Annotated in this window: 56 protein-coding genes, 3 pseudogenes, 2 riboswitches and 1 other annotated feature (1 of these 62 running past the window's edge); of the genes and pseudogenes, 41 read left to right on the plus strand and 18 right to left on the minus strand. The window is 36.8% G+C overall.

Annotated elements, in window-relative coordinates; genetic code table 11:
• The first annotated feature begins 523 nt into the window (after nucleotides 1–523).
• A complete protein-coding gene (locus tag NXS11_RS00005) occupies nucleotides 524–628 on the plus strand; it encodes a hypothetical protein (RefSeq protein ID WP_259197614.1) in 105 nt (34 codons plus the stop codon).
• 351 nt (nucleotides 629–979) lie between these two features.
• Nucleotides 980–1,117 (plus strand): annotated as a pseudogene (locus tag NXS11_RS00010) (transposase); the annotation flags it as partial.
• A 318-nt stretch (nucleotides 1,118–1,435) separates the two neighbouring features.
• Here NXS11_RS00010 and NXS11_RS00015 read toward each other — a convergent pair.
• The 3 genes and pseudogenes from NXS11_RS00015 to NXS11_RS00025 all read right to left on the minus strand — a co-directional run bounded on the left by NXS11_RS00015 (nucleotide 1,436) and on the right by NXS11_RS00025 (nucleotide 3,714).
• Entirely contained in the window at nucleotides 1,436–2,485 is a 1,050-nt protein-coding gene (locus NXS11_RS00015) for a DUF3644 domain-containing protein (protein WP_259197616.1), read from the minus strand.
• A gap of 105 nt (nucleotides 2,486–2,590) precedes the next feature.
• Nucleotides 2,591–3,073 carry a hypothetical protein gene (locus NXS11_RS00020; RefSeq protein ID WP_259197617.1) on the minus strand — a complete coding sequence of 161 codons (483 nt, stop codon included), beginning with the start codon at nucleotides 3,071–3,073 and terminating at the stop codon, nucleotides 2,591–2,593.
• Between the two features lie 14 nt (nucleotides 3,074–3,087).
• Nucleotides 3,088–3,714: pseudogene (locus NXS11_RS00025) on the minus strand (S24 family peptidase).
• Between the two features lie 2,246 nt (nucleotides 3,715–5,960).
• On the opposite strand from NXS11_RS00025, the gene NXS11_RS00030 reads away from it, so the two are divergent.
• Complete coding sequence (locus NXS11_RS00030) at nucleotides 5,961–6,470, plus strand: YagU family protein (protein WP_259197618.1); 510 nt, start codon at nucleotides 5,961–5,963, stop codon at nucleotides 6,468–6,470.
• A gap of 59 nt (nucleotides 6,471–6,529) precedes the next feature.
• Here NXS11_RS00030 and NXS11_RS00035 read toward each other — a convergent pair whose 3' ends face one another.
• Together NXS11_RS00035 and NXS11_RS10970 are read right to left on the minus strand one after the other, a co-directional pair.
• Complete coding sequence (locus NXS11_RS00035) at nucleotides 6,530–7,141, minus strand: Ltp family lipoprotein (protein WP_259197619.1); 612 nt, start codon at nucleotides 7,139–7,141, stop codon at nucleotides 6,530–6,532.
• Nucleotides 7,142–7,207: 66 nt separating this feature from the next.
• Entirely contained in the window at nucleotides 7,208–7,801 is a 594-nt protein-coding gene (locus NXS11_RS10970) for an Ltp family lipoprotein (protein WP_306345052.1), read from the minus strand.
• 631 nt (nucleotides 7,802–8,432) lie between these two features.
• Between NXS11_RS10970 and menE the strand changes: the two genes are divergently transcribed.
• The gene (gene menE, locus NXS11_RS00045; RefSeq protein WP_259197621.1) at nucleotides 8,433–9,836 is read left to right on the plus strand and encodes an o-succinylbenzoate--CoA ligase; all 1,404 of its coding nucleotides are present in this window, start codon (nucleotides 8,433–8,435) and stop codon (nucleotides 9,834–9,836) included.
• Between the two features lie 2 nt (nucleotides 9,837–9,838).
• A complete protein-coding gene (gene menC, locus NXS11_RS00050; RefSeq protein WP_259197622.1) occupies nucleotides 9,839–10,831 on the plus strand; it encodes an o-succinylbenzoate synthase in 993 nt (330 codons plus the stop codon).
• On the opposite strand, the gene yidD is transcribed toward menC, so the two are convergent.
• Nucleotides 10,822–11,058, minus strand: coding sequence for a membrane protein insertion efficiency factor YidD (yidD, locus tag NXS11_RS00055; protein WP_259197623.1), 237 nt, complete (start codon nucleotides 11,056–11,058; stop codon nucleotides 10,822–10,824). The genes menC and yidD overlap by 10 nt on opposite strands.
• A 61-nt stretch (nucleotides 11,059–11,119) precedes the next feature.
• Between yidD and ytkD the strand changes: the two genes are divergently transcribed.
• Nucleotides 11,120–11,590, plus strand: a complete 471-nt coding sequence (gene ytkD, locus NXS11_RS00060) for an RNA deprotection pyrophosphohydrolase (protein WP_259197624.1) — start codon at nucleotides 11,120–11,122, stop codon at nucleotides 11,588–11,590.
• Nucleotides 11,571–12,359, plus strand: coding sequence for an alpha/beta hydrolase family protein (locus tag NXS11_RS00065; protein WP_259197625.1), 789 nt, complete (start codon nucleotides 11,571–11,573; stop codon nucleotides 12,357–12,359). The genes ytkD and NXS11_RS00065 overlap by 20 nt, the downstream gene beginning before the upstream one ends.
• A 27-nt stretch (nucleotides 12,360–12,386) precedes the next feature.
• Here the strand turns inward: NXS11_RS00065 and pckA are convergent, their stop codons facing one another.
• Nucleotides 12,387–13,967, minus strand: coding sequence for a phosphoenolpyruvate carboxykinase (ATP) (pckA, locus tag NXS11_RS00070; protein ID WP_259197626.1), 1,581 nt, complete (start codon nucleotides 13,965–13,967; stop codon nucleotides 12,387–12,389).
• A gap of 295 nt (nucleotides 13,968–14,262) precedes the next feature.
• Nucleotides 14,263–14,371, plus strand: a riboswitch (SAM riboswitch).
• A 111-nt stretch (nucleotides 14,372–14,482) separates the two neighbouring features.
• Here pckA and metK point away from each other — a divergent pair.
• Together metK and NXS11_RS00080 are read left to right on the plus strand one after the other, a co-directional pair.
• Nucleotides 14,483–15,685, plus strand: a complete 1,203-nt coding sequence (metK, locus tag NXS11_RS00075; RefSeq protein WP_259197627.1) for a methionine adenosyltransferase — start codon at nucleotides 14,483–14,485, stop codon at nucleotides 15,683–15,685.
• 80 nt (nucleotides 15,686–15,765) lie between these two features.
• Nucleotides 15,766–16,677 carry an NERD domain-containing protein gene (locus NXS11_RS00080; RefSeq protein WP_259197628.1) on the plus strand — a complete coding sequence of 304 codons (912 nt, stop codon included), beginning with the start codon at nucleotides 15,766–15,768 and terminating at the stop codon, nucleotides 16,675–16,677.
• A 198-nt stretch (nucleotides 16,678–16,875) separates the two neighbouring features.
• Here NXS11_RS00080 and NXS11_RS00085 read toward each other — a convergent pair whose 3' ends face one another.
• The 3 genes from NXS11_RS00085 to NXS11_RS00095 are packed head-to-tail and all read right to left on the minus strand — an operon-like array spanning nucleotide 16,876 to nucleotide 17,914.
• Nucleotides 16,876–17,223 carry a fluoride efflux transporter FluC gene (locus tag NXS11_RS00085; protein WP_259197631.1) on the minus strand — a complete coding sequence of 116 codons (348 nt, stop codon included), beginning with the start codon at nucleotides 17,221–17,223 and terminating at the stop codon, nucleotides 16,876–16,878.
• Nucleotides 17,220–17,585: a fluoride efflux transporter CrcB gene (crcB, locus tag NXS11_RS00090; RefSeq protein WP_259197633.1), complete on the minus strand. Its 366-nt coding sequence runs from the start codon at nucleotides 17,583–17,585 to the stop codon at nucleotides 17,220–17,222. Before crcB ends, NXS11_RS00085 begins: the two co-directional genes overlap by 4 nt.
• Before the next feature lie 26 nt (nucleotides 17,586–17,611).
• Nucleotides 17,612–17,914, minus strand: a complete 303-nt coding sequence (locus NXS11_RS00095) for a hypothetical protein (RefSeq protein ID WP_259197634.1) — start codon at nucleotides 17,912–17,914, stop codon at nucleotides 17,612–17,614.
• Nucleotides 17,915–18,097: 183 nt separating this feature from the next.
• On the opposite strand from NXS11_RS00095, the gene NXS11_RS00100 reads away from it, so the two are divergent.
• Both NXS11_RS00100 and NXS11_RS00105 read left to right on the plus strand, forming a co-directional pair.
• Nucleotides 18,098–18,808, plus strand: a complete 711-nt coding sequence (locus NXS11_RS00100) for a transaldolase (protein ID WP_259197637.1) — start codon at nucleotides 18,098–18,100, stop codon at nucleotides 18,806–18,808.
• Between the two features lie 100 nt (nucleotides 18,809–18,908).
• Nucleotides 18,909–19,358 (plus strand): hypothetical protein, encoded by a 450-nt coding sequence (locus NXS11_RS00105; protein WP_259197638.1) that lies wholly within the window; start codon nucleotides 18,909–18,911, stop codon nucleotides 19,356–19,358.
• On the opposite strand, the gene NXS11_RS00110 is transcribed toward NXS11_RS00105, so the two are convergent.
• Together NXS11_RS00110 and NXS11_RS00115 are read right to left on the minus strand one after the other, a co-directional pair.
• Nucleotides 19,355–19,795, minus strand: a complete 441-nt coding sequence (locus NXS11_RS00110) for a hypothetical protein (RefSeq protein ID WP_259197639.1) — start codon at nucleotides 19,793–19,795, stop codon at nucleotides 19,355–19,357. The two genes, NXS11_RS00105 and NXS11_RS00110, sit on opposite strands and share 4 nt — an antisense overlap.
• A gap of 11 nt (nucleotides 19,796–19,806) precedes the next feature.
• Complete coding sequence (locus tag NXS11_RS00115) at nucleotides 19,807–20,280, minus strand: sigma-70 family RNA polymerase sigma factor (RefSeq protein WP_259197641.1); 474 nt, start codon at nucleotides 20,278–20,280, stop codon at nucleotides 19,807–19,809.
• A 190-nt stretch (nucleotides 20,281–20,470) separates the two neighbouring features.
• On the opposite strand from NXS11_RS00115, the gene NXS11_RS00120 reads away from it, so the two are divergent.
• The 7 genes from NXS11_RS00120 to ribH all read left to right on the plus strand — a co-directional run bounded on the left by NXS11_RS00120 (nucleotide 20,471) and on the right by ribH (nucleotide 27,973).
• Complete coding sequence (locus NXS11_RS00120; RefSeq protein ID WP_259197642.1) at nucleotides 20,471–20,689, plus strand: hypothetical protein; 219 nt, start codon at nucleotides 20,471–20,473, stop codon at nucleotides 20,687–20,689.
• A 229-nt stretch (nucleotides 20,690–20,918) separates the two neighbouring features.
• A complete protein-coding gene (sagB, locus tag NXS11_RS00125) occupies nucleotides 20,919–21,782 on the plus strand; it encodes a peptidoglycan release complex glucosaminidase SagB (RefSeq protein WP_259197644.1) in 864 nt (287 codons plus the stop codon).
• 859 nt (nucleotides 21,783–22,641) lie between these two features.
• Nucleotides 22,642–24,150 carry an FAD/NAD(P)-binding protein gene (locus NXS11_RS00130; protein WP_259197646.1) on the plus strand — a complete coding sequence of 503 codons (1,509 nt, stop codon included), beginning with the start codon at nucleotides 22,642–22,644 and terminating at the stop codon, nucleotides 24,148–24,150.
• A gap of 142 nt (nucleotides 24,151–24,292) precedes the next feature.
• A riboswitch (FMN riboswitch) is annotated at nucleotides 24,293–24,433 on the plus strand.
• A 172-nt stretch (nucleotides 24,434–24,605) separates the two neighbouring features.
• Nucleotides 24,606–25,652, plus strand: coding sequence for a bifunctional diaminohydroxyphosphoribosylaminopyrimidine deaminase/5-amino-6-(5-phosphoribosylamino)uracil reductase RibD (ribD, locus tag NXS11_RS00135; protein WP_259198264.1), 1,047 nt, complete (start codon nucleotides 24,606–24,608; stop codon nucleotides 25,650–25,652).
• Nucleotides 25,653–25,656: 4 nt separating this feature from the next.
• Nucleotides 25,657–26,286, plus strand: a complete 630-nt coding sequence (locus NXS11_RS00140; protein WP_259197648.1) for a riboflavin synthase — start codon at nucleotides 25,657–25,659, stop codon at nucleotides 26,284–26,286.
• Between the two features lie 28 nt (nucleotides 26,287–26,314).
• Nucleotides 26,315–27,496, plus strand: a complete 1,182-nt coding sequence (gene ribB / locus NXS11_RS00145; RefSeq protein WP_259197650.1) for a 3,4-dihydroxy-2-butanone-4-phosphate synthase — start codon at nucleotides 26,315–26,317, stop codon at nucleotides 27,494–27,496.
• Nucleotides 27,497–27,511: 15 nt separating this feature from the next.
• Complete coding sequence (gene ribH, locus NXS11_RS00150) at nucleotides 27,512–27,973, plus strand: 6,7-dimethyl-8-ribityllumazine synthase (RefSeq protein WP_259197652.1); 462 nt, start codon at nucleotides 27,512–27,514, stop codon at nucleotides 27,971–27,973.
• A gap of 60 nt (nucleotides 27,974–28,033) precedes the next feature.
• Here the strand turns inward: ribH and NXS11_RS00155 are convergent, their stop codons facing one another.
• Entirely contained in the window at nucleotides 28,034–29,014 is a 981-nt protein-coding gene (locus tag NXS11_RS00155; protein ID WP_259197653.1) for a proline dehydrogenase family protein, read from the minus strand.
• 240 nt (nucleotides 29,015–29,254) lie between these two features.
• Between NXS11_RS00155 and NXS11_RS00160 the strand changes: the two genes are divergently transcribed.
• The 3 genes from NXS11_RS00160 to NXS11_RS00170 all read left to right on the plus strand — a co-directional run bounded on the left by NXS11_RS00160 (nucleotide 29,255) and on the right by NXS11_RS00170 (nucleotide 32,101).
• Nucleotides 29,255–30,079: an alpha/beta fold hydrolase gene (locus tag NXS11_RS00160; RefSeq protein ID WP_259197654.1), complete on the plus strand. Its 825-nt coding sequence runs from the start codon at nucleotides 29,255–29,257 to the stop codon at nucleotides 30,077–30,079.
• A gap of 241 nt (nucleotides 30,080–30,320) precedes the next feature.
• Complete coding sequence (locus NXS11_RS00165; protein WP_259197655.1) at nucleotides 30,321–31,271, plus strand: L-lactate dehydrogenase; 951 nt, start codon at nucleotides 30,321–30,323, stop codon at nucleotides 31,269–31,271.
• 416 nt (nucleotides 31,272–31,687) lie between these two features.
• The gene (locus NXS11_RS00170; protein WP_259197657.1) at nucleotides 31,688–32,101 is read left to right on the plus strand and encodes a transcriptional regulator, SarA/Rot family; all 414 of its coding nucleotides are present in this window, start codon (nucleotides 31,688–31,690) and stop codon (nucleotides 32,099–32,101) included.
• Between the two features lie 55 nt (nucleotides 32,102–32,156).
• Here NXS11_RS00170 and mnmM read toward each other — a convergent pair whose 3' ends face one another.
• Both mnmM and mnmL read right to left on the minus strand, forming a co-directional pair.
• Nucleotides 32,157–32,717, minus strand: coding sequence for a tRNA 5-(aminomethyl)-2-thiouridylate-methyltransferase MnmM (mnmM, locus tag NXS11_RS00175; protein WP_259197658.1), 561 nt, complete (start codon nucleotides 32,715–32,717; stop codon nucleotides 32,157–32,159).
• Nucleotides 32,714–33,667: a tRNA modification radical SAM protein MnmL/YtqA gene (gene mnmL, locus NXS11_RS00180; RefSeq protein ID WP_259197659.1), complete on the minus strand. Its 954-nt coding sequence runs from the start codon at nucleotides 33,665–33,667 to the stop codon at nucleotides 32,714–32,716. Before mnmL ends, mnmM begins: the two co-directional genes overlap by 4 nt.
• 109 nt (nucleotides 33,668–33,776) lie before the next feature.
• On the opposite strand from mnmL, the gene NXS11_RS00185 reads away from it, so the two are divergent.
• The 3 genes from NXS11_RS00185 to NXS11_RS00195 all read left to right on the plus strand — a co-directional run bounded on the left by NXS11_RS00185 (nucleotide 33,777) and on the right by NXS11_RS00195 (nucleotide 37,996).
• Complete coding sequence (locus NXS11_RS00185) at nucleotides 33,777–34,958, plus strand: MDR family MFS transporter (RefSeq protein WP_259197660.1); 1,182 nt, start codon at nucleotides 33,777–33,779, stop codon at nucleotides 34,956–34,958.
• A gap of 63 nt (nucleotides 34,959–35,021) precedes the next feature.
• Nucleotides 35,022–35,210 (plus strand) — a binding site (T-box leader).
• Between the two features lie 49 nt (nucleotides 35,211–35,259).
• Nucleotides 35,260–37,671, plus strand: a complete 2,412-nt coding sequence (gene leuS / locus NXS11_RS00190; RefSeq protein ID WP_259197662.1) for a leucine--tRNA ligase — start codon at nucleotides 35,260–35,262, stop codon at nucleotides 37,669–37,671.
• A gap of 13 nt (nucleotides 37,672–37,684) precedes the next feature.
• A complete protein-coding gene (locus NXS11_RS00195) occupies nucleotides 37,685–37,996 on the plus strand; it encodes a rhodanese-like domain-containing protein (protein ID WP_259197663.1) in 312 nt (103 codons plus the stop codon).
• 56 nt (nucleotides 37,997–38,052) lie between these two features.
• Here the strand turns inward: NXS11_RS00195 and NXS11_RS00200 are convergent, their stop codons facing one another.
• The gene (locus NXS11_RS00200; RefSeq protein ID WP_259197664.1) at nucleotides 38,053–39,312 is read right to left on the minus strand and encodes a BaiN/RdsA family NAD(P)/FAD-dependent oxidoreductase; all 1,260 of its coding nucleotides are present in this window, start codon (nucleotides 39,310–39,312) and stop codon (nucleotides 38,053–38,055) included.
• A 120-nt stretch (nucleotides 39,313–39,432) separates the two neighbouring features.
• Between NXS11_RS00200 and NXS11_RS00205 the strand changes: the two genes are divergently transcribed.
• From NXS11_RS00205 to NXS11_RS00215, 3 genes are read left to right on the plus strand one after another with little or no spacing between them, the layout of a single operon-like run.
• Entirely contained in the window at nucleotides 39,433–41,067 is a 1,635-nt protein-coding gene (locus tag NXS11_RS00205) for a putative polysaccharide biosynthesis protein (RefSeq protein ID WP_259197665.1), read from the plus strand.
• Entirely contained in the window at nucleotides 41,067–41,762 is a 696-nt protein-coding gene (locus NXS11_RS00210; protein ID WP_259197666.1) for a pseudouridine synthase, read from the plus strand. Before NXS11_RS00205 ends, NXS11_RS00210 begins: the two co-directional genes overlap by 1 nt.
• A 56-nt stretch (nucleotides 41,763–41,818) precedes the next feature.
• Nucleotides 41,819–42,223, plus strand: coding sequence for a YtxH domain-containing protein (locus tag NXS11_RS00215; RefSeq protein WP_259197667.1), 405 nt, complete (start codon nucleotides 41,819–41,821; stop codon nucleotides 42,221–42,223).
• Between the two features lie 35 nt (nucleotides 42,224–42,258).
• On the opposite strand, the pseudogene NXS11_RS00220 reads toward NXS11_RS00215, so the two are convergent.
• Nucleotides 42,259–42,475: pseudogene (locus NXS11_RS00220) on the minus strand (IS110 family transposase); the annotation flags it as partial.
• A gap of 170 nt (nucleotides 42,476–42,645) precedes the next feature.
• Between NXS11_RS00220 and NXS11_RS00225 the strand changes: the two are divergent.
• The 6 genes from NXS11_RS00225 (at nucleotide 42,646) to NXS11_RS00250 (ending at nucleotide 48,400) form a co-directional block, all read left to right on the plus strand.
• Complete coding sequence (locus tag NXS11_RS00225) at nucleotides 42,646–42,849, plus strand: hypothetical protein (RefSeq protein ID WP_259197669.1); 204 nt, start codon at nucleotides 42,646–42,648, stop codon at nucleotides 42,847–42,849.
• Between the two features lie 538 nt (nucleotides 42,850–43,387).
• Nucleotides 43,388–44,797, plus strand: a complete 1,410-nt coding sequence (pepV, locus tag NXS11_RS00230; protein ID WP_259197671.1) for a dipeptidase PepV — start codon at nucleotides 43,388–43,390, stop codon at nucleotides 44,795–44,797.
• Between the two features lie 2 nt (nucleotides 44,798–44,799).
• Complete coding sequence (dat, locus tag NXS11_RS00235) at nucleotides 44,800–45,648, plus strand: D-amino-acid transaminase (protein WP_259197672.1); 849 nt, start codon at nucleotides 44,800–44,802, stop codon at nucleotides 45,646–45,648.
• A gap of 351 nt (nucleotides 45,649–45,999) precedes the next feature.
• Nucleotides 46,000–46,791, plus strand: a complete 792-nt coding sequence (locus NXS11_RS00240) for a phosphotransferase family protein (protein WP_259197673.1) — start codon at nucleotides 46,000–46,002, stop codon at nucleotides 46,789–46,791.
• Between the two features lie 12 nt (nucleotides 46,792–46,803).
• Complete coding sequence (trmB, locus tag NXS11_RS00245) at nucleotides 46,804–47,451, plus strand: tRNA (guanosine(46)-N7)-methyltransferase TrmB (protein ID WP_259197674.1); 648 nt, start codon at nucleotides 46,804–46,806, stop codon at nucleotides 47,449–47,451.
• A gap of 115 nt (nucleotides 47,452–47,566) precedes the next feature.
• Complete coding sequence (locus NXS11_RS00250; RefSeq protein ID WP_259197677.1) at nucleotides 47,567–48,400, plus strand: YtnP family quorum-quenching lactonase; 834 nt, start codon at nucleotides 47,567–47,569, stop codon at nucleotides 48,398–48,400.
• Between the two features lie 97 nt (nucleotides 48,401–48,497).
• Here NXS11_RS00250 and NXS11_RS00255 read toward each other — a convergent pair whose 3' ends face one another.
• The gene (locus tag NXS11_RS00255; protein WP_259197679.1) at nucleotides 48,498–48,818 is read right to left on the minus strand and encodes a hypothetical protein; all 321 of its coding nucleotides are present in this window, start codon (nucleotides 48,816–48,818) and stop codon (nucleotides 48,498–48,500) included.
• Between the two features lie 99 nt (nucleotides 48,819–48,917).
• Between NXS11_RS00255 and NXS11_RS00260 the strand changes: the two genes are divergently transcribed.
• The 8 genes from NXS11_RS00260 to NXS11_RS00295 form a co-directional block, all read left to right on the plus strand.
• On the plus strand, nucleotides 48,918–49,988 hold the full coding sequence (locus NXS11_RS00260) for a M42 family metallopeptidase (RefSeq protein WP_259197680.1): 1,071 nt from the start codon (nucleotides 48,918–48,920) through the stop codon (nucleotides 49,986–49,988).
• Between the two features lie 19 nt (nucleotides 49,989–50,007).
• On the plus strand, nucleotides 50,008–50,316 hold the full coding sequence (locus NXS11_RS00265) for a thioredoxin family protein (RefSeq protein WP_259197681.1): 309 nt from the start codon (nucleotides 50,008–50,010) through the stop codon (nucleotides 50,314–50,316).
• A 151-nt stretch (nucleotides 50,317–50,467) separates the two neighbouring features.
• Nucleotides 50,468–51,328 (plus strand): DUF1444 domain-containing protein, encoded by an 861-nt coding sequence (locus NXS11_RS00270; protein WP_259197683.1) that lies wholly within the window; start codon nucleotides 50,468–50,470, stop codon nucleotides 51,326–51,328.
• A gap of 12 nt (nucleotides 51,329–51,340) precedes the next feature.
• The gene (gene ytpR / locus NXS11_RS00275) at nucleotides 51,341–51,940 is read left to right on the plus strand and encodes a YtpR family tRNA-binding protein (RefSeq protein WP_259197685.1); all 600 of its coding nucleotides are present in this window, start codon (nucleotides 51,341–51,343) and stop codon (nucleotides 51,938–51,940) included.
• Between the two features lie 17 nt (nucleotides 51,941–51,957).
• Nucleotides 51,958–55,158 carry a DNA translocase FtsK gene (locus tag NXS11_RS00280; RefSeq protein WP_259197686.1) on the plus strand — a complete coding sequence of 1,067 codons (3,201 nt, stop codon included), beginning with the start codon at nucleotides 51,958–51,960 and terminating at the stop codon, nucleotides 55,156–55,158.
• A gap of 24 nt (nucleotides 55,159–55,182) precedes the next feature.
• Entirely contained in the window at nucleotides 55,183–56,496 is a 1,314-nt protein-coding gene (murC, locus tag NXS11_RS00285) for a UDP-N-acetylmuramate--L-alanine ligase (RefSeq protein ID WP_259197687.1), read from the plus strand.
• Between the two features lie 75 nt (nucleotides 56,497–56,571).
• On the plus strand, nucleotides 56,572–57,009 hold the full coding sequence (locus NXS11_RS00290; RefSeq protein WP_373319365.1) for a DUF948 domain-containing protein: 438 nt from the start codon (nucleotides 56,572–56,574) through the stop codon (nucleotides 57,007–57,009).
• A 158-nt stretch (nucleotides 57,010–57,167) separates the two neighbouring features.
• Nucleotides 57,168–57,671, plus strand: partial view of a hypothetical protein gene (locus NXS11_RS00295; protein ID WP_259197689.1) — the 5' portion only. 444 nt of this gene lie beyond the right edge of the window; the window shows 504 of its 948 coding nt (coding positions 1–504); it begins with the start codon at nucleotides 57,168–57,170; the stop codon falls past the right edge of the window.

Below are 57,671 nucleotides of genomic sequence, written 5' to 3' on the forward strand. Positions count from 1 at the left end.
GAGCTAAAAAACATAATTCCAGCAAGCAAAAGACATTAAATGGTATTTTGAGCGGAACGTCCCCGAAACGTCCTCAAAGTGGCTTGAAGCCCTTCATATAAGGGGTTAAAATCAGCCTCATCTTCCGTAGAATATAGGCTGAAATCCTTGATATTAAAGGTTTTTTTATTTGCAAGTGTCAAAAAAGTGTCAAGAAAAAAATTTCTCTGACACGTTGACCTTGCTCTTTTTACTTCTACATCTTTTATGGTGGGATGGCATGAATTAGCCATTCTGCCTTTTTCTTTTTAATATGCAAAAAGGCACAATCACCATGGACTGTACGCTAAATGAAGATAGCTGGAACTATATGACAAATAAAGCTAGGTACTTATAACTATTTTTCCACCACAGAAGCTGAACAGTCTGATAAGATAAATCCACTAGATTAAAATAGAAAAGTAAATATGATAAAATAATGAATGAGCAAGTTGGATAGATGGTGGCTAATCTCAATACAAAGGGGTGATGCCTATGGTTATAGTTGTTGCTCCTGGAAAGGAATAGCATGACGGATTACGAAATGCTCATGGTTGTGTTAACAATCATTGGGTTAGTAGTGATGAGTCAAAACAACCATAAAAAATAACCATCCAACTTTAGCCGGTTAATGGTTATTTTTTGAAATAATGATAATTTGGCTGCCGTCTTCTTAACGGGCTCACTGGGGCATGTTAGCGCATGTCCCTTTTCATATTTAATTTAACATACAGAATTTATATAATCAATTTTAAAAGTCATCTGTTTGATAGATGTCTATTTATATAGAAGGCATTTATTATTACTTTAAATGAAACTGAACATCTTGGGTGTATCAGAAAAGTTACACTAAAACAGCTTGAACAAATCGAATTAGAAACCCTCAAAAAGATTGTTAAGCACAAGAATTTCCTTACGCTAAAAAACAACTAAGAATGGCTTATTATATAAACCGTTTAACAATGGAGGTATTGAAGGGATTAATAATAAGATTAATCTTATCAAAAGAACGGCATATGGATACAGAGACTTCGATAATTTTAAAGCACGTATACTCTTAATATTTAAACTTTACCAACGTTCTAAAAAGCAAAGGTAAGTTATGCAACATAAAAATCTGCGTAGTAATAGCTGCCTAACGTATTCTGTATTACCATGTATTGTGTGGAAGTTAACGTATGAATCGTTTCGATTGCGAGACGCCTAAGACAACAAGGCGAACGGAAAACCCATTTTGGCTTCTGCTTATCAGCTTATGTGCACACCCGATAAGGCCAAAATTAGTTGGAATGAGGCGTCTTGGCAATCAATCAAGAAACGTGATGCTATTCAAAAAGCCACAATCGTAATGGACTGTACGCTAAAATGAAGACAGCTATTTTTATTGAATTAAATTACAATATGATTTATAATGACATTAAGATAACTCGAGAAGGATTAGCTCTGGGTCCCCGAATGGGGGTAGGCGTAAGCTGAGAATTCCTATGACCCTGGGGTTATCTTTTTTTATGTTGCCTATGATATTTGGATCGTTTTTAATTTCTTTGATAATAAATTCTACGATTTGTTGAGAGTACCTAGTTACATATGCAAAATGATAGGTATATTTATCATCTTTTTTTAAATTGTAAAATTTGATGATTAAACTTAAAGTGTAGTTATTAAAATTATTCTTGCCGTCTTTTTTGTCATAGTAGTTAAAAGGCAAATTCTTAGCGCGTATTTGTTTGTTCACGGCTTTTATTACATTATTGAAACTTAACGTATATTTGTCATTTGGATCTTTCAACTCTTTTAAAATTTTAGCGTTATGCTCTGAGTCGTTAGAAACATTCACAGAAAAATCAGCATTTTTTGGATTTCTAGTGATGATTATAGTATTTTGCAAGGGGATAACTAAAGAGTTGGAATTATCTAGCTCCTGAGCGGATGCTAAATCATTTTTTTGTGTTATCAATTTTTCAGCTATAGCTGGGGAATATTTCCCACGTATTTCATCGTTATTCAAAATATCCATATTTACTGATAAGCTCAAAAAGTTTTGAGGTATTTTTCGAGTAATATCTATATTATGGAATCTTTGTAATTGTTCTGAGAAGTTTAGAATATTTGCTTGGAAAAAAGGAGCATAGACTGTTTCATAATCTTCAGTTACTAAATGAGTACTTATATTTCTTAAATCTACAATTTTCTCTAGATTAATTCTTAAGGGTTGATTTTTATCGGTGTAGACAACCTTAATTACGTCTGATAAATTCAATGTCCTACTAGAATTGTTAGAGTAATATATAGATTTACCATCTTTTAATAGTTTAGCTTTTAACATTAATTCCCAAGCATTACATATAAAAAAGGAAAATCCTTCTATTCTATATTTAATGGTAGGTTTATTATATAACTCTAGCCCCATAATAAATGCTTCTTGGCATTTAAGTAGCAATCGCTCTCTTAAATTTTCTTTTTCCATACAAATCCCCCTTAAATTATAATATTTAAAGTGTCAAGCGGTTTAATATAAATTGTAAAATTACTTTACCAACAAGCTTTACACCTTTATTTTCGTAAAGATTGTTTATTCTACTTTGTGAGGTACTGCGTCTTCATAAGGCATCTCGGTTTCAGAGTCAAACTGGTCATCAGTGTAATAGTAATCTGATGTAGGTAGCAATCCTGCGTCGCCATTTGGTATGCCAGTATATCCATGTTGTTTAGCAACTTCTGCGTTAGCCCTCATTTGTTCTTCATAGGTCGGTAACTGTTCATAAAATGCTTCAAATTCTTGTTGGTCTGATTGACTGATTTGCTCAGTTTGGGAAGATTGTGAATACTGTGAATACTGATTTTCGACACTGATTTGAGTAGCATTAGTCTCCGAAGATTCTGTTAAATCTTTGCCTTTATCATTTTCTTTAGCTTTTTCATCTTTAATTGCTTTTTGCTTTTCAGTTTTTTCTTTTGTTTCTTTCTTAGGTTCTTCTTTCGCGTCTTTCTTGTCATTGCTACAGGCATTTAACACTAAAGTGCTTGCTAAAAGTATGCCAAGTAGTTTCTTCATAATACTCACTCCTTTTATCTAAACAATCTTTGATTTGCTATAACTTTTCCTACAATTTTGACTTCATCTTCACTGCCGTAGGCCTGAGGATAATGTTGTGGGTTGTTTGATTCTGGTATTAAGATTATTTGATCTTCTGTGTAACGTATGTGCTTAACCGTAGCATTGTATCCGTTTACCATAACTACACCTAGTTGACCATTTTCCACAATTGAGTCTTTTTCTACAACGAGAACATCGCCTTCTTGAAATAGCTTATCCATACTATCTCCAGAAACTTGAAGTCCGAATTCTTCTTTATTAGAGTTAAGATTTTTAGTAGCAAAATATATGTAGTCTATTAAATTCTCTTCGCTATAAATTGGAAGACCTGCTGATATTTTAGATACAACAGGAATTTTTTTGACTGGTAGGGTCTCGAGTATTTTTTCTTCATTATCTTCCACTAAGTCTGATTTACTAACATTAAAATAATTAGCTGATAATTCTAATTTGTTTAATCGAGGATACGTCTTTGTATTTATTCAATCATATAGCGTTGTATATTTTATTTTTTAATCTTTAGATAATTATTTTCTATCTATATTATTTTTTCATAAAGTGAGAAATATTTTAGCCATGTTTTCTTTATTGTTGAGCATATTTTTACTTTCTTCTAATAGCTAATTATATTATGCGATTTTTCTGTAATAATTACAATAAAAAGTAGAAAAATATGGGTTTAATGTTTTTATTAAGATTGAACCATAATATACTGTAGTCAGCTCTTGAACAAGCATGTAGAAGTTATAAAGATTCCCATCAAGATTTAACAGATAGTCTAAAACATTTCTTGACATCACATATGTCTTAAAGACTTAGAGGGATAATACTCATAACTATTAATCTCTTGTCTATTCTTCAGCAATAGTTTCCAATGTTTTTTAAATTTTGTGTAGTCTTTAGGCGCACTATAACAGCAACCATTCGTAACTGAAACACGACATTTATTAAGTGATGTTAGACTAAGAAACGGATACGGTAAATTACAATATATGTTGTCATCACCATGATAAGTTGTAATGATGGTCAATGTATTATTATAAAGAGTATCAACTCAAATGTTGTATTTAAAGAAGTAAAATAATGATTCCTGTATTGCCTTATTAATCGCTCACCAGCTAATGCCTGCCTTAATTGGAGGGGCTGTTTATGACCGAAAAAATGGGGACTGAGACTTGATATCTCATCCCAAAAATATGTATAAAATTCGGACTTTATACATTAATAAAAGTAAATTAGTTAAATGAAGATAGCTCGTTTATAAATGAACTAAATTCTTCCTTAGTTACGCTTAGTCTAATTGTTAAACCAGATTCGTACTTATATTTGAATACCGTAAACCAGCATCCAAATTTACATAAACTGTTAGATAATCAGTATCGAAATCAATAATTGTAAAGTATATGTCTGGCTCCATAAAATAAATTTCAGATACAGGAGGAGTGTATTCAAAACATCTCAAATTGTCCATATCATTTTCAAACATAACAAAATCAATAAGGATTTTTTGATTCTCAAATGTATTTTGTAATTCAAAATAAAATAAGTCCTTTACCTTAAAAAGGTTAAGAGCTAAATATGAACTAATACAAGTGCAAATAGCTTTAAAACAACTAGAAGGTAAACAGAATAAATAATTTAAAGTTACATCATAAGTGAAATAAGCTACTATACCTCACGTTAAAGACCAACTTTCAGATAAGCAAAGTCTTATGATGCAAAATCAAAAATCTTGTTATATAATGTTGCTAGAGGTTTTAGTACTCTGTAATTTTAGGTATAAGTGATACGAGGAGACGGAGGATATGTTGATTTATCGAGTTTTAGTACTCTGTAATTTTAGGTATAAGTGATACTTCTTGATTATCCCCATCCTTAGCCTTTTGGTTTTAGTACTCTGTAATTTTAGGTATTATGAAAATCATAAAAATATAAAAATAAGTACTTATTTTTAGGTTATTCAGCTGCTATGGTGGAAAGATAATGATAAGTACCTAGTTTTATTTATAATGTAGTTCCAGTTAAGTTGAACAGCTGTCTTCATTTAGCGTACAGTCCATGGTGATTGTGCGTTTTTGCATATTAAAAAGAAAAAGGCAGAGTGGCTAATTCACGCCATCTCATCACAAAAGATGTAGAGTCAATCAATTCTCTAATTGCTTTTTGATATACGCTTACCACTATCTACAAATGCTTTTTCACCGTCTTTACGATATGTACTTAACCACTTTGTTAATGTTTGGATGGGGATATCTCACCCTCTTGAAATATCTGTTTCACATCTACTATATTCTACCAAGTTGAACGGTTTCCATTTTAAAACGATGGTCTGATATTACTGATACGCCCATAAATTGACTTCTTGATTTATTAATAATTTATCGTATCCGTTTCATAGTCTGAAATTAGTTCTTCTTTGAGTTGTGATTTTTGATAAGGTAAGAGCGCATCATCTTGCACTTTTTCTGGTGGTACCACTTTGTTAATAATAGAAAAGTATAAGTGTGAACTTTGCTAGCATCAACCACTTAGACGTCACTGCTCATTTATAACATGGCATGTAAAAAATCATATACTAATCTCTTTTTATGGAATCAATGTGACAGAATATGGTGGAGACTGATGTGCAGGCTCAAAGTATTTATTTAAAAATAATGCAATAAAGTGCAAAAAAATTATATTAATCTCTACATAACAAATGAAATGTAGCGATAAATTTAATTAAACTCTATATTGTCGCAAAATAGACAAAATGTTTAAAAATATAAGATTGTTATATGTAAATGAATTTGTTACAATTTCATTTAAAATATTGCTTATTAGCAAATAAGGGAGATTATATATTATGAAAAATAGATTGTCATTTGTTCAAATGATTTATGCTGCGATTATTGGTGGCTTGTTATCAGGTATTGTGAAGTTAGGGTGGGAAGTGATGCTACCACCAAGAACACCTGAGCGTAATGCGACGAATCCACCACAAGAATTATTACAAACGTTTGGTTTCAGTCATGATTTTACACATATGACATACCAGTTCTCAGAACAATCTATGCCTTGGGTAAGTTTTATTGTGCATTTCAGTTTTTCAGTAGTTGTAGCATTTATTTATATACTACTTGTTAAACGTTTTTCAAAACTTGCAATGGGTTACGGTTCAGTTTTTGGTATTGTTGTTTGGATTGGTTTTCACTTAATTATTATGCCAGTTATGAATGTTGTGCCAAGTATGTTTGATCAACCTTTCCATGAACACGTATCTGAATTTTTCGGACACATTGTTTGGATGATGGTGATTGAGCTAGTGAGAAGATATTATATTTATAAAAATGCTTTTGTACAAATCAAATCATAAAATGAGAAAAGCCCCCCTGATTTAATAGGTGGGCTTTTCTATTTAACGCGAATAAATGGTTATTCCAAGTGTTCTATCGCATATTGTGCTTCTTCTTCTGTAAACATTTCACCGTATTGTGAAACAAGTTGATCATAAATTTCATTTTTAGACATATTCTGATCTTTAAAATATGATTCAGCTTTCTTCAAGGCATTTTTTTTGTAGTCTGCTTGAAGGTGGTCTATCGCATATTGAGCAACATCAGCAGGGAATTTGTCACCGTAATCAGATGTGAGTATGTCATAAATACCTTTCTTTGACATATAGAAGTTATCTGAATAGATCTTAGCTTTCTTCAAGGCATTATTTTGTTCAGTACTAGCATTATTTTGTTCAGTGCTAGAATTATTTTGTCCAGTGTTGGCATGGCTATCGTGAGGTTGTTTGGCTGTTGTTACTTGATTTGTAGCGTTTAGTTTTTCTATTTCTTTATTACCTTTATAGAAAAAGGCACCGACAAACCCTAACAAAATAATAGAAAGGATAATGAAAACGATAAGACATCCACCGCAGCCCCATAACCATCTTTTTTTAGTTTTTGAAGCCTGTTCTTTTTGATAATTTTCAAATTGTTGTCGTTGTTGTGCGAGTAATTCTTGAGTTGTTTGATTTTTTAAATTGTTTGACATGCATACGTCCTCCTTAAAGTTTTAATGCGACACTAATGATTTGAACTTATATGCCAAATGAGATGATTATTTTAAATGATCTATCGCGTATTGTGCCTCTTCTTCGGTATATTTTTCACCAAATTGAGATGTCAATTGATCATAAATTTTATTTTTAGACATATTAAAATTTTTTTGATATGACTTTGCTGCTTTTAAAGCATTTTCTTTGTAGTCAGCTTTTAAATGGTCTATGGCGTATTGTGCTGCTTCTTCTGTGTAATTGCCACCGTATTCCGAAGTGAGCTGATCGTAAATACCTTGTTTTGACATATAGAGTGTGTCTGAATAAATTTTTGCTTTTTCAAGTGCTCTATTAGAATCATTACTTTTTTCCTTATTAGAAGAATCATCTAAACTGAATGCTGGCTTTTGCGTTTTTGAATCTTGTATTATTTCAGGGTATTCTTGTATGTTTGCTTCATTGTCTGTTTCAATAATTGCGGTAAATAAAATAGCTGAACCGACAAATATTAAGATAATGACTAACAAACAGCCAGAGCCTACACCACAACCAATAAGCCACCATTTCTTGGAATTTGAAGGTTTGTTTTGTTGCCATGTTTCAAATTGTTCTTGTCTTAATTTTTCATTTCTTTGATTGGTTGGATTGTTAGACATTTGATGAATCTCCTTTTTGATTTTTTAGAATGTTGCGGTAATTAATCAAGGTTTAAAATATTTAAAGTTGGAATAGTTATATAATGAAAATTTTTGGTGTAAATCTACACTGGTTTCTTAATATCTATATTATATAAATTAACTGGGTTGTAAGCAATATTATTTTTAGATAACTTAAAATTTAGAAGGGATTAAAACAATGTAGATGATGTATGCAAATATTTGTTAATTTCTTAGGATAAATACTATTTGATTTATAGAATATGGGTATATTTATGGTCAAAATTGTTGTCGAGGTCTGATATGAAGAAGGGGATATGGTTTTGAAAGATCAATCTGAAATTTGAATAAGATGGTTAATGTTAGAAAATGTGTCAATATCATTATCAATAACAATTAAATTTTAAATATTAATTTAGTTATACGATTCAATGTATTTAGATTTTCATTTCTACTAAGACAAATGGATACTGAAACAATGCGCAACAGTAAAGAAAGATGAATGGTTGTATTAACAATAGTAGTGTTCTATGCAGAATTGTCTTAATATAGTTTATTTCACGCACTAATCATGCATTCGCTTTCAAATAGAGCTATAATAAGAAACGAACAATATTTTGGAGGAAGACATATGGAACATTGGTTGGTACAACGTGTAGAACAGACACCCCATGCTATTGCAGTAGAGACAGCAGATGGGCAATGGACGTTCCAACAGTTATTTGATTTGGCACAAGAGTATGGTGTGAAATTGGTTTCTTTAAATCAAGGACGTATTGGTTTATTGGTAGATAATTCTATAGAAGCTATTGCATTGATACATGGTGCATGGCTATTTAATATTGAGATTGCGTTAATCAACAATCGGTTAACGGATATTGAGATTATAAAACAAATGCAATCGATTGGTGTGAGCACAATTATTGCGACTGAGAAATATCGACAGCGCTTGGCAAGTTCGTCAATTGCAACGCGTTTTAGTTGTTTAACAGTGTCTGATATATTGATGATTGATGAATATCGAAATTTGCCGGACTTTCAAGAAGCGGCCATTGCATCAATTATGTTCACATCTGGGACTACTGGTTCTCAAAAGGCTGTTCCACAATCATTTGCAAACCATAAAGCAAGTGCTGAAGGCTGCTTTATACATTTAGGGTTTGATGAGCATACGCGTTGGCTTGCGGTGCTTCCGATATATCATATTTCAGGGTTGAGTATTGTTATTCGCAGTGTCCTCTATGGTTTTACGGTATATTTAATGGAGAATTTTGATGAACAACAAGTGATGCATGCAGTGCAATACAAAGGTCTGACACACATGTCATTAGTGCCACTGACGATGAAAAGATTAATGCGTGCAGGTTTAACAGCGCCTTATCAACTTGAAAAAATTTTACTGGGGGGCGCCAAGTTAGAGCAAGACTTTGTTGAACTTGCGTTGTCATATCAACTTCCCATCTACAATTCATTCGGTATGACGGAAACTTGCTCACAATTTTTAACAGCGAGTCCTGAAATGTTAGCGGAAAATCCAGAGGCCGTGGGATATATGAACGATCAACTTGTCATTAGTCATACCAATCAAGATGGTCACGGAGAGCTATGTGTACGTGGAGATAATGTAATGCGTGGGTATCTTTATCCTCAAGGACTGACAGATACGTTTGATGAAAAAGGCTTTTTCAAAACAGGGGATATTGCAAGTGTTGATGTACATGGGTTTGTTGTGATTCATGATAGACGCAAAGACTTGATAATTAGCGGTGGCGAAAATATTTATCCCAATGAAATTGAACGTGTCGCGAAACGACATCCAGATGTTAGTGATGCGATGTGTGTGGGTGTCAAAGATGATTATTGGGGGCAACGTCCGTTATTATATTTAATTGCTGAGCATGAAATTCAAGATATGGATGTGTTTTTGGCACAATCTCTTGCAAAATATAAGTTACCGCAAGAGATATTATATGTTGAATCATTGCCTTACACGAGTACTGGTAAGTTGCAACGACAGTTATTGAATGGAGAATAGCCATGAAGTTATTGGAGTTACATTTCTATCAATTTACGCCTACTTTTAAACATACAATTCAAACGCCAAAAGTGACTCTGAAGACACGACGAACGTTATTTATCGGACTCATTGATGATACAGGTAATGAGTGGTTTGGGGAATGCAATGTTTTTGAGACGGATTGGTATTATGATGAGACTATTGAGACGGTGAAGCAAACTTTAAGTCAATGGTTCGAGACGATAAAAGGTAACGTATTTATGAGCTTTGCAGAAGCACAAGATTTAGTGGGGGACTTAGAAAGTAGACCTGCAGCACGTGCGACGGTGATGATGGCACTTTATCAAATGTTTCATGAGCTGCCGTCCTTTGAAGTACCTATGACAATAACGGTAAATGGAGATATACAGCGTCGTTTAGTACGGCTTGATTATGCAGCGCGTATTAAAATTAAATGGAACCCTCATATTGTAGAACAAGTTAAAATGTTAACAGCGATGTACCCTGATACGCCAATTACAACAGATGCGAATCAAATGCTATGCGAGCAAGATTTACCGCTGTTGCGAGCACTAGCAAGGTATCAACTGACCTACATTGAAGAGCCGTTTCCAACCCTCATTGATTATCGATGTACCAAGGATTTGCCACCGATTGCGATTGATGAGCAGGCGACTGATGAAGCAACAATTATGCGTGCTATTCAACACTATGGTGTGAAAGTGGTCATTGTCAAACCGTTCAGAGTAGGCGGGATTGATCGGGCGATGACTTTGATTGAATTATTGCGTAATCAAGGTGTGACGGTTGTAGTAGGTGGTATGTACGAATGTGGTCTTAGTCGTTACTTTACAGCGTTACTTAGTCGTTATGGTGACTATGCTGGTGACGTCACACCGGCGAATTATTATTTTGAGGAGGATGTTGTTGAACAGTCAGGGCAATTAAATCAGGGCAAGTTATATTTTGAGCCCCCTGTCATAAATCAACATCTGTTGACATGTTATTCATGATGGTGCTTATTTTGTTTGAGGGGGACGGGGTCAAAGCCTCCTTTATGAAAAGGATGGCATCTTAATATGCGTCGAATGGCTAACCAACTCCCTTTCAATGCACCATGTGTTTGAATAGCTTCAACAGCATAGTTAGAACATGTTGGATAAAAACGACATGTCGGGGGCGTTAGTGGCGAGATAAATCGCTGATAAAATCGAATACATGAGATGAATAATGATTTCATAAAGTTCCTCCTAAGTAATGATTAGAGATATTGTAACACACAATGAAAGGAGAATGGATAAGTGGAGTTTATAGATGCTGCGAACCAACGTGTGACTTTAAAATTTTGCGCACAACATGATAAGGCAACGGGTAATCATGTTTTGGCATTACCAATATATCGTAAACAATTGTTAATGACGAATCATTGTGTACGCGGCATAGAGTTTCCGGGTGGTAAGTGTGAAGGAGACGAATCAAGTTTAGATGCGTTACGCCGTGAATTATATGAAGAAACAGGTGCTACGATTGAAGCGGCGTATTATATTGCTCAATATACAGTGCATGCTGATCCATTGCCTTTTACTAAAGATGTGTATGCCGTAATAGTCGATAAAATTGTTGAAAAAACAAATTATTTGGAAACGAATGGTCCTGTACTCGTTTCAACGTTGGAAGATGTACCAGATGAGCAAAAAAGTACTTTATTGCTAGATGAAGCGATATTAACATGTGTAGAAAGGATATCAACTCTTGGCTTTTATCAATTATAAATCGATGCCGGCAGAACTCGGGACACATGATGTAACTGAAGTTCAATATAAGTCCGATGATTTCATAGTTCGAGGCTTACTCGTCACACCGCGAAAATCGGTCAACCGTATCGTTGTGTATTTGCGCGGTGGCAAAGGACAAGTGGGACGCGTGAGGTTAGCAAGATTACTTCAATTTGCCAATGATACGACATTAGTCTTTGCGCCGTACTATCGAGGCAATAATGGCAGTCAGGGGCATGATGCTTTCGGTGGAGCTGACTTGCAAGATGTGATTGCAGGGGTGACAATTTTGAAGGCGTTGTACCCTGATGTTTCAGTGCATCTGATTGGTTTTTCACGTGGTGGGATTCAAGGTTTATTGACCTACCAAGATGTACAAGCGACTAGTTATATTATCTGGGGCGGCGTAACGGATATAAAATTAATGTATGAAGAGCGTGTGGATCTCCGAGGCATGTTAAGACGTATGGTAGGACATCCTAAGAAACATCTATCTGCTTATGAACAAAGGGATGCGCTGAGATTGATTGATGATACGACACCACCTATTCTAATTATTCATGGTGGACTTGATACGCAGGTGGGCATTCATCAGGCTTATCACTTAGAGGCACACTTAGCCGAACATCAAGCGAATTATGATACATTTTATCAGATGTCAGAAGGTCATGTGCCGAGACCACGTGCGATGGCAGAAGTATTAGAACGCATACGCATATGGATGGACAATATTGAAAATAGAAACGTAATAAAAGAGAGACATTAATTTGCCTCTCTTTTGTAGTTCTATTAACTAGCCTTTAAAGCCACCTGTTTGTTGTAATTGTTGTGCTTCTTCACCGAATTTTTTAAAGTTTTCACGGAAACGTTCGATCAGTTCAGATGCTTGTTTGTCATAAGCCTCTTTATCACGCCAAGCATTTTTAGGTTGCAAAATAGTAGTAGGGACACCGTCGATTTCGGTTGGAATACTTAGACCGAAAATGTCATCTTCTTCAAACGTACTATTTTTAAGTGAACCATTAATCGCACTGTTGACCATTTTGCGAGTGTATTTGAGTTCAATACGATTACCTTTGCCATAGACACCGCCTGTCCATCCTGTATTGACAAGGAATACATTTACTTCATGCTTGTCGATTAAGTCGCCGAGTAAGTCAGCATATACTTTAGCATTCAACGGTAAGAATGGTGCACCGAAACATGTTGAGAAAGATGGTTGTGGTTCAGTAATGCCACGCTCTGTACCTGCAAGTTTTGATGTAAAACCGCTCAAGAAATGATACATTGCTTGGTCTTTGGTTAACTTAGAAATAGGTGGTAAAACACCAAAAGCATCAGCAGTTAAGAAAATAATTGTATTTGGGTGAGAGGCTTTAGATGGTACAACGATATTATCGATATATTCAATAGGATATGCTGCACGTGTATTTTCTGTATATTTGTTATCATCAAAGTCTATGTGACCATGCGCATCAACTACTAAATTTTCTAAAACTGTTCCATAGCGAATCGCATCAAAGATTTGAGGTTCTTTTTCTGCTGATAAGTTGATTGCTTTAGCATAGCATCCACCTTCTATATTAAAGACGCCATTTTCATTCCAGCCGTGCTCGTCATCACCGATTAACTTGCGCTCAGGATCTGCTGATAATGTTGTTTTACCAGTACCTGACAAGCCGAAGAATAAGGCAACATCGCCTTTGCGACCAACGTTTGCGGAGCAGTGCATACTCATGATGTCACGCTTTGGCAATAGGTAGTTCATTACAGAGAAGATAGATTTTTTCATCTCACCGGCATATTCAGTCCCACCGATAAGTACTGTTTTATGTTTGAATGAAACGATGACGAATGTTTCAGAACGCGTGCCATCTTGTTCAGGATTCGCTTTGAATGTTGGTGCAGAAATAATGGTGAAATCTGCTTTGATTTTTTCCGCTTCACTTATTGAGTGTGGACGAATGAACATGTTTTGGGCGAATAGGTTGTGCCATGCAAATTCATTCACCACTGTTAGTTTAAGTTGAGAGTCTTTATCGCTACCTGCATAGCCATTGAAAACGAAAACTTCTTCTTTAGCATCAAGATATTCAAGCACTTGGTGATATAAGTTTAAAAACTTTTCTTCTGATATAGCTTGATTGACACTACCCCAGTCGATGTCATCTTTTACTTGTGGGTTATCAACAATATATTTATCTTTTGGAGAACGCCCCGTATATTCTCCAGTTTTTGCATTGATTGCCCCAAGTTCGGTTAATTCTGCTTCATCACGTTTTAAGATTTTGTTGTAGAGTTCAGTCTTAGTTAACTGAAAATGAGATGTAGGCTTGTCAATTAATGCATTCAGTGCACTAGTATCGAATGACATAATGAATCCCTCCAATAGTTTGTTCGTAAATGTAAGCCTTTACAATTAAAGAGTATACCACATTAATGCCTTAATCCCCATAGTAAATCCCAAAAAAGAAGGATGGATTTTTGGAAAATATAAAAGGGAGTTCATAGTTGGGAACGAGCATGATGTTAGTGTTATCAATATCAAGATTCTATGAGGTAAAGATACGGTTTAGTGACTTGTTGGTGTACGAATTATGTCTCGATCTTAAATAGATTTGTGAAATTGACACACGAGAAAAACTTAGGTAATATAAAAGCAACGGATTCTCTTATCCTGAGTGGTGGAGGGACATGGACCCAATGAAACCCAGCAACCTCTTTTAACGAAGAAAGGTGCCAAACCGTTTGCAGGTACAATAGCCTGAACGATAAGAGCGAATGGACGTTGAGCCTTCACTCTATGTATGTGTAGTAGTTGTGAAAGGCTCTTTTTATTTGAGCTCAGATAAAGAGAGTGTTCGTAATTTATTTTTAAAGGAGCATATTATGACATACAACAAACGATTATTCACTTCAGAGTCTGTAACTGAAGGACATCCTGATAAGATTGCGGACCAGATTTCGGACGCAATATTAGATGAGATTTTAAAAGGAGACCAGTCTGCACGTGTGGCTTGTGAGACAACTGTCACTACGGGTATGGCATTGATTGTTGGTGAAATATCCACGTCAACCTATGTAGATATTCCAAAAGTTGTCAGAGAGACAGTTAAGCAGATTGGTTATACACGAGCGAAGTATGGTTATGATTATAAAACAATGTCAGTGCTAACTGCGATTGATGAACAGTCTCCTGATATCGCACAAGGTGTAGACCGAGCATTGGAATATCGCGATGCATCGAATGATGAAGTCTTGAATACGGGTGCAGGTGACCAAGGATTAATGTTTGGCTATGCAACGAATGAGACGACATCTTTTATGCCATTGCCAATTGATTTATCACACAAATTAGCTAAGCGCTTAACAGATGTGCGTAAAGATGGCACATTAGAATATTTAAGACCAGATGGTAAAGTACAAGTGACGGTTGAATATGATGAGTCCAATCAACCTAAACGTATAGATACTATTGTCATTTCATCACAACATCACGAAGAAATAGCACTGGATCAAATTCAACGTGACTTAAAAGAGCATGTTATTTATTCGATTGTGCCTGAATCATTATTGGATGATGAAACTAAGTTCTTCATCAATCCTACAGGTCGTTTTGTTATTGGAGGACCACAAGGCGATGCAGGATTAACAGGGCGCAAGATCATTGTTGATACTTATGGCGGCTTTGCACGTCATGGTGGCGGAGCATTTTCTGGTAAGGATCCAACCAAAGTAGACCGATCAGCAGCGTATGCAGCACGTTATGTTGCGAAAAATATCGTGGCAGCAGGCTTTGCCGATAAATGTGAAGTACAGTTAGCTTATGCAATTGGTGTGGCACAACCGGTGTCGATTGCTATTGATACGTTCGGTACAGGTAAAGTGTCAGAAGAAGCATTGATTCAAGCAGTGAACGAAAACTTTGACTTAAGACCAGCAGGGATTATTCAAATGCTTGACTTACAACGCCCAATTTATAAACAAACAGCAGCCTATGGACATTTTGGTCGTACGGATGTTGAACTTCCTTGGGAGAACACTGACAAAGTAGATGATTTGAAAAAGTCAGTTGCAGATTATCAAGGGTAATATTAAGTTTTTAATCGATTATTTGTAGGTTATTTACTATAATAATCGTATAAACGTAGATAAAAGGAAGGATTTTTAAAATGACACAGTTTAGTCCAATAGAAATTGGCTTGTTTGTTGCTGTAGGAGTTGCAATTATCTGCTTCATTTTATTTCTAGTTGCACTTAATCGTAAGAAAAAAGCACAACAAAAATATGAAGCGCAGTTCAAAGCAAAAGAAGAAAAAATGGCAAAGTCACACAATGAAGCGCTTGAAAAGTTGAGAATCGACAAGAAAAAAGCTGAGACTAAGCATAAAGAAGACTACCAAACGATGGTTGCTTCTAAGGATAGAGAAATAGATGCATTGAAGTTGTTTTCCAAAAACAGTAGTGAGTATGTAACAGATATGCGTTTACTGGGTATTCGTGAGCGTTTAGTCAAAGAAAAGCGCATTCGCCCAGAAGACATGCATATTATGGCGAACATTTTCATGCCAGCGAATGATTTAGAAGATATTACACGTATCAGTCATCTTGTCTTAACACGTACAGGACTTTATATCATTGATTCGCAATTATTAAAAGGGCATGTATATCAAGGAATTACTCGTAACCAATTTGCAGAAAATCCAATGATGCAACAAGTCTTTAAAACGCTTGATCTTGATGAAACAACACCACAGACAATTGTATTGGATGAACGTGATGAGAAGAGACATGCGCTTTCAGTGGTGGATTATACGGATCATATTGAACAACTTGAAGCGTTAGCGACAAAGTTACAACGTCAATTGGGTCATAAGTATACGCCAACACCTATTCTATATTTTAACCCTAGACATGAAGGTGATGTGACGATTTCAAGTTATGCGCCACAGAGTACAACAAAAGTACTTGTAGGTCCGGAGCAGTTGGATGAATTCTTTAACAAGTATGTATTCCACGGACGCATTCAATACGATGTCAATGACTTACAAGCAATTATGGATGAAATTGAATCATTTAATTAATTCAAAAACCTGTATGGCAACTTTTAAGGAGTAGGCGTACAGGTTTTATATATGCCAAAAGCGCACAATCACAAAGGACTGCACGCCAAATGAAAACAGTTATTTCATCTCAGCTGGAACTACATGATAAATAAAATGCAGTACCTATCATTATCATTTCACTACAGAAGCTGAACAACCAATCTTTTACTACAGTGTTTAAATCAATGTGCCTACGTAACAACATGCAAAGCAGCCAATGTATTGAATAAAGCTATAGCAGAAGAATGAGAGAATTTGTGTTTTGTTGTGCATTTCGAGAAGCTCAAGTTGAACGGTAGAAAAGGTAGTCAATCCACCGAGCAAACCGATGATGAACAGTGCATGTATGGGCGTGTTACTCATCACAATACCACCCATGAAACCTATGAGGCTACTGCCTATTAGATTGACAATTATTGTAGCTAAGTGAAAGGGGTTCTGATAACAATGTTGAGACCAATCAGTGATTAAGGCTCTTGTCGTTGCACCCAGCCCACCGCCTAGAAGAATAAGTAATAAGTTCACTGTTTGCTACCTCCTAACCGATAGCCTATATAGCAAAACACAAGTCCTCCGACATAGCTAAGCATCATATACAGCAATAGCAGCGCCCAATGACATTGTTGAGCCATTGATACAAGTTCAAATTGGAAAGTAGAAAAGGTTGTAAATGCACCAATGAACCCTGTTGTGATGGCTTTCTTTATATGTGGGGAGCGTGTGACAATGCGCAAAGAAGTTGTAGCACAAAACCCCATTAAAAATGCACCGAATAAGTTTGCAGTGAAGGTTCCAAGTGGGAATGGGTACACATTTAGTAGCAATGATAAGATATATCTTAAGCCTGCACCCATACTACCGCCTAGAAAGATAGCTAAATATTTCAAGTTATCACTCCCTATAGTCGGGTATATTAGAGAATGCCGAACGTACGAATAGCTGCAATGAGATGCAGTAGAATTACGACAAGTAAAATCCAAGGGAGCATATGTGCAGCACGGTGGATCCAACTTTTCTTTTCAGGCAGTGCTTTGATTGATTTGTCAGCGAAAAGAATTGCGACGATTAACGTAAAAGCATTTATAACACTACAAACAAGTATAATTTTGATGAGTGAACTGAAATGTTGATTGAGAATTGGATTTTGTGCATTAAAATAAAAGCTTACGAGTATCAGCAGTACAGATAGATAAAAATATTTTTTTGATTTGGACATGTGACTGCCTCCTTTATTATCGCTTGTAATAATAGCACATTTAATGTATAAGAATAAAGGTATAGCATCATATCGCTTTCTTATAATGCTTATAAATAGCCATTAATATTATAAAAATGTTAGTATTTTGGTATAGGCACAATTTTAAGTGTAATGCATGAATATTAGATTAGGAGGCTCACAATGGCTGAATTAAAAGTAAAAGTTTTCGCAGATGGTGCGGATATAGAACAAATGAAACAAGCATATCAAAATAAAGAAGTAGATGGTTTTACAACAAATCCGAGCCTTATGGCTAAAGCAGGCGTGAAAGACTATACATCTTTTGCACAAGAAGTTGTTCAAGCTATTCCTGATGCCTCTATTTCCTTCGAAGTATTTGGAGACGATATGGAAACAATGGAAAAAGAGGCAAAAATTATCGAACAGTTCGGTGACAACATTTTTGTTAAAATTCCAATCGTTAATACGAAAGGTGAATCTATGTTGCCGTTAATTGAAAAGTTATCAGCACAAGGTGTGAAATTAAACGTCACTGCAGTTTACACGATTGAACAAGTAAAAGCTATTACAGATGCAGTTACTGAAGGTGTTGAAACGTATGTCTCAGTCTTTGCTGGTCGTATTGCAGATACAGGCGTTGATCCATTGCCACTTATGAAGGAATCTGTGCGCATCACACATAGCAAAAAAGGTGTCCAATTGTTATGGGCAAGCTGTCGTGAATTATTCAATGTGATTCAAGCTGATGAAATTGGTGCTGACATTATCACTTGTCCGGCAGATGTCGTGAAAAAAGTATCGAACATTGGTCGAGATATTAATACATTGTCAGTCGATACAGTTCAAGGTTTTGCGAAAGATATCCAATCATCAGGGTTAAGCATTTTATAAAATAGAACGATGGGAGTGACATCGTACCGACTATATATGAAGCGGGTACTGTCACTCCCTTTTTATGTCATGATGTAAGTGATAAGTATAAGGAGTTTTTATGGAAAATAGAATTTTTAAATATAAGATAGAAAAACAATTATGGTATTTGAATCGACGTGAGAAGGCAAAGCTAGCAGAGGTTTTATCGGAGGATAGATTGGAACAGTTACAGTCTGAATTTCGTACGCCGGGGCGATTTGTCACTGTTTATTTAAAAGAGTCTGTTTTTAAATCAAGGGTTGTTGGAACGACGCATCTCTTTACAACATTGATTGGACTATTCGCAGCGAATATTGTGCTGTTGGGTATTTTGATTACTGGTATGTTGCTAAGTTTGACTGCATTGAATCACTTCATTCATCCACAAGTAACGCTTTCAACAATAACGGTGATTACGGCTTTGTTGAGTGGCATCGTATTAATAATATTAGCTGTATGGATAATGAAAGTTGCGAATGCATTTTTTACTAAGCGTTTAGTTGACTATAAGTTTAATAAGGTGGACTAACTATCGAGTGCTTGCATTAAAAATTGAGCAGCTTTCCATTTTTTAACACAAATTGTAAATGGATAAGGAACATTAAGTTGGCGATTGTGTGTAAAAATGATGGTTGTACCGTTTTTTTGTGAAGCCATTCCTATTACTTGTTGCATGTTGATAAAATATTGTATTGTTGCACGTCGTGATTGTAAAGGACATAAAATTAGTTTTGGAGAAATATAAACGGGTGTCAAATATTGTTTGCCAAGTAATTGAGATGACAATTGTTTTTGGGTATGCCAACTTTTACGGTGTGAGGTGAGTATGTGTTTCACCAATGCATCAAAGGTTAATGTTGTATGGGTTAGATGTGTCGTAAAATGCAGTTCCAAACAATGACCAAGCTGTTGAGATGTTCGGATATAGAGTAATGAATCATAGCAAATATGCAAGTTTTGAGTCATAGTGAAGCCTCCTAATAATCGCTAAAATGTGAATGACGTAGTGCTGAAAGTGTCTGTTTTTTGTAATTTTTGACGGAGGAAGGAGAACGACTTAGATAAGTTGCAATTTCTAGTTGTGTATATCCTTGAAGATAGAGATAAAGCCAGTGACGATGTGTAAATGGTAATTGTAAAGCCCATTGTTGGATAGAAAAAAGCTTATCGTCTATTTTGAATTGTGGTAGTTGTAAATCTGGAGTATCAATGGAGTCTAATAAAGGCTGGCGGGCTTGTTTTCGCAATAAGTCAATTAAGTAGAACTTGAGTCGGTAAGTGAGATACGCATGCAAGTTGGTGTTCTTAGATGCGTCATAGCTTTGACAAAGTTCCCACAATCTGATGCATAATAGCTGGTAATACTCGTCGTAATTATAATGGATATGGTGCGTATTAAGAAGATAATGAATATATTTGTAATAACGCTGGTACATAATGTCAAAGTCCATAAAGTAGACCTCCTTTGAATGACTGAGATCTCAATTTTTACATATAACAAAGATTGTGACATTTGCAAATCTGTGCTATTTTTAGTTTTAGACATTGTTTATTGCTAAAAAATAGTTGGTATGATATAAGAAAATACGTGAAATGAATCATTTTGCCATTTATTAAGGCATATAGATGGGGGACACTATAATGGATTATGAACATTTGAATTTAGTTCATTTTTTTGCGCGGAATGAGGCGTTAGATGATATCCGACAAAAATCAGATTTTATGATGATTAATAATATCCAAAAAGTAATGATGTACCGAACGGGAGAGGTTGAAGGGACAGTGGACTTGATACCTTATTTTTATAATAACCGTTCTCAAGCAATGAGTTTTGTGATGATGAAGTATCGTCGTTCATAACGATTCACGAGGTGTCAAAGTGAGACAACATGAACGTGAGTTATAAAACATTTTTCATCGTTTACTATTATGTTTCAATGTGATAAAACGTTACGCTGATGTTACCATTGCTTTATGAATCTGTAACATCAAGTAAATCGAATTGTTAAAAGGTAGATTGAGTGTTAAAATTTGTACTCGAGTATTAGATAGAATAACACAAACAAGAATATTCTGAAGAGGTGTATCTATGAAGCAACACAACAAAAGTTCAATTATTGTGATTGTTGGACTATTTGTTATAGCTGGTGTGACAGCATTCACTTTTTTTAATATGATTAAAGATCAAATATTTTTTGAATCGGTGAATCAAGTAGAAACAGTTGAGAAGTTAGATGTGACACTAGAAGCTGCTGCCAAAAAGCAGATTGATAACTATACAAGTCAACAAGTCTCAAATAAAGATAATACGAGCTGGCGAGATGCATCCGCTGCAGAAATTCGTGATGCCATGGACAGTTCTGTATTTATGGATGATAAGCGCCAAAAATATCAATTTTTAGATTTATCAAAGTATCAAGGCATTGATAAAAATAGAATTAAACGTATGTTATTCGATCACCCCACGTTGTTAGCACATACGGATGATTTTTTAGCAGCAGCGAAAGAACAACACGTTAATGAAGTATACTTGATTTCACATGCATTGTTAGAAACAGGTTCTGTGATGTCTGAACTGTCGAATGGTGTGGAAATTGATGGTAAGAAGTATTACAACTTCTACGGTGTTGGTGCGTTGGATGAAGATCCAATCAAGACGGGGGCAGAATATGCCAAAAAGAAAGGATGGGACACACCTGAAAAGGCGATTAATGGTGGTGCTAAGTTTATTCATGATCACTATTTGTCACATCCAGATCAAAACACATTGTACAGTATGAGATGGAACCCGAAAGACCCAGGCGAGCACCAATACGCAACAGATATTAATTGGGCAAAAAGCAATGCGACAATCATCGCTGACTTCTATAAGGACATCAAAACAGAAGGTAAGTATTTCAATTGGTATGTCTATAAAGACGATGAAAAGCATAAAGACGGTAAAAACTATTAATACATTTAAGGAAGCGGGACTTTTTTAACGGTCCCGCTTCCTTTGAGTGCGCCTGTCAAGGATAATATCTTGGTGCGCTATATTTTTTGTGGTGGAATGGCATGAATGAGCTATTCTGCCTTTTGCTTTTTAGCATGCAAAAAGCGCTCATGCCTCTATCATTTTAAGTGATGAAATCCAAAAAATTAAAGGAGACATAATGCACCTATGTGTCATGATATCTTAAAATGATTCAAAATTAAACGATGAAAATAGTCAAATAAATCAGGTTGATGAAGATGTGGAGGTCCGTGGTCAGCTTTCTGCGATTATCTACGGTACTTTATCTTACTCAATTAACAGTTGTATGTATTGTGCTAATCAAGTCCCAAAACAAATCTATCAACATGGTAAGCGTATTTCTCGTCTCACGTTGATAAAGTTACAAAGATCCAACGTATACTTTAATCTAGCGAAACAACGATTTAAGTGCCCGTGCTGTCAAAACATTTACAGCGCAAACAGTAGCTGTTAAAAAATCTTGTCTTCTACAGTGGATAGATTCCATCATAGAAGCACTTTTTTATAAGATTATTTCACATAAACCAATTTTATTTTAACGTTTTTAAGATTCAAAAGGGGCTTTTATTCTGCTTTATTTTTACGTCCAAGTGTAAAGAATAAAATAATTGTTGAAATGGCAACTTTCATAATGAATTTAAACATACGTTCACCTCATTGTTTTTTCTGGTTTTTATTTCCATAAGTATAACATGATTGTGCAATGTCATGAAAATATACTTTTTTCTTCAAATGATGTGCATTTCTTGAAATTTGGGGTATAACAAGTTGAAATGAATTTTGTTGAAGGTGATGAAGTATGAATGTAGCAATTATAGGTATGGGGACAGCAGGGGTGAGTGTATTAAGACAATTGGTCAAGCATCAAAACTTTGCAGAACTCAACATAGACATTTATGACAATGCGACAAATATGGGGCAAGGTGAGCCTTTTCAGAATGATAGTGATGACCTATTGATTAACATCCCGGTTGATATGTTATCGCTTAATATTGATAACATCAAAGAATTTCGTGAATGGTATGAGGCACAAACTGATTTTGACTATGGTGATGTTGACTATTTGCCGCGTTTTGTATTTGGTCATTATATGAAAAGTTACTTAAATCATTATGTTGAGACATATGATAATATTCATGTGGTACATAAGGAAGTTTCACAAATAGCTATTGAAGAACAAGAGAATGAGGCAACACCTAAAAACATTATTGTTTGCGTTGGAAATGCTGAAAAAACATGCCGCAAATATGATTATGTCTTTTTAACAATTGGTACGATGTCGTATAACGATCCATACAAATTAAAGGGAGAACTAGGATTTATTCACTCACCTTATCCAGCTAATCACACCTTAGAACAAGTCCAAGAAAATGATGAAATTGCAGTGATTGGAACAGGGTTAGCAAGTCTAGACGTCATTCGCTATGTGTTAAATCACCATAATAAAAAGCTATTGCTAGCAAGTCGTAGTGGTCAGCTGCCAAGTGTCCGTGGCGATATGATTGAGTTTGAATTGCAATATTTAACAAAAGAACGTTTCAAACAATTGAAGCATGAACATATGGGGGTTGTCCCATTAGATGATGTGATTGCACTGTTTCATAAAGAGTGTGAAGCATTGGATATACCGCTGGCACAATTGCTTCATCGCAAAACAGGTGATGTAGTAAAAGACTTAACCTATGATTTAAGCCATCCAGAAATGCTTGGAAAATTGCAAAGTGTGTTGATGGCAATTAAAGATAATATGGATTGGATATGGAATAGTTTGATGCATGAGGATCAGCAAGTTTATCTTGAACGTTATCATCAATATGTGAAAGAAAATTCAAATCCAATGCCGAGAGATACGGCAGAATTAATTTTGAATGCGATTGATAATGGAATGATAGAAGTTTGCTCGGGCTTGGAATATGTTGAGCGTAAACATGGACGTTACCAATTGAAATTTGGTGCTTTGGGTCGACAACGTACGGTCGATGTTGTGATTAATGCTACAGGCCCGAAAACACGACTTGATCAATTGGATGAATCGGATGCGTTATTGTTAGATATGGCGAATAGACACATTGTACAATCACATCCAATGGGTGGTATTCAGATTAAACCAGAGACGAATGAAGTCATTAGTTCACGTTATGGTACATTGACCAACTTGTGTGCGATTGGTCAGATTACGAACGGTGTGAATTTTCAGCGTAATGCGGTAACGATGATTGTTCAACAAGCTGTTAAAACGGTGGGACAACTATATCAATATTTGGAAAGGCAGCAACAATTAGATACAACCGTTGAAACGATGAAATAAGTATTTTAATTCAAGACAAGAATGGTGCAAATAAATTGTCAATTTTTGATAAATGGGTTAAGCTAAATGCGAACAGTATCGAATCTCAATGTTTGAGACGAGAACTGTTGTCGTATCTTGAATCTCAAACAATTTCATAATGATATTCTTTCGGGGCTGGGTGGAAATCCCAACCGGCAGTAAGTTAAGCCTGCGACCCGTAGTGAACAATGATTTGTTGACTATGGCTGATCTAGTGAGAATCTAGAGCCGACAGTGAGAGTCTGGATGGGAGGAAGAATCATCAATGCACCATTACACGCAATACATGTATTTTTTTATGCATTTGTATCGCTTATTTTGTGATGGCAAATTTGCTGAATACGTCTGTATAGTTTTCAATACAGCGTAAAATAAACCTTACCACTCGATACTTAATAACGAGTGGTTTTGTTTTTAGATTTGAGGTGATGACGATAAAACAATATTTAGAACATGCAATTAGTTTAGCAAAAATGGTAGAAGGACAAACGGGCATTAATCCACCGGTTGGCGCTGTAGTAGTCAAAGATGGACGTATTATTGGCTTAGGTGCGCATCTAAAAAAAGGTGATAAGCATGCTGAAATTCAAGCGATTGATATGGCTGGCAATGATAATGTCAAAGGTGCGACGCTATATGTGTCGTTGGAACCATGCTCGCATGACGGTGCTACACCGCCTTGTGCGCAACGTATTATTGATACAGGTATACAAAAAGTTGTCTATGCTGCAAGAGATATTACGTTAGCTGCAACAGGTCATGAAATGATGGTAAATGCAGGTATTGATGTTCATTATGAACCACATCTATTTGCTGAGAAGTTGTATGCGCCATTCTTTACGAGCAAAACGCAAACCATGCCGATTGTAACGGTTAAAGTGAGTGCGAGTATTGATGGTAAGCAAGCGACAGATTATCATGAAAGCCAATGGATAACGTCGAAAGCTGTCAAAGCAGATGTCTTCAAGTTGCGCCATATGAACGATGCGATTATTACTGGTAATGGCACGTTGACTGTTGATAATCCAAGTCTAACAGTGCGTACAGAAGATGGACGTCATCCTGCGCGTGTGATTTTATCGCATTCAGGTAATATTAATTGGGACGCAACATTGTTTCACGACAAAGTAGCACCCGTATATGTGTACACGGATAACTCAGCAGTAGTATCTCCATTGGAACATGTCCAAGTCGTACAACTACCAGACACTGATATTGATACGATATTACATGATTTATATACAAAAGGTTTTGGTCGTGTTCTCGTAGAAGCTGGACCAAAGCTAACTTCACAATTTTTAGCTTCTCATTATATTTCAACCTTCATCCTATATTTAGCCCCGAAAATAATAGGTGGTCAAGGAAAGCACCAATTCTTTCAAACGGATTGGGTGGCGCCACTTGATCAACTGAACACTTTTGAAATTGTCCATTCTGAAATGATAGATACTGACATGAAATTACACATGAAAAGGAAGTGATGTCATGTTTACAGGTATCGTTGAGGAAATTGGCATAATCCAATCGATAAAAAAACAAAACCCTACAACAGAATTAACGATTCAATGTGACAAGATTTTAAGCGACATGCACATCGGTGACTCGATCAGTGTTAATGGCACGTGTTTAACTGTCGTGCGCTTTGATGCAACATCTTTTACTGTTCAAGTCATTACCGGTACTGAAAATAAAACATATTTAGGTCAGCTTTCAATCGGTCAACCTGTAAATTTAGAACGTGCTTTACTTGCGACGGGTCGTTTAGGTGGTCATTTTGTCCAAGGCCATGTTGATGATAAAGGTGTCATATTGAATATTAAACAGTCACACAATGAATGGATCTACACAATTAAAGCGCCGAATCATATTTTAAAACAAATGATTCCACAAGGATCTATTGCTGTAGATGGTGTGAGTTTGACAGTTTTTAAAAAAGAAACGACAACTTTCGACATTCATTTAATTCCTGAGACACGTAAAGCAACGATATTATCAACCAAAAAGCAAGGTGACCTTGTGCATCTTGAAACGGATATGTTGTTCAAATATGTAGAGAATATTACACGCCAAAATAATGATGTAACTGCCGACAGTTTATTACGTGCAGGATTTTAATAACGCTGAAGTTCAAGGAGGGCTTAGGATGCAGTTTGACAAGATAGAGGTTGCATTACAAGCGTTGAAAAATGGTGAATCCATTATTGTTTGTGATGACGATGACAGAGAGAACGAAGGGGATTTGCTCGCAATTACAGAATGGATGAATGATGACACGATTAACTTCATGGCACGTTATGGTCGAGGGTTAATTTGTTGCCCGGTTGATCGTAGCATTGCACAACAAGCAGGTATAGATGCCATGGTACAAAACAATACTGATCCACATTCTACAGCTTTTACAGTGAGTATTGACCACGTAACGTCAACAACCGGTATTAGTGCGTTTGAACGTACACATACAGCACGTGCATTGATAGATGATAATATGACTGCCGAAACATTCAATCGCCCAGGTCATGTCTTTCCGTTAATTGCACATGACAAAGGGGTATTAGGACGTCGTGGTCATACGGAAGCAACGGTAGACTTAGCAAAATTAACTGGTGCAAAACCAGCGGGTGTTATTTGTGAAATTATGAATGAAGACGGCACAATGGCACGTGGCGAGACGTTACAGCAATTTAAAGAAGCCCACGGTTTATGTATGATTACGATTGATGATTTGGCCAACTATATTAAGACGAATCGAACGTTAATCACGCTAGAGGCTAAGGTTCAATTGCCAACACGTTATGGAACATTCGATATGTATGGTTTTACGTCTGATATTGATGATTCTGAATTAATTGCTATTGTTAACGGAGAACTTCATGATGAAATGAACGTTCGCATTCATTCAGCATGTGCAACAGGTGATATTTTTCATAGTGCCCGCTGTGATTGTGGCGAACAATTAGAGTTTGCTATGAAGTATATCAACAATTATGGTGGAATGCTTATTTACTTACCGCAAGAAGGTCGTGGTATTGGTTTGATGAATAAGTTGAAAGCTTATGAGCTTATTGAGCAAGGTTATAACACTATCTCTGCCAATGAGGCACTTGGCTTTGCGCCTGATATGCGTGATTATGATAATGCCGCACAAATTTTAAAATACTTTGGTATTACATCTGTGAAGTTGATGACCAATAATCCGAAAAAGTTTGAGGGGCTAGCACACTATGGTATTACGATGACAAGCCGCATTCCAGTAATCACTAAAATAAATGCACATAATCATGACTACATGGAAGTTAAAAAAAAACAAATGAGACATTTAATATAATTGGAGGAATTAAAGATGACATTTGAAGGAAATTTAGTAGGACAAGGGTTGAAAATTGGAATTGTGGTAAGTCGTTTTAATGATTTGATTACTGGACGTTTATTAGAAGGTGCGCTAGATGCATTGAAGCGTCATCAAGTAGACGAAGCAGCGATTGATGTTGCATACGTACCAGGTGCATTTGAATTGCCAATCATTGCTAAAAAAATGGCACAGTCTGGTAAATATGATGCAGTGATTACACTTGGTTGTATTATTCGTGGTGCTACATCACACTATGACTATGTATGTAACGAAGCAGCTAAAGGTATTGCTAAAGCAAGCGATGATACGGGGATTCCTGTTATTTTCGGTGTGTTAACGACTGAGAATATTGAACAAGCGATTGAGCGTGCGGGTACTAAAGCAGGCAATAAAGGTTCTGATGTTGCAGTGGGTGCTATTGAAATGGCAAATCTTTTAAAAATGATGAGTTAAGAAATATCAAAATACCCCCCTTGAAGCGGTGACACAATACATGCTTCAAGGGGGTGCATTTTATTTCTTACAAGATTTACCTAACAAAATTGCCACTAACCCGGCTACTCCAATAACAGCAAGTGATTTTGGTTTGACGAATTCTTTGAACGCAAGTGCTAAGTTTTGTGGACGTTCTGCAAGGCGTCTCATAAAGTATCCGAACCAATCATCACCGTATGGCACATAAATTGTAAAGTTGTAACCTTCTTTAGCAATAGACTCAGCTAATTCAGAGCGGAAGCCATATAACATCTGAAATTCAAATTGTGATTTATCGATATTGTTTGCTTCTACAAATGCTTTAACATGGTTGATGATGCGATGATCATGCGTTGCAATAGAAGTGAAGTTTTTTGCATTAAGCAAGCGCTTCTCGATTAGATGAAGATAGTTTGCATCAATTTCTTCAGTTGTTTGATAAGCAATATGAGGGGATTCTTTGTATGCCCCTTTTACTAAACGTAGTCGTAAATCAGGATATTTATCCAGCAATTCATCTGCTTTAAATAGATAAGCTTGAATCACTGTACCAACATTAGAAAATTCTGTCTTTAGTTGGTCTAAAGTATGTGTGATATCTGATAAACTATCGTATTTTTCAGTATCAAAGTTAATATGCATTTGATTATACTCAGCGGCTTTTTGAACGATTTCATAAGCGTTATCATAAGCAAGCTGACGATCAAATTCTGCCCCTAATTGGCTGAGCTTGATAGAGACATGTGCATCTAAACCATTTTCGTGAATTGCCGACATAATTTTTAAAATATCATTTTTGGCAGCGATTGCTTCTTGTTTTGAATTGACAAATTCCCCAAGGTTATCAACTGTCGCAGCAATATTTTTATCATTAAGACGTTGAATGGTTTTGACAACGTCGTCAATCGTATTACCAGCCACAACTCTATTCGCCCCTAATGAAGGACCGATTTTCTTGGCTGATTCATTTAGAAAAGCATTATTAGATAAAGCAATAAAAAAGTTTTTGACTAATCCCATTTTTATTCCTCCCATAACTTTTGTTTATCGATTCATTTGTAGTGTATCATGAATATTAATGTGATGAAAACGTTTTTAATACAAAACTTTACACTAAAGGGATTTCAATACATTAATAGCGTTATAATAGTTCTCTGAAGAAGCTCAAAACGAAATATTTATTTTTGTTAGCAATTCGGTGGGAAGACAAGCTATAATAGAATGAAAAGTATTTAGCAAGACAAGAAAGGTCAGATACATATGTGGAAATGGGAAACAGTAAGTGAAGCAAAAGGCGTTGTTGTCATTGTACATAATATGTTGGAGCATACGGGGCGCTATGCTTTCGTAATTACACATTTAAGACGAAATGGCTACCATGTAATCATGGGAGATTTACCCGGTCAAGGTCAGACATCTCGTATGAATAAAGGTCAAGTTGATAACTTTAATCAATATCATGAGACAGTATTAGAATGGTTAAAGATTGCAGAAGGATACCACTTACCTATTTTTGTGATTGGTGTAGGGTTAGGTGGATTGATTGCGGTTAACTTACTAGAAAAAGTGGATTTGGGTATTGAGGGGCTTGTATTAATATCGCCACTGTTAGCTTTTCATAACAATGCACATACGCGAAAAAATATTTTAACATCTAACCTTGGGGACGTATCGAAGTCTGCAAAGTTTGATTTAGGTTTTGATGTGACGGACTTAACATCTAATAAAGAAGTGCAAGAAGAGACGGAAGATGATGCGCTTATGCTTAAGAAGGTAAGTTATCATTGGTACCAAGAAGTGGTTAAAAATATGAAAGAAACGTCAAATCATATTGAGAAGATGAATGTTGTGCCACTTTGCTTAATGTACGGTACGGAAGATCGGATTACTGATATTTCTGTAACGCGTCAACTCATTACTGTACATGACTATGAAGAACTGTATGTCAAGGAATGGCAAGGTTTTGCACATGAAGTTCATAATGAGCCACAACGTGAAGCAGTGATGCGCTATATTTTAAGCTTTTTAAATAATCGTGTGCATGCAGCAGGATTTCTAGTTGAGGATGAAAACACACTTCACTAATAATTATGATTTCAAATTATATGGCATGCGATACAGTGATATACTTTTAAAAAATATTTAGAGTAAATACTCTGTTTAATTTAAATTTTATCAATTAAGTGATATGCTTGCTATAAATAATTATTCTCACAATTTATTACGCTTGAACTAAAATAAGAACCATGTTAAATTAGTTGTGTGAAATAATTCACATTAACTTGTGTTTCTTATATTGAAAATAGATAGAATGGAGAGAGTCTTTATGGCGAAAAAAGGTAATAAAGTAGTATTAGTAGGAGATGGTGCGGTAGGTGCAAGTTATGCATTTACGATGGTCAGCCAAGGTATTGCAGACGAATTAGTAATTATTGACATTAATGAGGACAAAGTTCGTGGCGACGTACTTGATTTAAATCATGGTGCGCCTTATGCGATGTCTCCTGTTAAAGTTAAAGCAGGTCAATATTCTGATTGTGGCGATGCTGATTTAATCGTTATTTGTGCAGGTGCTCCTCAAAAAGTAGGTGAAACACGTTTAGATTTAGTTGAGAAAAACGCTAAAATCTACAAAGGTATTATCACACCAATTATGGATAGCGGATTCGACGGTATCTTTCTAGTAGCAGCTAACCCAGTAGATGTATTAACTTATGTAACATTGAAATACTCTGGTCTACCAAAACATAAAGTTATTGGTTCAGGTACAATCTTAGATACTGCACGTTTCAAACATTTATTAAGTGAAGAATTTGATGTAGCGCCATCAAGCGTTCATGCAAATATTATCGGTGAACACGGTGATTCAGAAGTGCCTGTTTGGTCTAGTGCAACGATTGCGGGTCGTCCATTATATGATATTTTAAAAGAAAACCCAGAAAAAGAGCATTTAATTGAAGATATCTATGTCAATACACGTGATGCAGCATATGATATTATCAAAGCAAAAGGTGCAACATACTATGGTGTAGCAATGGGCTTAATGCACATTTCTAAAGCGATTTTACGCAATCAAAATGTTGTATTAACTGTTTCTAGCTATTTAGAAGGTGAATATGGTGTTGACGGTGTTTATACAGGTGTGCCAACAGTTATCAATGCTGAAGGTGCAGTTCGCATTATCGAAACACCATTAAACGAAGAAGAAAAAGCAAAATTTGAAAAGTCTTCTAAAATTCTTAAAGACATGCAAGACTCAATCAGTCATTTGTTTTAATATATAGCGATACAATGAGATGTCATCTATGGATAGGTGGCATCTTTTTTAAATTCTAAATTTAGGGTACTCAGCATTTACGATAGATCATTTCAAAGTGCTGGTGATATTTTAGATATGATAACGGCTAAGTTGTAATAGACCTATACTTTAAACATCTACTTAGAAGTACAAAATCTTATTTAAGTGCATTGATAAGCAAGTCAGCTACTGCCAATAGCCTTAACAACATCGTTTGGTGTTGCTTACAGCCTAAACGTTTTCCCTAAGTTCGAGCGTATTATATTGGTTGATCATTGATCGATAACATAAGGAAAAATAAATTTTATAATTGTGCTCTATTTTGTTTGTTTTGAAAATTGATTTTTGGGTATATTAGTAAAGATGATTATGTTTTATAGATGGGAGAATGTTATATGGTTGATGGTATTTTAAATAACCAAAATAGTATTAAATCATTGTATTTGTTACAAACGGAAATTGAAAATGTATTCGAAGCGGTAGCTGAAAGATTTGAATTAACAAAAGAAGAAATATTGATTTTATTGACGATATGGGAAAAAGGTGCGATGACCTTGAAAGAAATGGACAAATATGTACCAATCAAAGCATATAAACGGTCACGTACATATAATCATTTGGTTAGTAAACAATGGATTTTTAAAGAAAGACCGCTAAACGATGAACGTACCGTATTGATATATTACAATGAAAAGATGGTTGAAAAACGAAATGAACTGTTTGCGATGATTGCTTCAGAAGTTAAGCGACATCAAGCGAGTATAGAACAGCAGTACCATAACATTAAGCAGTTATGTACAAGCAAATAACTTAGCGAACATACTAAAACTGTGCTGATAGCATGCATGTCAGCACAGTTTTGTTTTATTTCTTCTCAATAGCAATGATATAGGGGGGGTTATTTTGTTGATTGATAAAGGCGTATTGTAATATATGTGCTTGATGTTGATCGAATGATTGTAAATAGCGATATACTTGTTCACTTTCAATTTGTCCTTCTGGGTGGCCAGGATATATGACGAGTACAATAATTCCTTCAGGGCGCAGATGTTCAAAAATCTGCTCTATTGCTGTGATAGTTGTTTCAGGCTGCGTAACGATATGTTTATCACCTTTTGGTAAGTAACCTAAGTTAAAAATAGCAGCATCTAAATGCGCTAAATGTACTGGCTGGATGTGTTTAATTATATTTTCGTGACCTGTGTGAACAAGTGTGACATGCTTGAAGTCTTTTATTTTGTTACGTGTTGCTTCAATGGCTGTTTGTTGAATATCACATGCATAAACATAACCTTCTGGAACAGATTGAGCTAGAAACAATGTGTCATGCCCATTGCCACAGGTTGCATCAATAACGGTACTGTGACTATGAATATGCGTTGAGATCAGTTCTTTAGCAAATGGAAGAATACGTTGGACAATCATTGAGAAGCCTCTTTTCGGTAACGACTTCCTTGAGTTGTACCACGACGTTCCAGTTCCGCATCGATGTCATTCAGTACTTCCCATTTATTTACACTCCACATCGGACCTACCATTAAGTCGATGGGACCATCCCCAGTAATGCGATGAACAATCATGTCAGGTGGCAAGATTTCAAGTTGATCACATACAAGATTGATATAAGCCTCTTTGGTCATAAATTGTAACAGGCCTTTATCGTATTGTTTAACCATAGGTGTGCCTTTTAATAAATGAAGTAGGTGGATCTTAATTCCTTGGACGTCCATATCTGCGACAGCTTTGGCGGTCTGCATCATCATGTCATAATCTTCGCCAGGCAAGCCATTAATAATATGACTACATACCTTAATGCCGTGTTTGCGCAGTTTGGCAACACCTTCATAATATACATCCATATCATGCGCGCGGTTAATAAGGTCAGATGTTGTTTGATGAATGGTTTGTAAGCCGAGTTCGACCCATAAATATGTCCGCGTATTGAGCTCGGCAAGGTATTCAACGACATCATCTGGCAGACAGTCTGGACGCGTCCCGATTGATAGACCAACGACACCCTCTTCTTGTAAAGCCGCTTCAAATTTTTCACGCAATACTTCAACAGGCGCATGTGTGTTAGTGAACGCTTGAAAGTATGCAATGTATTGTCCTTCATGCCACTTTTCATGCATGCGCGATTTGATGTCTTGAAATTGTACAGGTATGGGATCTGCACGATTACCTGCAAAATCACCGCTTCCCGCTGCTGAGCAGAATGTACATCCGCCGTGTGCAACAGTACCATCACGGTTTGGACAGTCGAAGCCACCATCTAGTGCTACTTTAAATATTTTCTGACCAAACGTATTTTTCAAATGATAATTCAGCGTATGGTAACGCTTGTTTTCGAAAGCATATGGAAATACTGTTCCCATTTTGTCTCGTCCTTTCTCATTAACACAATATATTCCAAGATTTTACCATATTTTCTACATGTCGTGTTATATTGAGATGTAGAATCTCAGAGAGAAAGAAGGGATAATGATGCGAATGCCGAGTACAATCTGGTGGTTAGTTATGGGCATGGCGATTAATATTACAGGGGCGAGCTTTTTATGGCCATTAAATACAATTTATATGACGAATGAGCTCGGTAAGTCATTAAGTGTGGCTGGTTTAGTTCTGATGATTAACTCTATCGGAATGATTGCTGGAAACTTACTAGGGGGAACGATGTTTGACCGTCTAGGTGGTTATCGTACAATAATGGTAGGAACCATTTTCAGCTTGATTGCGACGGGATTACTTAACTTTTTTCATGGCTGGCCGTGGTATGCGATTTGGCTAATTATGCTAGGTTTTGGCGGTGGTATGATTATTCCTGCGATTTATGCAATGGCAGGTGCGGTTTGGCCACAAGGTGGAAGAAAGACATTCAATGCCATCTATTTGGCACAAAATATTGGCGTAGCGCTGGGTGCAGCATTAGGTGGGATTGTGGCAGATTTTAGTTTTAACTACATATTTTTAGCAAACTTGCTCATGTATGTTGTCTTTTTTGCAATTGCAGTTTGGCAGTTTAATGTGGATTATCAAGCAAAAGTGAAACAACATCATACGATAGAAGATGTCGCAAATGTGCAAAATAAAAAGCATTTTGTAGCACTTATTTTATTATGTGTTATGTTTGCATGTTGTTGGGTTGCCTATGTTCAATGGCAAACAACCATTGCTTCTTTCACACAACAAATCGGGATTTCCATGCCGCAATATAGCTTATTATGGACGCTGAATGGCGTACTAATACTTGTAGGACAACCGCTTATATCGCCAATTATAAAGATATTGAAAGGGCAATTAAAAAAACAACTATATGTTGGTCTGTTTATTTTACTTTTGTCATTCTATGTGACAAGTTTTGCGACTTCATTTTCGTTCTTTGTCATTGGTATGGTGATTATGACATTTGCAGAGATGTTTATTTGGCCAGCAGTCCCAACCATTGCAAGTCGTTTAGCACCACAAGGACGAGACGGTGTGTATCAAGGAATTGTCAACTCAGCATCAACAGTTGGTAAGGCATTAGGTCCGCTTATCGGTGGATTGCTCGTCGATTATTTCGATATGCAAGTAATGTTTTTAGCAATGATGGGTTTACTGGTCATAGGGCTGGTCTTTTTAGCTGTTTTTGATCGTGGCATTAAAGGACATTCATTGTTTGAGTAAGTATGTTGTGAAAATAAAAGATTATACTTGCAACAATGTGTCAAATTGCCTATGATGTATATATTAAGTGGATTTTATCGGAGTAGTAACTTAGTGTGCAATCTGCAGAGAGTTAGTGGTGGTGCGAACTAACGATAGCTGTTAAGTGAACTTGCCAACATCAAAATAAATAACAGAACATCTCAACTATTATTAAAATGAAGTGCACGTATGTGAAATAGGGTGGTACCGCGGCAATAAGTCGTCCCTTTAGAATGATAGTAGTTTGAGGTGTTTTTTGTATTTTTAGGAGGTTAATGCTGTGAATTACAATCATAAGCAAATCGAGAAAAAGTGGCAAAATTATTGGTTAGAAAACAAGACGTTTAAAGCGGAAGATAATTTGGGTCAGAAAAAGTTTTATGCGTTAGATATGTTTCCATATCCATCTGGTGCAGGTCTGCATGTGGGACATCCAGAAGGTTACACGGCAACAGATATTGTGTCACGTTATAAGCGCATGCAAGGCTATAATGTACTTCATCCTATGGGTTGGGATGCATTTGGTTTGCCGGCTGAGCAGTATGCGTTAGACACAGGAAACGACCCAGCTGAATTCACGAAAAAGAATATTCAAACGTTCAAACGTCAAATTCAAGAATTGGGTTTCAGTTATGACTGGGATCGAGAAGTAAGTACAACGGATCCAGAGTATTATAAATGGACACAATGGATTTTCATCCAACTTTATAACAAAGGTCTAGCTTATATTGATGAGATTCCTGTTAACTGGTGTGAAGCGCTTGGCACAGTGTTATCGAATGAAGAGGTTATTGATGGTGTGTCTGAACGCGGTGGTCATCCTGTTGTGCGTCGTCCAATGAAACAATGGGTGTTGAAGATTACAGAATATGCAGATCGTTTGTTGGAAGATTTGGAGGAATTGGACTGGCCTGAATCAATCAAAGATATGCAACGCAACTGGATTGGTCGTTCTGAGGGGGCGAAAGTGCGTTTCGGTGTACCATCATTAGATGAAGCGATTGAAGTATTCACAACACGTCCAGATACGTTATACGGTGTAACATTCCTCGTATTAAGTCCTGAGCATCGTCTTGTGGATAAAATTACGACAGCTGAACACAAAGAACAAGTTGTAGCATACCAACAAGAAGCAGCTAAAAAATCTGACTTGGAACGTACGGATTTAGCAAAAGAAAAGACAGGTGTTTTCACAGGTGCTTATGCGACGCATCCTTTATCTGGTGAACAAATCCCTGTATGGATTGCTGATTATGTACTTGCATCGTATGGTACAGGCGCAGTTATGGCGGTTCCAGGTCATGATGAACGCGATTATGAATTTGCGCAAACATTTGGTTTAGATGTCGTGAATGTCATTGAACATACTGAAGATACACCGTTATATACAGGCGACGGAGCGCATGTGAATTCAGGTCCATTAGATGGTCTTAACAATGCAGAAGCCATTGAAAAAGCAATTGACATTTTAGAAGAAAAAGGTGCTGGCGAGCGTAAAGTGAATTACAAGTTGAGAGACTGGTTGTTTAGTCGTCAGCGTTATTGGGGTGAACCAATTCCAATTATCCACTGGGAAGACGGTTCAATGACAACTGTACCTGAATCAGAATTACCATTATTATTACCAAAAATGGATCAAATTAAGCCATCTGGTACGGGAGAATCACCACTTGCGAACAGTACAGAATTTGTGAACGTGGTTGATGAGAAAACGGGTATGAAAGGTCGCCGTGAGACTAATACAATGCCACAATGGGCAGGTAGTTGCTGGTATTATTTACGTTACATCGATCCGAAAAATGATCAAATGCTAGCAGATCCTGAAAAACTGAAACATTGGTTACCGGTAGACCTTTACATCGGTGGTGTAGAACATGCGGTACTTCATTTATTGTATGCACGTTTCTGGCATAAAGTATTGTACGATTTAGGTGTTGTGCCAACGAAAGAGCCGTTCCAAAAATTGTTCAACCAAGGTATGATTTTAGGGGAAGGTAACGAAAAAATGAGTAAATCGAAAGGGAATGTTGTAAACCCTGACGAAATTGTTGCTTCTCATGGGGCAGATACATTGCGCCTTTATGAAATGTTCATGGGACCACTTGATGCTTCTATTGCATGGAGTGAAACAGGTCTAGACGGTGCGCGTCGATTCTTAGACCGTATCTGGCGTTTGTTTGTGACAGAAGAACATACGTTATCAGCAAAAGTTGTTGATGCGCCAACGCCAAAATTAGAACAAGTGTATCATCAAACGGTGAAAAAGGTGACAGATGACTTTGAAACATTAAACTTCAATACAGCAATCAGTCAGTTGATGGTCTTTATTAACGAATGTTACAAGGCAGAAGCGGTTAATCGTGTCTATGTAGAAGGATTTGTTACAATGTTAGCACCAATTGCACCACATATCAGTGAAGAGTTATGGGCGATTTTGGGTCATGACAACACAATCACATATCAACCTTGGCCAACGTATGATGAAGCATTATTACAAGCAGATACTGTTGAGATTGTTGTTCAAATCAACGGTAAAGTTCGTGCTAAGCTTGAGATTTCAAAAGATACATCGAGAGAAGAAATGGAACGCATCGCATTAGCTGATGAGACAGTTCAAGCTAATATAGCGGGCAAAGATATTAAAAAAGTCATTGCAGTTCCAGGAAAGCTCGTAAATATTGTTGCAAAATAATAGGGGTGAGACGATGAAAGAAATTACGATGGATCAATTAAAAGAGAAAATACTAGGCAACGAACCGCTCTATATTATTGACGTGAGAGAGGATGATGAAGTGGCGTTGGGGATGATTCCTGGTGCCAAACATATTCCAATGCAAGAAATTCCTGAACAATTAGATGCATTTGAACAAGACAAAACGTACTATATTGTATGTGCAGCAGGTGTGCGTAGTGCGAGAGTTGTTGCATATTTGAATGATCAAAACATTGATGCAGTAAACGTTGATGGTGGCATGAAAGCATGGGGAGACGGTGGCTTAACATACAACGGTATTTAAAAAGTAAAAGGACGCCCACACATAAAGCGTGAGCGTTCTTTTGTTTGGTTTAAGTGCTAATTCATGCCAAAAGTCCCAGCATAGTAACCAGCTACATAGCCAGTTACGAGAGCACTTGTAATATTATAGCCACCTGTATAACCGTGAATATCGAGGACTTCACCACATAGGAATAAGCCATCTTGTATTTTAGATGCCATTGTCGTTGGTACGATTTCTTTAATTGATACGCCGCCCCCAGTGACGAACGCTTTTTCTAGTGGCAGTGTCCCATTGACTGTAAAAGTAAATGCTTTGAATTGATGTGCTAAGTCATTGATTTGTTGCATACTTAAATGATGATAGGTCGTTTCTAAATCGATAGTTGCACGTTCCAACATAAAGTGTAAATAGCGTGTTTCGATGATTCCTTTAAGGGCATTTTTAATGATTTTATCAGGTTGCTTTTTCAATAATTTGATTATCTTTTGTTTGACCTGTTCTTCATTGATATGTGGAAAAACATCTAATTGCATTTGGATATCTTGTCGTTTTTGTTGTTGCTGTTCTTTATAGACGAACTGACTGCATCTCAACGCAGCAGGGCCACTAATACCAAAATGTGTAAATAACATATCCATTTGATGTGTAATGCGTTTTTTGCCGTTTTTACGCAAAACGGATAAGGCAACATTTTTTAGACTGAGACCTTTCAGTGTTTGTTCACGGATAAATGCTTCATTTGAACGTATAGGTACTTCTGTTGGAAATAAATCGGTAATTGTATGACCAAAAGCTTTGGCGAATTGATAACCATCACCTGTTGAGCCTGTGTGAGGCACACTTGTTCCACCAGTAGCAATGACAGCGGTATGTCCTTGATATTTTGTGCCATTCTGGAGTGTAACAGTATAACAATCATCTGAAGCGGTAATAGATGATACTGGACTGTTTTCTATGACTTCAACGTGTTGTTTATGAAGTTCAGCTGTCAAGACGTCTAATACATCCTGTGATTTGTCTGTAACAGGGAACATACGCCCGTGATCTTCTTCTTTTAGTTTTAAGCCACGAGATTCAAAAAACTGAATAATAGATTGATTGTCAAAAAGTGAAAAAGGGCTATATAAAAATTTGCCGTTTCCAGGAATATTTTGGATGATTTCATCATATGGTAGATTGTTTGTAACATTACATCGACCACCACCCGAAATTTTAAGCTTTCGGCCAAGTCCTTTTTTCTTCTCTATAAGCAAGACGCTTTGATTATTTTGACTAGCTGAAATTGCAGCCATAATCCCGCTTGGTCCTCCACCAATGACAATAGTTTGATACATGTAAGGTATTCTCCTTCAGATTTAAATATATATTCATTTTACCATAATCTGTTTATGTGTATAATGATGATGTTACATTATAATAAGTGTTTAAAATTTCAAAAGTAGGTTGATGAATTTATGAGTGAAAATAAAGAATTAGTACGGGGGACGTTTTTATTAACGTTAAGTATTTTAATTACAAAAATACTAGGGATTTTATATATTATCCCTTTTTACCGTATTATTGGCGGGGCAGATAACTTAGCGCCCTTTAACTATGCATATGGCCCTTACAATATTGCGATTGCCGTTGCAACAGCTGGGGTTCCTCTTGCAGCTTCAAAATATGTAGCGAAATACAACGCATTAGGTGCGTATCGCGTGAGTCAAAAATTATATAAATCGAGTTTCATTGTGATGAGTATTACAGGTGTGATTGGTTTTATTGGACTTTATGCGCTTTCGCCAACCATTGCGTCTATCACCATTGCAAATAATGTAGATAAAAATGCAGGTTGGACGGTTCAACAGATAACAAGCATTATTAGAACAATTAGTTTTGTTGTTATCTTTATCCCTGTATTAGCAACATGGCGTGGCGTTTTTCAAGGTTATAAGTCAATGGGGCCGACTGCTGTCTCAGAAGTAACAGAACAAATTGCACGTATTCTGTTTATCTTAGTAGGTAGTTATCTTGTACTAAATGTATTTGATGGTTCAATATTGCTTGCCAATGGTATTGCTACATTTGGTGCAGCTGTCGGTGCGGTTGCTGGAATTTTGACATTGTGGTGGTATTGGATTAAGCGACGCAAAGGAATTCATGAAATGGTCGCGTCTGACATGACAGGCATTGATGTTTCATATACACAGATGTACAAAGAGATTATTTCATACAGTATTCCATTTGTTATCGTAAGCTTGAATTACCCATTATTTATGATTGTTGATCAATTGACGCATAACAACGCCTTGAACGTAGCAGGTGTTGCACCGCGTATGCAAGATATGTTCTTTACAATTTTAAATATGACAACGAATAAAATTGTGATGATTCCAACATCACTAGCGGCTGGATTTGCGATTAGTTTGATTCCATTCATAACTAAAACATATGAAGATGGTAATTATAGAGAAATGCATAAACAAATTCAAACGGCACTCGGTGTTTTAGCTTATATAACAATACCAGCGAGTCTAGGTATTATGGCGTTGTCTATTCCACTTTACACTGTGTTCTATGAGTATAGTATTGAAGGAAGTCGTTTACTCTTTATTTATGCGCCAGTAGCGATACTTATCTCGTTATTAAGTGTTATTGCTTCAATGCTACAAGGTATTGATAAACAAAAGTTGACGGTATTTATCATTTTAAGTTCTGTACTGATTAAATTGGTGTTGAATCCTCTGCTTATTGTTATGTTCCATACAGCAGGAGCGATATTGAGTACAGCGATTGCATTAATATTCGCTATTACATGTGGGCTGTCTGTACTCAAAAAATATGCTGGCTTTAAGTTGACAAATACTATGTTAGATTTTGGAAAAATACTTGTTTGTGGTTTTGTCATGATGATTGTAGTAGAACTTGTCTACTATGGATTACAATTTTTCATTTCACCTGCAACTCAAATAGGGGCATTGATTATTACTGTAGTAGGTGCTATCACAGGTGTCCTTATCTATGGGGCAATTACAATGAAGACACGTCTAGCGGATAAGTTTTTAGGTAACATTCCAAATAAAATACGCAGAAAGATAGGTCTGATATAATGCGACTTGATAAGTTTCTAGCAAATGCGGGTGTAGGGTCGCGCAAGCAAGTAAAAGTGTTGTTAAAAAAGGGCAAAGTACTTGTTAATAATGAAACAGTAAAAAGTCCGAAACATAAGGTACGACCACACCAAGATTGCGTAGTTGTAAATGGGGAAGTTATTGAATATGAACCATTTGTGTACCTTATGTTGAATAAACCTGCTGGAATTATCTCAGCAACTGAAGATGAATCACAAATGACAACAATTGATATGATAGATGGCTATGATCATTTGAATCTGTTTCCAGTAGGGCGTCTTGATAAAGATACAGAGGGACTGATACTCATTACTAATGATGGCGCATTTAATCATCGAGTGATGAGCCCTAATCATCATGTTCCAAAACAATATTATGTTGAGCTTGCACATTCTGTTGAGCCGAGTGCTGTAGAGCAGTTTGCTGTTGGTATTGAGTTGAAAGAAGGGCTATTAAAACCAGCTGAATTGGAGATACTGGAGCCAGACAATTGTGCACGTGTTACGATACATGAAGGCAAGTATCATCAAGTTAAACGAATGTTTCATGCAGTAGATAATGAAGTGGTTTACCTAAAAAGAGAGGCAATCGGGTCGTTAGAGCTTGACCCCACATTGGCCAAAGGAGATTACCGTAAATTGTCTGCAGAAGAACTTGCACTTTTTGAAGATTGATGTTTATAAACAAGTACAAATGGGAATAGTTACAAAAATTGACAGAGGTGATAATAATGGCAAAATCTAGTCAAGTCATCAAAACAGTAGTTGGTATTGGCGGCGCATTGGCAGCAGTTGTACTTTCTAACAAAGGACGCCGTGACAAAGTTAAAGAGACATATGAGAGCTATAAAGAAGATCCAGAAGCTTATAAACAATTAGCACAAGAGAAAGTATCACAATTGGGTACACTTGCTTCTGATGAAATCAATAAAGTGAAATCAGATCCGAAAGCATATGTTGAAACAATCAAACAAGACCCCAAAGCATTTCTGAACGATAAAAAAGAACGATTGTTCCAAGAAGAGAACGTGAATGTGGCACGTAAAGAAGCTGACTTTGTAGATGAGGGTGGCGGAGATCCATCACAAAACTTAAATGAGGCAACTAAAGAAGTCTTGAAAGATAAAAACGAATAATGTGTTAGCAAAGAGGTTGGGGTATGCTTTTTATAGAAGTGAATAGTTTTTAACAGCTTGTTCACGCAAGCAATCGTTGCAGTCTTATGGTCTTTACTATAGGGCTGTTTTTTTAATTTGTAATAATAATCAACAATTTGACTAGCATATACATGCCTGTTTATTTCTACGCTTATTAATTTTGTCTTTATAGTGTGTTTTTTCTGATTAGTATCTTTTTATGTCGATACCAATATAAGCGTTTAGCTGTTTGAGTGGGTTTGTGAAGGGTTCGGAGGCTCAATGACAATGGAGGAATTGAAACAAATTAAAAAGTAATTTTATCAACTATACTTAATTTTACTCTTTGAGTTTAAAATGTTATTATAATCTTATGATATATATGAATATATGGAAACTTTACTTTGAAAATGAATAAAACGGTGACGATAATGGTAGCAGATGCTGGCGGAACGGTTGCTGGAGCATTAGTTAGTTTGATTCCAGGTATAGGTTGGACCATTGCGGGGGCTTTAGCTGCAAGTATAGCAGGTACATTAGCAGGACAAGGCATTAAGGGTGGAATAGAAGTTAAAGGTTTAATTCGTAATAAAAATGTTATTGTATATAGTTGGAAATACCAATAAATAAGCGGGGGAGGTTTTATTATGTTGATACACCTAAATAGCATTTTTATTGGCATCAGTTCTTTTATTTCCGTTTTTTTCAGTTCGCTCATTGTAAAAAGATTGAATGTTAGTATTTCATGGAAAATAATGCTAGTTTCAGTGTTTGCTTTAGTATTATTTATAACAATATATGGAATATTAAGTTTTCTATTTCTTAATTGATATAGTTTGATTTAGGGAGTGGGGCAGGAATCTCATTTTTTCTTAAAAATCTGTTGTTCCACCCCGGTAAGGCTGAGTAGACGTAAAAAAGTTTGTCAAAGCGTATTTTCACGCCAGTCAGTTGTTGCTGTCTACTTTGGCATATTATTCAAAAGTTGCTTATTTTAACGTCGTCATATCCTCCCATTTAGTTAGGAACTTCTCGATTATAGCTATTGAGACTTTACAGTTAAATTTGTCAGAAGATTAAAAAACAATAGTCTTTCCACTGTTGTTTGTATCAGAAATCATGTAAAATAAAAATTACAACTATTTTAGAAAGAAGCTGAGATACATGTGGAGAGAGAGAGTTAAAGAATACGAAGCGCAAATGATTGAGGACTTAAATGGTTTATTAGCTATTCCGTCTGTACGTAACGATGCAGAAGCAACATCTGATGCACCCGTAGGACCAGGTCCCAAGGCAGCATTAGAATATATGTATCAATTAGCTAAGCGCGATGGATTTGAAACATATGATACAGATCATTTAGCAGGACGCATTGAAGTAGGTAAAGGTGAAGAATTATTTGGTATCTTGGGGCATGTTGATGTCGTACCAGCTGGTGACGATTGGGATACGGAGCCTTTTACACCTGTTGTGACGGAAGATCGTATTATTGCTCGTGGAACATTGGATGATAAAGGGCCAACAATTGCTGCATATTATGCCGTTAAAATTTTGAATGATATGAAAGTCGATTGGAAAAAACGTATTCATATTATCATTGGTACAGATGAGGAATCTGATTGGAAGTGTACGGATCGTTATTTTGAGACGGAAGAAATGCCAACAATCGGTATTGCACCGGATGCAGAGTTTCCACTGATTCATGGTGAAAAAGGGATTACCACATTCGACATTTGTCAAACTGCGCATGCACATGATGACGATGAGCCTGAAATTGAATTATATCGCTTTGTTTCAGGAGAACGCTATAATATGGTGCCAGATACTGCACAAGCGGATTTATTAGTTAAGGAAAATATGACGAATACGATTCAACATTTTGAAGCCTACCTAGCTGATCATCAACTTGTCGGCAATCATGAAGTGGATAACGGTATTTTAAAACTAACTGTATATGGTAAAGCCGTTCATGGTATGGATCCATCAATTGGTGTCAATGCTGGCTTATTCTTACTACACTTCTTAAATAAGCTTAATTTAGATCAAACAGCTCGCAATTGGGCGGCGTTTAGCGAACGTTATCTTTACGAATCTCACTTTGGTGAAAAGATGGGTATGAAGTATCACACGGAGCAAATGGGGGATCTTACGACAAATATTGGTATTTTAAAGTATGATCAAAATAATGCCGGTACATTCGGTATCAATTTACGCTACCCAGAAGGCTTTGATTTTGCACGTGCAATTGCTGCATTTGAAGCTGAAATCCAAGCACTCGGTTTCGAACTGAAATTAGGAAAAGTCCAACAACCGCATTTTGTAGATCCAAGTGACCCGTTTATTCAAAAGTTATTAACTGCATACCGCAATCAAACGGGAGACATGTCACCGTCTTATACAATAGGTGGGGGCACGTACGCGCGCAACCTTGATAAAGGGGTAGCATTTGGTGCGATGTTTGACGACTCAGAAGATTTAATGCATCAAAAGAATGAATACATCACGAAAAAACAATTATTTAATGCGACAAGTATTTACTTAGAGGCAATTTATTCTATTTGTGTGGAGGAATGAGAATGACAAAAATTTTAGTAAATGATATATTGGTGGATGAACAAGATGCAAAGGTAGCGTACAATGATAGGGGCTATAACTTTGGGGATGGCATCTATGAGTATGTTCGTATATATGACAACAAGCTATTTACTGCAAAAGAACACTTTGAGCGTTTGTTGCGCAGTGCTCAAGAAATTGGTTTAGACATTGACTACACAGTGGAATCGTTGACTGAAGTCGTTCGCAAGTTAGCAGAGGCAAATGGCGTAACAGACGGTGGTGTATACCTCCAGATTACGAGAGGTGCGTCACCAAGGGATCACGCATTCCCTACACCTCCCGTTGAACCCGTTTTAACAGCATTTACCAAAGCATATGAACGTCCACTAGATAAGTTGGAAAATGGCGTTTCTGTTGTGACAACTGATGATATCCGTTGGTTGCGTTGCGATATTAAGAGTTTGAACTTGCTCGGCAATGTGTTGGCGAAAGAATATGCGACGAAATATAATGCAGAAGAAGCGATTCAGCATCGTGAAGGGACTGTAACTGAAGGCGCATCAAGTAATGTTTTTGCGATTAAAGATGGAGCGGTGTACACGCACCCAGCGAACAATTTAATTCTAAACGGCATTACGCGACGTGTTATTCAATGGGTATGTGATGATGAGGGAATTACCTTTAATGAAGAGGCATTTTCGTTAGATTTTTTGAAGGCGGCAGACGAAGTGATTATTTCAAGTACATCAGCTGAAGTCATGCCTGTTGTAAAAATTGATGGCGAAACTGTAAACGATGGCAAGGTAGGATCAGTGACGCGAAAATTGCAAGCTGGGTTTGACCGATATATCGAATCACATTCGCATTAAAATAGGGTACGCAGACACGAAAAAATCAGATATGAAAGTTTCATGACATATTGAATAGACACACAAGTAAAAAGACACATTTTGTGTTTCATTTTTGGTTGAAAAAAAGGCGTATTAACTATAAACTTATTAGTGAGTCTAAAAATAGTACGTGGAATAAATTGAAAATGAATGGCAAATTATAAAAAGGGCTGAGACGACTATCTCAGCCTTGAATAGGCTATTGGCGATAGTATGTGTGAAGCCTGTTTAGTATGCATGTTATTTGCCGGGGTGGGACAGTAAATGCTCAATAATGGTGTGAGTAATTGTCCCACTCCCTTTTCTCTTTGAAAGTGAGGTGAACAAGTTGTGGAGCAGTTCTATCAGTTAGGTTGGACATTAGATTCAGCTGGAGGTGTGTCCGGAGAGGCATACATGGCTGAACAAGATGGACAGAAGTTGTTTTTGAAAAGGAATTCAAATCCTTTTATTGCTGCACTATCAGCAGAAGGTATTGTGCCGAAACTCGTGTGGACCAAACGTATCGAGACTGGAGAAGTTGTTACGGCGCAACATTGGAAGAATGGCAGAGAACTCGAAGCTGCCGAAATGAGTCAACCACGAGTGGCACATCTGTTGAAGAAAATTCATCGTTCCCAACCATTGCTGACGATGTTAAAACGCATGGAAATGGCACCGATTACACCAGAAATTATGTTGAATAAGATTAATGCATCATTATCACGAGATGTTCTTACGCATCATATTGTTAGAAAAGCACTGACATATTTGGAAGAGCATATGCCAGAGTTAGATGCTAGATTTTATACAGTAGTACATGGTGATGTAAATCATAATAACTGGCTGTTATCTGACAAGGATGAGTTGTACCTTGTTGATTGGGAAGGTGCAATGATTGCAGACTGGGCGATTGACATCGGTATGCTACTTTACAACTATGTTCCAGAAAGTCAATGGTCAACATGGTTAACAACCTATGGTGTCCAAGAGACGATTCATCTCAAAAAACGAATGAAATGGTATACGGTCATTCAATCTATTGGCATGGTTCAATGGAGTGAAGAACATAAGCGTTTTAAAGAGATGAACACGTGGCTTGAATTTCTGAATGATGTCATGAAAAGTAATTTATTTATATAAGGAGTTATAATCATGAGAATGCGACATAAGCCATGGGCAGAAGATTATTTACGTGAGCATCCAGAGATTGTCGACATCGATTGTGAGCATGCAAAGGCTGTTTCACAATGGTTCAATAATGATCGTCCTATTCATATTGAAGTTGGCTCAGGAATGGGGCAGTTCATTACTACGTTAGCTGAACGCAATCCAGATATCAATTATATCGCAATTGAACGTGATAAGAATGTCATGATTCGTGTGTTGGACAAGGTGCGTGACAAAGGTTTAACGAATATAAAGTTATTATGCAATGATGCTGTCCTACTTACGGATTATTTCGAGACGCATGAAGTGGCGCGCATTTATCTAAACTTCTCGGATCCATGGCCGAAAACACGTCATGCGAAAAGAAGATTAACGTATCATACATTTTTAGCGATATATCAGCAGATTTTACATCAAGATGGAGAGATTCATTTTAAGACGGATAATCGTGGCTTATTCGCCTACAGCATTGAAAGCATGTCACAATATGGCATGTATTTTACGAAGATGAACTTGAATTTGCATGAAGAAGATGCAGAAGATAATATCGAAACAGAATATGAGCGTAAGTTTGCTGAAAAAGGTTCACGCATTTATCGTATGGAAGCTAAATTTCATAAGTTCGATGCGTAAGATTCAGTTGTTAAGTATCACTCTACAATTTGTAAGGGTGGTATTTTTTTGCGTATAATTTGATAGATTGGGATGATTGTCGTTAAAATAAAGTAAATGATAGGGGGAGATGGACATGAAACTCGGTAAATTTCAAGTAGATGTTCTTAATGGTGGCGACGTGAAAATGGATGGAGGAGCTATTTTTGGTGTGGTACCCAAACCTTTATGGTCGAAAAAATATCCCTTCAATGATAAGAACCAAGTACCCTTAGCAACGCATCCTATACTGATTCGGACGGATGACTGCTGTATGATTATTGATGCTGGAATCGGTAATAATCGTTTGACTGATAAACAAAAGCGCAACTATGGCGTAGGTCAAGAATCAGATATTGTAAAGAGTTTAGCACAATATGATTTAACGCCCGATGATATTGATATGGTGTTAATGACACATATGCATTTTGACCATGCAACGGGGCTTGTTGATACAGAAGGTCACGCTGTTTTTCCAAATGCACGTCATTACATTCAGCAAGACGAATGGCATGAGTTTGTCAGCCCAAACATTCGAAGTCGGGCAACTTATTGGACATCCAACAGAGGGGATTATGAACTACAGACAATTTTGTTTGAGAAAGAATGTATGCCTTATCCTGGTATCACAATGACACATACAGGTGGTCATAGTTTTGGTCATACAATTATTGAAATTGAAAGCGATGGACAAAAAGCGGTGCATATGGCAGATATTTTTCCAACCGCTGCACATGTTAACCCGTTATGGGTTTCTGCTTATGATGACTATCCAATGCAGTCGATTCGTGCCAAAGAACGTCTGACAAAGCAATATATTTTAGAAGATTACTGGTTTTTGTTTTATCATGATATTAACTATTTTGCTGCGAAGTTCGATGTTGACGGTAAGACAATTAAAGAAACTATTGCACGGCCAGAGTTTCAATAGCAGGAATTATAACTAGGGAACACGAAAAAAGAACACAAAGTATGACAACCGTTTACCAAATAATGGCTGTCATGCGCTTGTGTTCTTTTGACTAAAGTTAAACTTCGATTATATCAATTACTTCACCGTCATAAGCATCAGCAATAAAAGTATACTGGTAAATTTTACCGTTACGCATGGCACTAATACCACCTTTATACACTTCATATTCAATGCCAAACTTACGGTAAATAGTAGGTTCATAGACGATATATGAACCTGTTACATTTTGAAAATAATCTTTAACTGAAGTAATTACTTTTTCGGCAGGATAATAGCTTTGTTTGTTTTTGCTTAATGTATAAAAATAACTACCTGCCATAATGATCCCAACTGTAATAGGAATCATTAGCGGCCATTTTTTTTGTATATTTCTCAATTACATCGCCCCCATAAAAACATATTTCTAGTTTACCACAGCTGAGATGATATACTAAAGTGAGATAAGCATATATTAGAAATGTAAGGAGTGAGTGCTATGTTAGAAACGACAATGGCGCATATTAAGCAGTTAACTGAAATGCATGGCGCCCCTAACTTTGAACACCGCGTACGTGATTATATGAAACGAACAATGACACCTTATGTCGATGGATTTGTTGATGATCGTATGGGTGGCTTCTATGGTGTGAAGAAAAGTGCAAAGCCAAATGCGCAACGTGTGATGGTTGCTGCGCATATGGACGAAATTGGCTTTATGATTACGGAGATAACCCCACACGGCTTTATTAAGTTCACGGCATTAGGTGGTGTTGCTAATGATATATGGCAAGGTCAACGTTTAAAAATTTTGACACAACAAGATGAAGAGATTGTAGGTGTCGTTGCCAATATACCAAAACATTTCAGAACAGGACAAGAAAGTGCCCCTAAAATTGAAGATTTATTACTCGACATCGGAGCGAGCTCTGTCGATGAGGTCAAAGCACGTGGTATATCCATTGGCGACCCGATTGTTCCCCATACGGAGCTACTTCAGTTATCCGAACATCGCTTTGCTGCAAAAGCGTGGGACAATCGATATGGCTGTGTGATTGCTATAGAATTATTGGAGCAACTGAAAGATGTTGAATTGGACTTCGATCTATATGTCGGCGCCAATGTTCAAGAAGAAGTCGGTTTACGAGGTGCGCGAGTAGCTGCAAATTTAATTGAACCAGACATTGCATTTATAGTAGATTGTTCACCGGCTAATGATATGAAAGGGCGACACGGTCTCTCTGGTGTCCTAGGTGATGGCGCTTTATTGCGTATTAAAGATGGCACAATGCTATTGAAGCCATCATTCAAGCAGTTTTTAATAGATGTGGCTGAAGCACATGACATTAAGTATCAATATTATATTTCCCCTGGAGGGACTGATGGTGGTGCAATCCATCAATCAGGTATCGGTGTGCCAACTGCTGTCATTGGTGTTTGTGCGCGTTATATTCATAGCAGTGATGCGGTATTTGATATACGCGACTATGCAGCAGCACGTATGTGGCTTCAACAATCAATTCAAGCATTAGATGCACAAGTGATGACGAAACTACAATATGAAATATAGTTAAAGGAGCATTGTTAAAATGAAACAACTTGAAAATATAGAACAGTATCAAATATACCAAGCAAAACAAACGGTCTTTCTATTCACAGCAGATTGGTGTCCAGATTGTCGTGTTATTGAGCCAGGCTTACCTGAAATAGAAGCTAAATATGACCAATTTGAATTCGTAGCGGTAGATCGTGATAAGTTCATCGATTTAGCGATTGAAGAAGGCGTTATGGGGATTCCAAGTTTTCTCGTCTACAAAAATGGAAAGCGTGTCGGTGATTACATTGGCAAAGAGCGCAAAACAATTGAACAAATCGATGCATTTTTAGGTCAATTTTAAGCAAATAACTGACAGATTTCTCTGAGATGTTTCACAAGATGTAAAGCCACAATTACAAAGCAAGATTTCAACCCTTAGGACATATCTTTTTCTAGTCCTAAGGGTATATTTATTGTAAACTAATATAAGGCATGAAATTAGGAGTGAAAAAATGAATGTCTTTAAAATGAGAGATTTATTAAAGTCGCGTTTGAACAGTGGAACTGTGTCGTTTCAATTCAATCGTGATAAAGAATCACTAAGAATATATCGGACGGATAATCAAAAAGGTGTCACAGTAAAACTTTCACCGATTGTTGCGAAATTCAACAAAGGGCAAGAACAAATTGTAGATGAAATTGTCTATTACGTGGAAGAAACAATTTCACAGATGCAGGACGAAGCTGCCAAGACACTTGAAGATATTAAGATTTTGCCTGTTATACGTGCGACGAGTTTTCAAGAAAAAACGCCTGAGGGACATCAATTTTTGACGGATTGTCACACAGCCGAGACACGCATTTATTATGCGTTAGATCTTGGTAAGTCATATCGTTTGATCGATGATAATGTGTTGAAAAATTTGAATCTGACTGCGCAACAAGTGAGAGAGATGGCGACTTTCAATGTTAGAAAGCTAGATATCACTTATAAAACAGACGAAGTTAAAGGTAATATCTTTTATTTTATTAATACGAATGACGGTTATGATGCAAGTCGTATTTTAAATAAGCGGTTATTACAAGAATTTGAAGCGAAATGTCAAGGTGAGATGCTAGTAGCTGTACCACATCAAGATGTCCTTATTATTGCAGATATTCGCAATCACACAGGTTATGATGTTATGGCACATATGACGATGTCCTTTTTTACAAATGGATTGGTGCCGATCACTTCACTATCATTAAGTTATCATGATGGACATTTCGAGCCAATTTTTATTTTGGGTAAGAATAACAAGCAAAAATCAGCGCAGGAGCCGAATGTTGTTCAGCATTTACGCGCGATAAAAGATACAGAAACGAAAGAATAAGGAGAGAAGGACATGAATTTATTTTACAATCCAACAGGTGTTGGAGATGTAGCATTTGTACAATTAGAAGTAGTTGAAGGACCATTTGAATATGACAAAAAAGGTGATGTTGTTGTCATTAAAAAAGACAACCAAGTCGTAGGTTATAATATTTTCCAAGCTGCAAAGTCACTGGATATAGAGGGAACAGGTCATATCAAATTAACGGATGTGTTGTTATCGGATATTCAAAACGCACTGAAAACTGCAGGCATCGATGATAAATTAGATGTTGATTTATCTCCAAAGTTTGTCGTGGGTTATGTAAAACAAAAAGATAAGCATCCAAATGCTGATAAATTAAGTGTTTGTCAAATAGATGTCGGAGAAGAAGTCTTGCAGATTGTTTGCGGTGCGCCGAACATTGAACAAGGTCAAAAAGTTGTCGTAGCCAAGGTAGGAGCGGTAATGCCAAGTGGAATGTTGATCAAAGATGCGGAGTTACGCGGTGTTGCGTCTAGTGGAATGGTATGTTCCATGAAAGAACTCGACTTACCGAACGCGCCTCAAGAAAAAGGAATTATGGTCTTAGAAGATACGTACCAAGTAGGGCAACCATTTTTTGAAGAATAAAGAGAGGGTGTGAACATATGAGTTGGTTTGATAAATTATTTGGCGATGAAGAAAAGTCTTCGTCGACGCGTCGCAATGCCCAAAAACGTTCACATCAACAAGCCAGTCGTGAAGCTACCAAGGCACTTCTCCCGCAATCAAATGATGTCTATCAACGACCAAGAGGTAAGTTTCGTTTTCCTATTGATATGCATGATACGCATTCGCAGCATGACGAATTGAAACAATCACCACGGTCAACTGTTGATATGCCGGATGATAAACAGCGTCATGTAGAGAAGCGCCTATCGTATACATTAGATCGAAAACAAAGAAGGCATCGTAAAGGTGTAGGCGTTAAAACACGTGACAAAGAAACATCATCGAACCTGCAAATATCACGTAGCGATGCGTTGTCTAGCCATTATCGACGTCCAGCGACACAATATCGTGCGAACGGTGAGCGTGAACAAGTAAGCAAGCAAGAAGTTCGCCCAACGTATCACCGACCGGATTTTAAAGCATCTGAAGTCCCATCAGCAATATTTGGTACAAAGGCACGTCGTGAAATCAAGAACAGTGGTTTAAAACAGCCACTTTATACACAGACAAGTCAAAGCGATACTTTGGAGAATCATTCAAAAAGCACAAGTCATCGTCCTGATGTACTACGACAAGCGTCACAAAGTACTAAAAAACGTAGTATGAAGTCAACGCCAAATTATTCCAAACGAGACAATACGATTAACATTGAAAATATTTATGCTTCACAAATTGTAGAAGAGATTAGACGTGAACGTGAAAAGAAAGTGTTGCAAAAGAAACGCTTCAAAGCTTCTTTAGAACAAAAGAAAGCAGCACAGCAACAAGAAGAAGGTACTACGATTCAACGTGCAATTGATGAAATGCATGCACAACAAGCGAAACAGTTGCTCGGGTCAGCCTATGAGACTGACGATTCGGCGTATAATGATACATCTGAAGTGATTGATGCCAAAGATCAAGTTGAGACGATGTCAATTGATGCATTGCAAGATACGCATCAAGATGATTATCAATATGAAGAGGTTGATTTGTCGCAATATGAAGTGAGTGAAACATCGATTGATGATGAGACATCGAAGTCGAATATAACGGTTGATAGTGATAAGTCTGATGTTGAACAAGAGAATAATGTATCGCTTGAACAGCAGCAGACAAGTGATGACGCACAGCATGTCACACCTTCAACTGTTAACGAAGCATTTGAGGTTCAAGAAGTAGAAGATAAGACGTCTTCAGAAGTTAAAGAGGCAGCAATTGATGACGAAGAGAGGGCTGAAATAGCATCTGAAGAACAGCTTAAACGTCCAATTGTCGCACCAGTATTGAAGCCGACTATATCGCAACACCAAGATGTTACGCCTTCTGCACCTAAAACATCTGAAACACATGAGCATGATGATATTGAATCGACAGAAACTATCGGTGTTGAAGCTGATGAAGTAGATGTAACAGTGGCAGAAACAGCGGAGTCTGAATCTGAAACATCGACGCATAAGGATGATGTGAAGACAAAACAAGAGGAAGCGTCGTCAACAGCAACGATTGCAAAACCGATTCGTCGTCATGCAAAGCCGTTTAATGTTGTGATGACGCCATCGGACAAAAAACGCCATATGGAACATCAACAACAGCAACGTCAAAGCAATCAAAATGCTACAGCGGTTGAGACAGCAAAACCTGTTGAACAGGTGACGCAGCACAGTTCTGAACGTGTGGCAAGCCCAGAACTGGTGGATAGTACAAAAGGACAACGTAATGAGCAAGCGCATACAACGGCAACACCGACGAAGATTCGACGTGGCCCAAGCATCCATTTGCCAAGTATTGATTTGTTGGATACGCCAGAGGAATACGAACGTGATGAGTCTTGGATTGCCGAAAAAAAACAAGAGTTGAATGATGCATTTTATTATTTTAATGTGCCTGCTGAAGTTGTCAATGTGATTGAAGGACCGAGTGTAACACGTTTTGAACTGTCAGTTGAAAAGGGTGTTAAGGTATCTCGAATTACAGCCTTGCAGGATGATATTAAAATGGCGCTTGCTGCTAAAGATATTCGTATTGAAGCGCCTATTCCTGGAACGAGCTTAGTAGGAATTGAAGTACCTAATCAAAATCCAACAAAGGTGAATTTGCGGGCGATAATTGAAGCGGAAAGTTTCAAAAATGCTTCATCTAAGCTAACAGTTGCAATGGGAAATCGAATCAATAACGAGCCTTTATTAATGGATATTGCTAAAACGCCACATGCTTTGATAGCGGGTGCGACAGGTTCCGGAAAATCTGTGTCAATCAATAGTATTTTAATATCGCTATTATATCGCAATCATCCTGAAGAACTAAAACTGTTGTTAATCGATCCAAAAATGGTAGAGTTAGCGCCATATAACGACCTACCTCACCTAGTAGCACCAGTTATTACCGATGTGAAAGCCGCAACTCAAAGTCTGAAGTGGGCTGTGGATGAGATGGAACGACGCTATAAGTTGTTCGCACAGGCACATGTACGTAATATTACAGCCTTTAACAAGAAGGTAAGTTATGATCAGCGTATGCCTAAAATTGTGATTGTCATTGATGAGTTGGCTGACTTGATGATGATGGCACCACAAGAGGTGGAGCAATCTATTGCGCGTCTTGCTCAAAAAGCACGTGCTTGTGGCATTCATATGCTGATTGCAACACAGCGTCCATCTGTCAATGTCATTACCGGTTTAATCAAAGCAAATATTCCTACTCGCATCGCATTTATGGTATCATCAAGTGTGGATTCAAGAACAATACTTGATAGTGGTGGTGCAGAACGTTTACTTGGATACGGTGATATGTTGTATCTCGGTGGTGGTATGAATAAGCCAATACGTGTACAAGGAACCTTTGTATCAGATGAAGAAATAGACCGTGTTGTAGAGTTTATTAAAGCGCAACGCGCACCAGAATATTTATTTCAAGAACAAGAATTATTAAAGAAAACAGAAACACCTGCTAAAGATGAACTATTTTATGAAGTGTGCGAATTTATGGTGCGTGAACAAAGCATTTCTACATCATTAATTCAACGTCATTTCCAAATAGGTTATAATCGTGCGGCAAGAATGATTGATCAATTAGAACAGTTAGGTTACATTTCTGGCACGAATGGATCCAAACCACGAGATGTTTATTTAACAGAATCAGAGTTAAGCGAACTATAAAAAACAGAAAGGAGCGATTGTGTCGTGACGAAATATCATTTTGTCGGTATCAAAGGATCAGGTATGAGTTCATTAGCTCAAATCTTATTTGACTTAGGTCATGAAGTACAAGGATCTGATATCGAAGGATACGTATTTACGGAAATCGCATTGAAAAACAAAGGGATTACGATTTTACCCTTCACAGCTGATAATATTGAAGAGGGGTTAACCGTTATACAGGGAAATGCTTTCGCTGATACACATGAAGAAATCGCTCGAGCACACGAACTCGGACTTAAAGTAGTACGTTATCATGATTTTTTAAGTGAGGTAGCAAACCAATATACGTCTGTTGCTGTAACAGGTGCACATGGTAAAACATCAACAACAGGACTGTTATCTCATGTTATGAATGGAGATAAAAAAACATCATTTTTAATCGGTGATGGAACTGGTATGGGCTTGCCGCAAAGTGAATATTTTGCCTTTGAAGCTTGTGAATATCGTCGTCATTTCTTAAGTTATGCACCAGATTATGCCATTATTACGAATATAGATTTTGATCATCCAGATTATTTCAGCGATGTGGACGATGTTATCAGTGCTTTTCAAGGTATGGCAAACAATGTCAAAAAAGCATTGGTTGCATGGGGAGACGATCCATATATCAAATCAATTAAAGTAGACATTCCGGTATATTATTATGGCTTTGACGAATCAATGGATGTTTATGCTAAGAACATTAAAATTACGGATCGGGGAACTGAATTTGACGTCTATGTAAGAGGCGAATTCTACGATCACTTTATGTCGCCTTTATTTGGCGATCATACTGTATTGAACACTTTAGCAGTGCTAACGATTGTTTATTTAGAAGGTTTGGATGTCGAAAATATTAAAGATGCTTTGGAGACATTTGGCGGTGTGAAACGTCGCTTTAACGAGACATTTTTCCACAATCAAGTGCTTGTTGATGATTATGCACACCATCCAAGGGAGATTAGTGCTACAATTGAGACAGCAAGAAAAAAATATTCGAACAAAGAAGTGGTAGCAATTTTTCAACCACATACTTTTTCGAGAACAAAAGCATTTTTACAAGAATTTGCAGAAGTACTTAACCTTGCAGATCAAACCTATTTATGTGATATTTTTGGTTCGATTCGTGAAAATACGGGTGAGCTTTCAATTAATGATTTATTGGCACGCGTTCACAATGGCCAACTGATATCTGAGTCTGAAGTATCACAGCTGAAGAAACATGAGAATGCCGTACTTTTATTCATGGGTGCTGGTGATATTCAAAAAGTATTGAAGGCGTACATGGAAGAAGTAGGAATTGAACCTGTATTCTAATGTTTGACCTTGACAAGGAAGGGTATTTATATAAAATATATAGCATAATTAAATGTCATTAGGAGGCGTTTTCGAATGGAATGGATTTTACCAATTGCAGGAATTATTGCTGCAATAGCGTTTTTAATTTTATGTATCGGGATTGTCGCAGTATTGGTATCTGTTAAAAAGAATTTAGATCATGTTGCAAAAACACTTGATGGTGTAGAAGGACAGATCCAGGGTATTACACGTGAAACAACAGATTTATTACACAAAGCGAACCGTTTAACTGAAGATATCCAAGACAAAACAAATCGTTTAAATTCAGTGGTTGATGCTGTTAAAGGTATCGGGGACTCAGTTCAAACTTTAAACGGTTCAGTTGATCGTGTGACACATTCAATTACGCACAACATTTCACAAAATGAAGATAAAATTTCTCAAGTGGTTCAATGGTCAAATGTGGCAATGGAAATTGCTGACAAATGGCAAAACAGACAAAATCGCCGCAATCAAGTAGCAAAGAAATAATTTAAGCATTTTGTCACAGTCAAATGAAAAATAACTGTAAAATAGGGCTGACATAATATTTGTCATGACCCTATTTTTTTAGAATCCTAAAGATGGTATGCTATAAGAAAGTAGTAATGAGTAGAAATGTAATAAGTTCATTTGAGGAGGACGGGTTAATGGAAAAAAATGAGCAAACACAACAAATACACGTTAATGACCAAAACAACTTAGACTTTGCACTTAGTTTTATTGCTGGAACATTGATTGGTAGTGCTATAGGTTATGCAGTAAAACCTTTTGTGACGCAAGCAATTCATTATACAAAAAAACATGAACTTACAGATGTGACAAAGCAAACACAACAAATACGTCAAGAAGCAGTGCGTAAAGCTGAAGCAATTAAAGCTAAAGCACAACAAATCAAAGCAGAAGCTTTACATCAAAACGCTAACAAAAAAGAGGCGTCTTCTGTTGCTGAGCGTGAAGCACAGTTGCGCGCAATAAGAAATGAAGTAGATAGCGATAAATTAGAAGCACCAACAAAACCAACATATCATTTCAGTGATACAAAAGATCAGCCAGTTGACTTATCGTCGCTGAAAGCACGCAAACAAGTGTTGAATAACTCAGTGGAAGAAGCACCAGTAGAAAATTCAGCTAAAGAAGAAGTACCAGTTTCA

The sequence above is a fragment of the Staphylococcus americanisciuri genome (genome assembly GCF_024814435.1).
GTDB classification, from domain to species: Bacteria; Bacillota; Bacilli; order Staphylococcales; family Staphylococcaceae; genus Staphylococcus; species Staphylococcus americanisciuri.

Coding starts and splice junctions, on each gene's coding strand:
- NXS11_RS00115 (WP_259197641.1), bottom strand. CDS start 20,280: ATGGACTTTGACATTATGTACCAGCGTTATTACAAATATATTCATTAT.
- yidD (WP_259197623.1), bottom strand. CDS start 11,058: ATGAAATCATTATTCATCTCATGTATTCGATTTTATCAGCGATTTATC.
- ribB (WP_259197650.1), top strand. CDS start 26,315: ATGCAGTTTGACAAGATAGAGGTTGCATTACAAGCGTTGAAAAATGGT.
- NXS11_RS00165 (WP_259197655.1), top strand. CDS start 30,321: ATGGCGAAAAAAGGTAATAAAGTAGTATTAGTAGGAGATGGTGCGGTA.
- ribH (WP_259197652.1), top strand. CDS start 27,512: ATGACATTTGAAGGAAATTTAGTAGGACAAGGGTTGAAAATTGGAATT.
- NXS11_RS00170 (WP_259197657.1), top strand. CDS start 31,688: ATGGTTGATGGTATTTTAAATAACCAAAATAGTATTAAATCATTGTAT.
- NXS11_RS00195 (WP_259197663.1), top strand. CDS start 37,685: ATGAAAGAAATTACGATGGATCAATTAAAAGAGAAAATACTAGGCAAC.
- NXS11_RS00030 (WP_259197618.1), top strand. CDS start 5,961: ATGAAAAATAGATTGTCATTTGTTCAAATGATTTATGCTGCGATTATT.
- NXS11_RS00260 (WP_259197680.1), top strand. CDS start 48,918: ATGTTAGAAACGACAATGGCGCATATTAAGCAGTTAACTGAAATGCAT.
- NXS11_RS00280 (WP_259197686.1), top strand. CDS start 51,958: ATGAGTTGGTTTGATAAATTATTTGGCGATGAAGAAAAGTCTTCGTCG.
- sagB (WP_259197644.1), top strand. CDS start 20,919: ATGAAGCAACACAACAAAAGTTCAATTATTGTGATTGTTGGACTATTT.
- NXS11_RS00265 (WP_259197681.1), top strand. CDS start 50,008: ATGAAACAACTTGAAAATATAGAACAGTATCAAATATACCAAGCAAAA.
- dat (WP_259197672.1), top strand. CDS start 44,800: ATGACAAAAATTTTAGTAAATGATATATTGGTGGATGAACAAGATGCA.
- NXS11_RS00095 (WP_259197634.1), bottom strand. CDS start 17,914: ATGTCCAAATCAAAAAAATATTTTTATCTATCTGTACTGCTGATACTC.
- NXS11_RS00210 (WP_259197666.1), top strand. CDS start 41,067: ATGCGACTTGATAAGTTTCTAGCAAATGCGGGTGTAGGGTCGCGCAAG.
- NXS11_RS00270 (WP_259197683.1), top strand. CDS start 50,468: ATGAATGTCTTTAAAATGAGAGATTTATTAAAGTCGCGTTTGAACAGT.
- menE (WP_259197621.1), top strand. CDS start 8,433: ATGGAACATTGGTTGGTACAACGTGTAGAACAGACACCCCATGCTATT.
- NXS11_RS00205 (WP_259197665.1), top strand. CDS start 39,433: ATGAGTGAAAATAAAGAATTAGTACGGGGGACGTTTTTATTAACGTTA.
- NXS11_RS00105 (WP_259197638.1), top strand. CDS start 18,909: ATGGAAAATAGAATTTTTAAATATAAGATAGAAAAACAATTATGGTAT.
- pepV (WP_259197671.1), top strand. CDS start 43,388: ATGTGGAGAGAGAGAGTTAAAGAATACGAAGCGCAAATGATTGAGGAC.
- NXS11_RS00140 (WP_259197648.1), top strand. CDS start 25,657: ATGTTTACAGGTATCGTTGAGGAAATTGGCATAATCCAATCGATAAAA.
- ytpR (WP_259197685.1), top strand. CDS start 51,341: ATGAATTTATTTTACAATCCAACAGGTGTTGGAGATGTAGCATTTGTA.
- NXS11_RS00290 (WP_373319365.1), top strand. CDS start 56,572: ATGGAATGGATTTTACCAATTGCAGGAATTATTGCTGCAATAGCGTTT.
- mnmM (WP_259197658.1), bottom strand. CDS start 32,717: ATGATTGTCCAACGTATTCTTCCATTTGCTAAAGAACTGATCTCAACG.
- NXS11_RS00120 (WP_259197642.1), top strand. CDS start 20,471: ATGGATTATGAACATTTGAATTTAGTTCATTTTTTTGCGCGGAATGAG.
- NXS11_RS00185 (WP_259197660.1), top strand. CDS start 33,777: ATGCGAATGCCGAGTACAATCTGGTGGTTAGTTATGGGCATGGCGATT.
- NXS11_RS10970 (WP_306345052.1), bottom strand. CDS start 7,801: ATGTCTAACAATCCAACCAATCAAAGAAATGAAAAATTAAGACAAGAA.
- NXS11_RS00155 (WP_259197653.1), bottom strand. CDS start 29,014: ATGGGATTAGTCAAAAACTTTTTTATTGCTTTATCTAATAATGCTTTT.
- NXS11_RS00200 (WP_259197664.1), bottom strand. CDS start 39,312: ATGTATCAAACTATTGTCATTGGTGGAGGACCAAGCGGGATTATGGCT.
- NXS11_RS00035 (WP_259197619.1), bottom strand. CDS start 7,141: ATGTCAAACAATTTAAAAAATCAAACAACTCAAGAATTACTCGCACAA.
- pckA (WP_259197626.1), bottom strand. CDS start 13,967: ATGTCATTCGATACTAGTGCACTGAATGCATTAATTGACAAGCCTACA.
- metK (WP_259197627.1), top strand. CDS start 14,483: ATGACATACAACAAACGATTATTCACTTCAGAGTCTGTAACTGAAGGA.
- trmB (WP_259197674.1), top strand. CDS start 46,804: ATGAGAATGCGACATAAGCCATGGGCAGAAGATTATTTACGTGAGCAT.
- mnmL (WP_259197659.1), bottom strand. CDS start 33,667: ATGGGAACAGTATTTCCATATGCTTTCGAAAACAAGCGTTACCATACG.
- menC (WP_259197622.1), top strand. CDS start 9,839: ATGAAGTTATTGGAGTTACATTTCTATCAATTTACGCCTACTTTTAAA.
- NXS11_RS00015 (WP_259197616.1), bottom strand. CDS start 2,485: ATGGAAAAAGAAAATTTAAGAGAGCGATTGCTACTTAAATGCCAAGAA.
- NXS11_RS00215 (WP_259197667.1), top strand. CDS start 41,819: ATGGCAAAATCTAGTCAAGTCATCAAAACAGTAGTTGGTATTGGCGGC.
- NXS11_RS00100 (WP_259197637.1), top strand. CDS start 18,098: ATGGCTGAATTAAAAGTAAAAGTTTTCGCAGATGGTGCGGATATAGAA.
- NXS11_RS00160 (WP_259197654.1), top strand. CDS start 29,255: ATGTGGAAATGGGAAACAGTAAGTGAAGCAAAAGGCGTTGTTGTCATT.
- NXS11_RS00080 (WP_259197628.1), top strand. CDS start 15,766: ATGACACAGTTTAGTCCAATAGAAATTGGCTTGTTTGTTGCTGTAGGA.
- NXS11_RS00110 (WP_259197639.1), bottom strand. CDS start 19,795: ATGACTCAAAACTTGCATATTTGCTATGATTCATTACTCTATATCCGA.
- NXS11_RS00250 (WP_259197677.1), top strand. CDS start 47,567: ATGAAACTCGGTAAATTTCAAGTAGATGTTCTTAATGGTGGCGACGTG.
- NXS11_RS00130 (WP_259197646.1), top strand. CDS start 22,642: ATGAATGTAGCAATTATAGGTATGGGGACAGCAGGGGTGAGTGTATTA.
- NXS11_RS00020 (WP_259197617.1), bottom strand. CDS start 3,073: ATGAAGAAACTACTTGGCATACTTTTAGCAAGCACTTTAGTGTTAAAT.